Raw genomic sequence first — 57,671 nt, forward strand, 5'->3', positions numbered from 1 at the left:
TCATGTGAAGCATGTCTTCCACAAAAAGATCTTTTCTTACTTTTCCATTAGCATCCTGCATTACTTTGGTAATGTCTATAAACTCGGCATTCGGCTGTTTTTTCATGAATGCAGCAATCTTTTTATTGGCTTCTTTCATCTGTGGCCAAAGGTTTTCGCGGCTCGGAGAATATTTGATGGAAATGTAATCAACCTCAATATTCGGGAATTTGGATCGTATTTTCTGGTAAAAAGTTTTAAATCTTTCAACTACAATATCAGCTTTCAGTTTAGCGTCATCAGCAAAATCATTTTCACCACAATAGATGATGATTTGTTTCGGCTGATAATTCAAAAGATCTTCGGCGTAATAATTAAGATCGGTTAATCGGGAACCGCCAAACCCTCTGTTGATGATGGCTTTGTCCGGGAAATAATCGGCAACATCCGTCCATTTTGTGAATGATGAGCTTCCTATCAAAAGAATGGCATCTTTAGGCGGTGCTGTTTCCTGATCCTGTTTTTTGAAATTTTCTATGTCCTGCCAGAACATCGGTTTTTTTTCCTGCGAAAAGAAAAGGGCAAAAGTCAGCAATAAAAATGCTGATAACATCTTCTTCATTGTATAATCATTTTAAAAGTTCCGTTTCATAAAAAACTCCCGAAATTTCGGGAGTTTTCTGTTATCTTTTTAAAGAAATGTAGGTGTAGTCTATCACCTGATCTCCGTTTTCGTCAATATTGTCGAACAACTGTTTAAGCCTCATCTCTGTACTTGTAAGAACAACCACCTGATATGGTCTTGGGCTGTCATTGGTATATTTTATAGTAAGCTTCTTAGTCTCTGTATCATAATCATACGTTCCTTCCGACTTGTAAGTGAGCTGGCAGTCTGCTCCTGTTCCGGTATATGCTGAAAAAGCGGTGTAAAAATCCGTTCTGTATTCAATTGTATTTTTGGTTTCACATCCGGTTGGTACATAAGTGCTGAGAGCCGTTTTATCGTCTTTTCCTGAAATTACTTCTGTTTTACTGATTTTCCATTCACCTTTCATCATATCCATTTCATACGCTTGGATATCATCATCTTCACATGAACTAAGCACGAATGCTGAAAAGGCAAATAAAAGTAATTGTTTTTTCATTTTTACAAATTTAAGAATATGCTAAAATATAAATAAATTTGAAATATCTCTAATGAAATTAAGGTTTTTTAAACGAATATTTGTAGACAAAATAATTTTTAACTAAAGTTTGAAGACGGTCATCGTAGTTGATTATCAATTTCGGGTTTAGGCAACTTCCATCATCCATCTTCAAGCTTCCTGCTTCTTTAATAGCTCATTTCTACGATCTTTCTTGCGTCCTGCGGCGTAAGCTTTCTGTATTCGCCTAAACCAGTCCAGTTTCTTTCCGTGAATGCTTTTTCCACCCTTTCTCCTGTTCCCTGGAAATCTTCCGTATATTCTGAAAGTTTCGTCTGAATATGCAGGCTGTGGAAAAATTCTTCCAGTTTCCTGATTCCTGCTTCTGCACGTTCTTCCATGCTTCCGTCTTTAATTCCCCAAACTCTTTCTGCGTATTGGGCTAATTTTTCTTTCTTAGAATCAAAATTATAACGGTAATGAGAAGGGGCGATGATAGCGAGTGTTCTTGCGTGGTCAATTCCGTAATATGCTGTAAGCTCGTGACCCATTGCGTGAACGGCCCAGTCAGTGATAACCCCTTTCTGGATGAGTCCGTTTAAAGCCATCGTGCAGCACCACATGAAATTTCCGGCAGCTTCATAGTCGAAATCATCTGCAAGAACTTTCGGGGCGGTTTCCTGGAGGCTGATCAAAATGCTTTCCGCAATTCTTTCCTGCAGATCTGCCGATGAAGGCGCTGTCATATACTGTTCCAAAACGTGCGTATAAGCATCCGTAAGTCCGTTAACAATCTGTCTTTGCGGAATTGATTTTACCACTTCAGGATCTAAAACTGAAAACTCAGGGAAAAGGCCCGGGCCGCCGGATGCCAGTTTTTCATTGGTTTCCCTTCTTGAAATCACGTATCCGGAATTCATTTCAGAGCCTGTTGCGGGCAATGTAAGAACTGTTCCGAAAGGCAGTCCTTCTCCTTCAAAAGTTCTTACCGGTTTTGTGAGGATTTCCCAAGGTTCGCCATCGTATTTGGCTGCCGCAGAAAGAAATTTCGTTCCGTCGATTACAGAACCGCCGCCAACAGCAAGAAGGAAGTCGATTTCTTTTTCTTTAATCAAACTTAAAGCATTGATCAGAATTTCATATTCCGGATTGGCAGGGATACCGCCAAATTCATAGATTTGATGATCTTTCAGCGCCTCTTTTACCTGGTCGTAGACACCATTGTTCTTAATGCTTCCGCTGCCGTAGATCATTAAAATTTTAGCATTCGTAGGAATTTCTTTAGAGATTTTGGTAATTTCCCCTTTACCGAAAAGTATTTTGGTTGGGTTTTTAAACTCGAAATTAAGCATAGTCCTTGATTTATTTTAATTCAAATGTACGCAATGCTTAATGAAATCAGAGTTAATAAAGTTTTAAAATTTTGATGATTGAATTTTATGAAAGCTATCAGGATTATTTTGGATTTTAAATAATAACTAATCTTTAAAACCAGAGTCTTTAAGATAATAATGTCGTCAGTTCGAGTAAAAATTCTGAAAAGAATTTTTACTCGAACTGACGATTAATCCAAAATTAACATCAATAAGTAGAGATATTTTTAACTTCCAGTTTTCCGGTTTTCCGGTTAATTATTATCAAAAAAGATTCTTTGCTTGTAGAATTGGTAAATTTTGTAAGGTAAAGAGAAATATGCTCTTCGTCTATCTTGTAAGAACTGCTGAGTATATTGCCTGTATCTACGATGTATCCGTAGGTGTTGGAAATTAAGACCGCTTCCGGCAGATTATCTACAAATCCAATAAAATTCCTCAACTGCTGCTCGTCTGAAAAATATAAAGTGCGTCCGTTTTCACAGGCTAAAACGTAAGAAAAACAGTCTTCACCGAGGCATTTTTGAAAAAATCCTTTTACTGGAGACGGATCATTCAGGGTCATGAAGTCCGGTGCCTGGCTTTCGTAAATGATTGCTTTATCGGGATCAGGGTTATTTCTGAGAACGCTCCAGTACTCATATTTTTTATCCGGAATGATGAAAGGATAGAGGAATTCCGGATTATCAAGAATTTCCGGGATTTTTCGGTAATCCGGCGGAACGGTTTTCTGGCTGAAAATCAAACCTGAACACAGCAATACAACCGGAAATAATACTTTCATTCTTTTATTTTTACAAAAATAATACCTGAAATTTATTGAAAAATAATTTTATAGTAGCCGTTTTCATCTTTTACATCGATCCCAACCCCGGTAAACGTCAATTTATTAATCTGATATCCTTCACAGCCGCTGTTAAATTCGGAAGATTCGATAGAAAAATCAAAAAGCTTTACATTAGAATAAAATTTATAATTTTTTGTGCCGTTAAACGCTCCTACATTTTCCAAAAGTATTCTGTTCTCTGAAGTTTTAGTAAGCTGAATGGCAGTATTATTTTCATCCAGTATCGAATAAGTTGTCAATGCTCCGTTAGCGATTAAATTTTCTCCGGCAGCATTCACAAATTCAAAAACAATGGGCTGTGGCGGATTATAGCAGTCTTCACCGCAGGCGGTGAAAAGGAAGAACATTATAAAGAATATGAATATTTTTTTCATGGAATAAATCATTGTGATTACTGTAAAAGTAAATAATTATATTCGCTATTCAAAATCATAAGCGATCTGCATTATGTCTGGCTCTGAATATCTTTAATACTTGTGACAGCTGATGATCCGTAATATAAAAATCATCTATATCAATTTCTATTTTCTCATTGTTATGAAAAAAGTAAAGATAATTAATTTCCGGTTTATAATCATGTTTTGATTCACGACTTATCAAACGTTTTACAATAATTTTTTCAAGCTGAATATCTTTCCAAAGATATGTTGGATTATCCTTTATCTTAATACCTTTTCTGTTGATTGCAATGATAACTTTGGATATTTTCTTAATTTCATTGAAAATTTTTACAATAAAATAGGCTGTAAAAGTTATTACTAAAGCTAAAATAATGATGCTTTGAGAATCAGATTTTACTATGATGGAGTAAAGAAAAACCAGTCCTAAAATCATAAAAATACTGTACATCGAAATTGCAATAATCCTTCCGGAACGTGAATATTTAACAATAACTTCATCGGGAAGTGTATTTTCATCATACACTATTTTATCATTTTTGTGAATGCTGTATTCTTTATGAATAAATACGCCGTTGATAAATGCGCCAATGAAAAAAATGATAGAAATAGGAAACAGGTATTGCAGCAGATAAATGCCTGTCAGTAAAGCTGCAGTTCCTAGAATAGCGTAGAAAATAATTCCGAACTTCATGTGTGGTTAAAAATTTTCACGAAGATACGGTTTCATCTTGGTTGTAGAACAGTTCTTTTTAATTGATTGTATTGCATTCTTCAAAAATATTTGTGAAATTTAGCTGATTTTTAAATTAAAAATAGGATTAAATGAAATCAAAATCCCCTACATTTGTTATATGATACATGACCAACGCGCAGAAAAATTCAGGCAGATCGTGGAAAATAAGTTCCAGATCTACAATTCATTGTTTATGAGCCTGCCTTATGATAAAATGACGAATATCGGGATGCTCCTTCCGTTTCTTTGCGAAGAAAGCAAAACCGGCTACGAAGCCGGAAAAACACCCGAACAAGTCGTTGAAGAATTTTTTAAAAGCCATACCGATTTACAGACTGAAGAGCAGAAACTCGAGCTGCTTTTTAAAATCATACAATATATTGAAAGACAGGTTGTTTTATTCGACAGTATCGAAGATGCGGCTTTCCCTAACCTTCATTCTGACAGCGATAAAGGAACGGTAACTAATCTTTACGAACATTCTCTTCAGGATCATAAGCTGGAAGAGGTTCGAGCAAAACTGAAAGATTTCGCCATCAAAATTGTTTTCACCGCACACCCGACACAGTTTTATCCGAACTCGGTACAAAGGATTCTTCATGACCTCAGAAATGCGATCACCACTGATTCCATCACCAATATCGACATGCTTCTGCAGCAGCTGGGAAAAACACCATTTGTCAACAAAGAAAAACCCACTCCGATTGATGAAGCCATGAGCATCATTTATTACCTGCGATATGTCTATTATGATACGATCGGGGAACTTTTCACGAAAATAAAAGAAACTTTCGGGACTGAACAGTTCCAGATCCATGAAGATCTCATTCAGCTTGGCTTCTGGCCCGGCGGCGACCGTGACGGAAATCCGTTTGTAACAGCCGATGTCACCAAAAGAGTGGCCGAAGAACTTCATTCAGCCATTTTAAAGGCCTATTATAATAATTTAAAATCAGTAAGGAGAAGATTAAGTTTCAGAGGAGTTTCGGAAGTGTTGACAAAACTCAGCAATGAGCTTTATAATGCCATATTCAGAAATGAAACCATTACATCCGAAGATATCATCCGAAGAATCGATGATGCGGAAAAAATCGTTAAAGAACAGCATAATTCTTTATTTATCAATCTCCTGACGGATTTCAGAGACCGGGTAAAAATTTTCGGGACTCATTTTGCAACCTTAGACGTCCGACAGGACAGCAGGGTTCATCAGAGAGTAATTGATGAAGTTTTTGCTAAAACTCGCGGGAATTCTGACGCAACTCAGGAAGAAAAATTCAATACCTTAATTCAGGCTACGGAAATAGTTAATCCGGATGATTTTGAAGATGTTGTTAAAGATACTTTAGTTACCGTTTCACAAATTTCGGAAATCCAAAAACTGAACGGTTCGAGAGGAATGAACCGCTATATTATCTCTAATTCTGATGCGGTAAAGGATGTGATGAATGTGTATGCCTTTTTCAAAATCTGCGGCTATCAGGATGAGGAAATCAATATGGACATTGTTCCGCTTTTTGAAACCATGGAAGGCCTTGCCAATGCGGAGAAAGTAATGGCCGAGCTTTATCAGAATCCGGTGTATCAAAAGCATCTGCAAAGAAGAGGAAATCAGCAGACCATTATGCTTGGTTTTTCTGATGGAACGAAAGACGGCGGTTATCTGAAAGCGAACTGGGAAATTTATAAGGCTAAAGAAGTTTTAACTAAGCTTTCTGAACAAAACGGAATTAAAGTGGTTTTCTTCGACGGAAGAGGCGGCCCGCCGGCAAGAGGCGGTGGAAAAACGCACGATTTTTATGCTTCCCAAGGAAAAACAATTGCCAATAATAAAATTGAATTAACCATTCAGGGACAGACCATTACCAGTATTTTTGGAAATAAAGAGCAGGCAAAATACAATTTTGAACAGCTTTTAACAGCCGGTGTAGAAAATGATGTTTTTAAAAATTCTAAAAAAGACCTTACGGAAAAGGAAAGAATTCTCATTGCCGAACTGGCAGAAATCAGCTATAAAAAATATTCTGATCTGAAAGCGCATCCGATGTTTGTTCCCTATCTTCAGGAAATGAGTACTTTAGAATATTACGGAAAAACCAATATCGGAAGCCGCCCCTCGAAAAGAGGTGCAGGAAATGAAATGAAATTTGAAGATTTAAGAGCTATCCCGTTTGTAGGTTCGTGGTCACAGCTTAAGCAGAATGTTCCCGGCTTTTTCGGATTCGGTTTTGCCATGCAGAAGATGAAAGAGCAGGGAAGGTTTGATGAAGTGATGGAGCTGTACAAAGGTTCCGATTTTTTCAAAACGTTGGTTTTAAATTCGATGATGAGCATGAATAAAACTTATTTTCCGCTGACGTATTATATCAAGAATCATCCGAAATTCGGTGCGTTCTGGAATATCTTGTTTGATGAATATAATTTATCTAAAAATATTATGCTTGAGCTTACCGGCTTCAGCATGCTTCAGCAGGAAGATCCGCTGTCCAGGAAATCTGTGAAGATCCGTGAAAGAATTGTTCTTCCGCTGTTGAGCATTCAGCAGTATGCGCTGATCAAAATTCAGAAAGGAGAAGGCAATAAAGAAGCGTATGAAAAGCTTGTGACCCGTTCTCTGTTTGGGAATATCAACGCCAGCAGAAATTCAGCTTAAAAAATTTTTGAAGTATGAATATCCTCTTTTTTATTCTCTGCAATTTATTACTTTAACAAATTGCAATGGACTGTATCAGAGAACTATTAATAATTTTCCCTGAAAATGAGGATGTCAGAAAGATATATTCTTACTATTAAAACAACAAAAAACCTCTCATCACGAGAGGTTTTGCTTTATTCTTTTATAAATTTTTCATAATATATTGCATCTTTTGTTTTGATTTTCAGATAATAAACGCCCTTGCTGAAATCTTCAACTTTTACGGATTTCTGATTATTTGCTGTGGTGATCAGTCTTCCTAAATTATCATAAACTTCCAGTGATATGATTTCTTTTTCCGAAGCAATATTTAAAATATTTTTAGTGGGATTGGGGAAAATCGCAATATTATTTTTCTTCACTAATTCAGAAGTGTTTAGAACATTGTTGTACAAACTTCCGAAATTAAGGATTCCGAAACCCATCTGATCGGTGTGATTGGGATAAAGAGAAGCAGTCTGTCTGAGTTTATCTCTCATCAGATCCCTGTTCATTGCAGGAAATGCCTGGATAAAGCAGGCAACACCTCCCGCTGCAATTGGTGTGGCAATTGAGGTTCCGCTTACCGGAAGGGTAGAATTGTTGTTGCTCACCGTAATTGCGGCTGTTCCTCTTGCACTCGCATCCGGTTTAATGACTCCCACGGAATTAGGACCAAAAGACGAAAAATTGGATGAAGCACCTGCAGCATCTACAGAACCGATCGTAAAGACTTTCGCATTATCCGCCGGCGTTAAAATATAGTGCCACGGTTGAGTCCCAGAATTTCCGGCAGCAAATAATACGAAGATTCCTTTATTTACGGCAATTTCAGCACCGCGTGCAATGAAAGAGGTCGTTCCGTTCATATTGGCGTAGGTGTAATTGTATTTCGGGTCATCAAAATTATAGTAGCCTAAAGAAGTTGTGATCAGATCGACACCTTTTCGGTCTGCTTCTTCGGCAGCTTCAATCCAATACAGTTCTTCTTCGGGAATTTCAACATTCGCATTTTCGCTTCGGTACAGATAGAAATCGGCATCAGGAGCAGAACCTACGAAAGTGTCCTGTACGAAACCACCGATTGCTCCCAGAACTACGGTTCCGTGAATATTTAAGGAAGGATTATAAATGTCTGTGGTTTTCGTTACAAAATCATACCCGCCTTTGATGTGTCCGTTGTTCCAAAGCCTTGAAAATGCGGAGCCTGTATTTACATTTGGGAAACCGGTATCAATCACTGCAATGGTTATTCCTGTTCCGGTATATCCTGCAAGATGCAGCGGACGGAGGTTAATCTGGTCAATCTGCTGCGCCCCGGAACCGTAATCGAAAACCGTAAGATTTTTTCCTGCATCGGCATTCGGGTTTTCCCATTTGTTGATGTTTTGCATTTTAGGAACTCCTGATGTATTTCGGGCAAAGCTTTCTACGGAATTTACATAGGTCTGCGACTGTAATAATGCTATTTGAGCCGGAGTAGCATTTACGGCAACTCCATTCAGCCATTTTGAATAATCTGTAACCGTGAACCCAAGATTCTGAATATTGGTGATGTAAGAAGGCTCAATAGGAGCGTCCTGGTCATTCAAAGAAACCCCAAGCGCTGTGCGGCGGTTAAGGGCCTTTTGGGAAAGTTCAGACAAAGGATTGGCGTAAAATGCAGCTTTGTTCGGCTTGTCTTTAAAATATACGAAAACAAGCGACGTTTGGGCAAAACTCAACGAATAACCCGTTAAAAGACAAAAGAGTATAATTTTTTTCATGTAGATATTTTATATAAAGATAAAACAAAATCAATAAAATTTTTGATAGGATTTTAAATTCCTTATTTTTACAGAAATATTTATTTATGAAAAAGATTCAAATGGTTGACTTACAAAGTCAGTATTACAAGATAAAAAATGAAGTAGATAATGCAGTTTCAAATGTAATGGATTCGGCGGCTTTCATCAACGGCCCCGAGGTAAAGTCTTTCCAGAATGAATTAGAGTCTTATTTAGACGTAAAGCATGTGATCCCGTGTGCCAATGGTACAGATGCCCTTCAGATTGCTTTAATGGCGCTGGATCTTGAAGAAGGGGATGAAATCATCACGGCAGATTTTACGTTTGCTGCAACCGTTGAAGTAATTCATCTGCTTAAACTTAAATCGGTACTGGTAGATGTTGATTATGATACGTTTACCATTTCCACGGAAGCTATTAAAAAGGCGATTACTCCGAAAACAAAAGCCATTATTCCGGTTCATCTTTTCGGGCAATGTGCAGATATGGAAGAAATTCTGAAAATTGCTGAACAGCACAATTTATATGTTATTGAAGATAATGCCCAGGCGATCGGTGCCGAATTTACATTCTCCGACGGAACAGTAAAAAAAGCAGGAACCATGTCTACTGTAGGAACCACTTCTTTTTTTCCTTCTAAAAATTTAGGATGCTACGGCGATGGCGGTGCCATTTTCACCAATAATGATGAATTAGCGCACCGTTTGAGAGGAATCGTTAACCATGGTATGTACGAAAGATATTATCATGACGAGGTTGGAGTAAACTCTAGATTAGACAGCATTCAGGCTGCGATTTTGAGAAAAAAGCTTCCGCATCTGGATAATTATAATGAAGCAAGAAACAAATCAGCTGATTATTACGATGAGGCTTTTGCCGGACATGAACATATTTTAACGCCGAAAAGAGCAGAAAATTCCACACACGTTTTCCATCAGTACACGTTGAGAATTTTAAACGGTAAACGTAATGATCTTCAGAAGTTTTTAACGGAAAAGGAAATTCCGGCCATGATTTATTATCCTGTCGCCCTAAGAAAGCAAAAAGCTTATTTTCAGGAAAGCAACGATGCCGATTTTGTGAATACGGATAAATTACTGGATGAGGTAATTTCTCTTCCGATGCATACGGAACTGGATGAGGAGCAGCTGAAGTATATTGCAGATGCCGTGCTGGAGTTTATGAAATAATGAGAAGGAAGGTTTTCAGATATAAATTTGTTTATTTTATAGCGATTATTAGTAGCTTATTATTGTTGTGGTTTACAATTAATGCTACTCTTTCCTTATATAATAATTTAAATTTAATAAAATTGATATTCGTTCCCTTAGCACTTGTTTTAAATTTAGTAACATTTATTAACTTAATAGGAAAATATAAACGATCTGTTTTGTTTCTTAATATTAGTTTGTGCTTATTTATTTTTTTAACAGGTAAAACTATAATAACTGATATTCTCAATCATGGATTTTCTCTTCAAGATAACTCTTATAAATATTTTTTACCATTCTTAATAATTTTAATAATTGTTAATAAATATAAAGTCAGTAATATTAAGTTTGATAACGAAATTGAATCCATAGGAACACAAAATGATTAACAACACATTGTCAAAGTTGAAATCTTTGACAAAGTTTAAAAAATAAATTATGCTTCACGAGGAAAGGATATTAAAGAATAAGTTTGCGTATTTTTTTGCAATTGTTTTTGTACTCTGCTGGATGATATTTTTTGCATACAATATGTTTAATATTTTTGTAAGAAACTATGGATTGAAAGATGAGTATTCAGGAATTAAAATTCCTATTTATGCATTATATTTTTTAATTCTTCCATTGTTAAGTATTACGTTAGTAAGTATTTTTAAAGAATCAATAAAAATGTTTACGTATTTAAATATTTCTTTATTGTTAATGATTATATTTCATGGATTATTATTCTATATTAGTTATACTAAGGTTAAAAAGCCTAACGAATATTTGATTTCATACATGTTTTCAAATTTGCTATTTATTGTTGGTCCGACTATACTAATTAATTATTTAAAGTATTCTCCTGCCAATAATGAAATTGAATCCATAGGAACACACAATGATTAAAAAACAATACTTCGTCAGAGATTTCAACTTTGACAAAGTCAAAAAAAATACAATATGGCAATACTCGTAACAGGAGGTCTCGGATATATCGGTTCGCACACGGTAGTGGAACTTTTAAATAACAATTTTGAAGTTGTTATTGTGGATGATTTATCCAATTCAGAAAAATTTATACTTAAAAACATTGAAGAAATTACAGGTAGAAAACCGGTTTTTTATCCTTTTGATTTAAAAAGAAGAGAGCTTTTGACCCAGGTTTTCGACGCGCATTCTATTGAAGGCTGTATCAATTTTGCCGCTTCAAAAGCGGTGGGAGAGAGCCAGGTGAAACCAGTGGATTATTATGAAAACAATCTTTTTTCTTTGATCAATATCTTACAGGAATTTAAAGAAAGAGGACTTTCCAACTTTATCTTCAGTTCTTCCTGTACCGTATATGGTCAGGCTGATAATATGCCGATTGATGAAAATACACCGCTTAAAATGCCGGAAAGCGTTTATGGTAAAACCAAGCAGATGGGCGAGGAAATTTTAGCAGATTTTGCCAAAGCTTATCAGAGAAAAATTTGTCTTTTAAGATATTTCAACCCAATCGGGGCGCATCCTTCTTCAAAAATTGGTGAATTACCTATAGGAATTCCAAATAATCTCGTACCTTACGTTATGCAAACAGCAGCTGGAATCCGTGAAAAGCTGAATGTCTGGGGAAATGATTATCCAACACCCGACGGAACGGCAATCCGCGATTATATTTATGTGGTTGACCTTGCAAAAGCGCATGTTGCTGCGCTGCAAAAATTAATGCAAAGTACTTCAGAAGAAGCTGTGGTTGATATTTACAACCTCGGAACCGGAAAAGGATCGTCCGTTTTGGAAGTCATTAAAGCTTTTGAAACGGCAAATAATGTTGAGGTTCCTTATCAGATCTGTGAACGCCGGGAGGGAGATATTACCATAGCCTATGCCAATGCTGATAAAGCGGAAAGAGAACTCGGATGGAAATCTGAAACTTCTTTGGAAGAATCGTTAAGAACGGTATGGGAATGGCAGAGATATCTTGAGTCCAGAAATATGTAGAATTAATTTAAAAGAAATTTATTATATGAAAACACAAAGAATAGGCATTACGTTTTCGTCGTTCGACTTGCTTCACGCCGGTCACATTAAAATGCTTGAAGAGGCAAAAACGGTTTGTGATTATCTTATTGTAGGTCTGCAGATTGACCCCTCGCATGACCGACCGAATAAAAATAAACCTACGCAGACTATTGTGGAAAGATATATCCAATTGAAGGCCGTAAATGCGGTGGATGAAATTATTCCTTATTACACAGAGCAGGATCTTGAAGATATCTTGAAATCGTTTGTAATTGATGTAAGGATTATCGGGGATGATTACAGGGATAAAGATTTTACAGGAAAAAAATACTGTGAAGAAAATGGCATCGAAATTTTTTATAACAAAAGAGATCACAGGTTTTCTTCTACCGACCTCAGAAAAAGAATTTACGAAGCCGAAATGGAGAAAAATTCAAAAGCTGAAGCTTCCAAATAAAAAAATCCCGAAATTATTTTTCGGGATTTTATTTTATGTATGATAGGAATTATATTGGTCCGCCCTGCTCATCGCCGCCTGTATCATTGGCATTGATGTCTTTTTTGCGTTTCGGCTGTTCCACTTTCTCACCCTGCTTAAATCTGTAAGTAAATGAAAGAGCGAACTGTCTTGGCTGCCACTGCATATAAGAATCCCTTACACTGTTTGCTGTGTATGTAGTAGATCTCATTGCTCTTGTGTTGAAGATATCTTGGATATTGAAAGAAATAGTTGCATTTCCATCCCATATGGTTTTTGAAGCCCCGAAGTTAATGGCATACATATCTTTTCTATCCTGATAGGCTGTTTTCTGGCCTCCTCTATAGAATCCTTGTAACTGTACACTGAATGTTTTATCGAATTTCACCGTAGAAGTAAGTCTTGCTCTTGTTGAGAATCCTTTTCCTTCAAAATTAGCAACAGCCTGTATAGGATTTCCTTCTAGATCAAAGGTGTCATACAGAATGCTTCCTTTTGTATTATAGCCGAATAAATCAACGTTTCCAAGGAATTTTAGCCAGCTGTTGGCATCCCAGTTGAAATTTAAATCCAACCCGAAACGGTCGTCAGTACCAAGGTTAATCGGTTTTGTATGAGATTCGATCACTTTAGGATCAAGAATATTTCCGTCTTCGTCAGTAGCTAATTTGTTATATACTAACATTTTAGTGTCATCCGTCTGATGTCTGTAGTATAATGTAGGGTTGATGGTGAACTTTTTCTTGGAGATGCTGTACCCGAACTCATAAGAATCAACATATGAAGGGTTCAGATCAATATTACCATCGAAAATATTCTGGTTGTCATTGTAATTAGGATTTGGAATCAGGAAGAACGATCTCGGGCGGTCAATTCTTCGGGTGTAATTTAACAATAGCTGGTTGTCTTTTGAAAATTCATAGCTTAAATACACGCTCGGAAACAGATTGTTATAATTTTTTCTGGTATTTAAAGCAGGACTTGTCGGAAGTAAATTTTTATATGCGATATCAATATTTGAAATCTCATCTCTCAATCCTAACTGGTAACCTAAATTTCCGATCTTACTTTTAAACTGAAGATAGAATGCATTAAACATCTCCTTGTAGGTAGCATCATAAGTATAGGGTCTTAAGAATGATAAAGGAGCCTGCTTTATACTCTGTTGTACATCATTGCTGTAATCGTTGTTGTTGATGTCTAATCGGTAACCGGCCTCCAATTTAGAGTTTTCTCCAATAGGCAGCTCATAATCTGCTTTGGCAATTACAGTTCTGTTTATTGTATTTTGGTTAACAATATTTTCTAATTCTTCTATGCCATCACGAGTTTGGTCAATATGCGTGTCATTGTATGAACGGTTTCTCTGTAAGCTTAATGATAAAGACAAATTTTGTCCTTTATCGTCAAATTTATGATCTAATCCTAAATCTCCCTGAAATGCAAGGTTATTATTTGTTCCTAAGGCAATCCTTTGCGTACGACTGTTTGGAATTGCCAGGAAATCGTAGAAATAATCAATATTTCCTACACTTTCATTATCAAACGTTCTTACGGTCCCGGATGCATTTACGGAAGTTTTATCCGTGATGTCATAAACAATTCCTGCAGAAGCATTATAGTTGTTATTCTTGCTGTTGTTTTCAGAATCGGTATTTCTCTGGATCTGATCATCATTATTAACGGCATTGCTGAAGTAATCATCATTTCTGTTGGTATTTTTAGACTCTCTGTATCCGCCGCCGCCATTGAGAAACCAGGTAAAGTTTCCTTTTCTCCAGCTTAGATTGGTGTTCAGGTTGGTTTGCGGAAGATAGCCTAATGTTCCGGTAACGCTTCCGTTAAAACCTGTTTTTTTGCTTTTCTTTAAAATAATATTGAGAATACCGGCTGTTCCGCTTGCTTCAAACTTGGATGAAGGATTGGTAATTACCTCAATTCTCTCAATCTGGTCTGCCGGAATACTTTGCAAAGCATTGGCCCCGTCATCAATTCCCAATAATGCAGAAGGCTTACCGTTAATTAAGAACCTTACATTAGAACTACCTCTCATGGAAACCGTACCGTCGGTATCAACAGAAACCGAAGGAACATTGGAAAGGACATCCTGAAGGTTCCCTCCTTTGCTCACAATATCCTGTGACGGATCGTAAGTTCTTTTATCAAGCTCAACTTTATAAGGTTTTGTGGAGGGTGCCGTAATGACAACTCCCTGAATTTCACCGGTTTTAATATTGGTAGCACTGGCTTCCGGATCAATAGATAACGCACCTATATTGCCGGCTGATGTAATCTGCCTGTTAACAACATTCTTTTTGTAATCGATTGCCTCAACGGTAATGTCGTACTGTCCGGGTGTAAGATCAAGCTTGTATTGCCCCTTTTCATCGGTAAGTGTGGCGTCGCTCAACTGTTTGTTTGCCTTGTTACTAAACGTAACTGAAGCATAAGGAACGGGTTGGTTGTTTTTGCTGACGACCGACCCCGAAATACCTACCTTCTCCTGCGCAAAAGCCAAAGCGGCTGCCGAAAGTACAAAAGTAAGCCCTAAGGTTTTCTTTGTAAAAATGTTAATGATTTCCGTCTGATTCATAAGGTATTTTTTGTGTAAAATCGTGAAAGATTTTTCTTAATATTATGAAATTATCAATGATGAATAACTTCAAATATTAAGCCTAATTTATTATTTGTAAATATATATGTCACTTTAAATGGCGAAACGTTAATTGTAAAATTGTTAAAAAAAGTTAATTATGATTATTATTTTATATTATTAGAATTCAGCCAGTCCTGATAAGCCTTTGCATTAATCGCATGCTGCTCGGCACTTGCGGTAAACTTGTGGTATCCTAATCTTGCAGGATCGGCGCACATGAAAATATAATCGTTTTTTTCAGCATTTAAAACTGCATCAACAGAATTTTTATCTACCACACAGATCGGTCCGGGAGGAATACCTTTATTGGCATACGTATTATAAGGCGATGGTGTAGATAAGTGCTTATAAAAAACCCTTTTAATGGGCTGCTGGAAATTAGTCTGTTTATTGATGGCATAAATTACCGTAGGATCCGATTGTAATTTCATTCCTTTTCTGTAACGGTTGAGGTAAAGGCCTGCAATGGTTCTCATTTCATCTTTCTTTCCTCCGGATTCTTTATAAACAATAGAAGCCAGTGCATAAATCTGATCTCTTGTAAGTCCTGACTGCTGCTCTTTAGCTTTTCTTTCAGCATTCCAGAATTCATTATACTGATCGTTGAATTTATTGAAAAATTCTTCCGGTGTTACCGTCCAGAAAAAATTATAAGTATCAATAAAAAAATATTTTTTAAGATCTTCTGCGTTATTGTAACCTTTTTCAGCGGCAATAGTATTTAATCCTTTTACAAATTGCGAAGAATCCAGCTCGGTTTTCTTGGTAACTTTACCGAGCATTTGGTATACATCTCCGAAATCACCGATCCTAAAGCTGTTCTCACTCTGGTTTCCTGCTTTAATCATATTCACAAGGCGGGTATTTCCCAATCCTTTCTGAAAATGATAACGCCCAGCTTTGAAATATTTTTCAAGATCTTTTTCTTTGGCTACCGCTTCAAATGTTTCTTTATTGTCTACATATTTAGCGGCAGAATCTAAGATCTGTTTAAAGCCTGCGTTGTGGGGAATCAGGACATATCCGTCTTTTTTAATATTATTTCCATAATATTTAGCATAAAATTTAAAACCAAAGAATCCACCTATCGCAAAAATAAGCAGGATAATGATGAGTATAGCTTTTTTCATGTACCGTTATTATATTATTTACAAAACGTCTATTCTTCCTTTAAAAACCTGTTTTGCAGGGCCTTCCAGCCAAATGTTTCTGAAAGAATTTCCGTTTTTTTCGGCATATACTTTAAGATTTCCTCCCAAAGTCTTTACATTTACGGAAATTAGATTGTTATTTTGCAGAAAAGTTAAAGCAGAAGCTGTAACTCCTGTTCCGCAGCTGTAGGTTTCATCCTCAACGCCTCGTTCATAGGTTCTTACAAATATCTCATCATCATTAATTTTTTCCACAAAGTTCACATTGATTCCCTTTTCTTTATAATTCTCAGCATTTCGGATGCTGCTTCCTTCCGCAAAAACATTATAATTTACCAGATCTTCAACATATTTTACGTAATGGGGCGAACCGGTATTCATCACGGTATCTTTTCCATCCAGAGAAATCGTTTCCACATCATTCATTTTCAGCTTTACGATTCCATTGTGAATTTCAGCTTCATGGGCACCGTCAATAGCTATAAAACTACATTTTCCTTCAAAAATATCAAGGAAAAAAGCAAAGGCAACTGAACAGCGGGCCCCGTTTCCGCAAAAGCTTTTTGAGCCATCGGAATTATAATAATCCACTTCAAAATCAAAACCTTCTGCCTTGTTTATTTTGATGAGCCCGTCTGCACCGATACCGAATCTTCGGTCGCAAAGTTTCCGGATATTGTCAATGGAAAGACCATCCCATTCTCCGGAACGATTGTCAATCATTACGAAGTCATTTCCGGTTCCCTGATATTTATAAAATTCCATAGATAGCTTGATATTTGTCTCAGATTGAGCATGCAAAATTACTATAATTAAAGCAAAAAACGAACAGTGTTAGCTGTCCGTTTCCTTATTTATAATCGTTTTATCTAAAGCCGCCGCCGTTCGTATTCTGATTGTTGTTCGGCTGCGCCGGAGCCTGCTGGCTGGTTGACCCGGAATTGTTCCTGAATCCTCCGCTGCTCGAATTATTAGAGTTATTTCTGAACCCGCTGTTATTGTTGTTCTGAGGTTGCTGCGTATTCTGCTGCTGGTTTCTGAAACCGTTATTAGGTCTTTGAGTGTTATTCTGCCTGTTGCTGTTTCTGAAACTTCCGTTATTGGAAGTGCCGTCATTTACATTTCCTCTGAAACCGTTATTGGGCCTTGCAGAAGTCGCTTCACCGGTCGATCTTCTTTCAACATACACTTTTCTGCGTGAATTGTTGTAATTCTGGTAGTAATAAGGAATACCGTTGTCGTAATAATAATTCATATTATTTCGGTAATAATATCCATCATTTCCCCAATATCCGCCACCTCCATAATATCCTTGTGGTGCATAATAATATCCGTTATCATAATATGGATCTCCGTAAGCGTTTGCATAAGGATCTGCGTACGCCGTACACGATGCTAAACTTGCTATCGTAACAACGCTTAATGCTATTTTTAATAAATTTTTCATAATTTTTTTAACTTTTTCTTAAACTTTCCTTCCAGGTAATATAGCCCTGGATGGCCATTATAGTAAATACCAAATATTGAACCGAAGTGATACCGAGACCTTTATGAATCATCATGGGAATACAGATAAAATCTCCGATGATCCAGAAAATCCAGTTTTCAATACGCCTTTTAGCCATAAACCACATCCCTACAAGAAATACGGAAGTGGTTACTACATCCAGCCAGTTGCCCCAATCCAGGTGATACAAACCAAGATTGATGTTTTCCATTGAAAACCGGTTGTCGATATATGGTTTATAATAATATACTACAGTTACTAAGATTAAACTTAAGGCGAAAAGTAAAATACCGTACAGCCATTCTTTTTTCGTAGCCCATGAAACCTCTACATGAACATGGTCATCCGAATTTTTTGCCCATAAAATCCATCCGTAAATACTCATTATGGTATAGTAAACATTAATCATACAGTCGCCCAAAAGCCCGAAATTGAAAAGAATGTACACATAAATAAGTGTGGAAATGATTCCTGTAGGATACACCCAGATATTTTTTTTAATGGAAAAATAAACGCTAAGAATTCCGAATACAGTAGCGAAGGATTCCAGGAAAATCTGTAGGGGTGTATAGGTTTCGTAGGGTTTCACGAAAAGATCGTATAGATTCATGAGATCAAAAATAAATAAAAAAAGGCATATTTTAAAATGATTTAAATAATATGAAAATCAGATTTTTATCTGCCTTTCTGTAAAATAAATGATGAAATTCTATTAATAAACGTTAAGGTTTCTAAAATTTTTATATTTTCGTAAATCTTTAATAAATAATAAAATATGTCTAAAATTTGGACCAAGAAACCGATGAGTGCTTTCGAAAACGATATGAAAAGCAGTCAGCTCAAAAGAGTACTCGGTAAATGGAGTCTTACGGCTATCGGGATCGGTGCTATCATTGGAGGAGGAATTTTCGTACTTACAGGTACCGGAGCTTACTACCATGCAGGACCCGCATTAGCCATTTCTTTTATCATCGCAGGGATTGCTTGTATTTTCGCTGCTCTATGTTATTCTGAATTTGCTTCCATACTTCCTGTGGAAGGATCAGCCTATGCCTATGCTTACGGGACGGTGGGAGAGATTTTCGCCTGGATCATCGGGTGGGGGCTCATCCTCGAATACGCAATGGGATCCATGACGGTAGCTGTTTCATGGTCAGGCTATTTTAATAAGCTCCTGAAAATGTTCGGCATTCATCTGCCCGAATATCTTACTTCCGACCCTGCCAGTTATACAGGTGAAGGTTTTTCAATGAATTTACCGGCTTTCCTTATTGTTTTATTCGTGATCGGGATCCTGATCAAAGGAACAAAAGAAGCTGCTAAAACCAATAATCTTATTGTAATCATGAAAGTTTCAGCGGTATTGTTTGTAATTATTGCCGGTGTATTCTTCATCAATACTGCAAACTGGGATCCATTTATCCCTGCACAGAAAATGGTGATGGAAGGCGATAAAATGAAAGAAGCATACGGTATCCAGGGAATTGTTTCCGGAGCGGCCGCCATATTCTTTGCTTACATCGGCTTTGATGCCGTTTCCACCCAGGCCGGTGAGGCCATCAATCCTAAAAAAGATGTTCCGTTTGCCATCATTGTTTCATTGTTGGTGTGTACAGGGCTTTATATTCTGGTATCTCTTGTTTTAACAGGAATGATGCATTATTCAGATTTTGATCCTCAGGGAAAATATCCGGACGCTATTAAAGCTCCCGTTGCTTATGCATTTGAAATTGCAGGCCAAGGCTGGGCAGGATACATTATTACCATTGCAGCAACCGTAGGTTTGATCTCTGTATTGATGGTAATGATCATGGGACAGTCGAGAATTTTCCTCGGAATGTCTAAAGACGGACTTATCCCGAAAATGTTCAGCGATGTACATCCGGTGAGAAAAACACCGGCTAAAAGTTTAATGCTTTTGGGAGTTGTGATTGCAACAATTGCTGCGTTAACGCCAATCAGTAAATTGGCGGATATGACCAGCTTCGGTACTCTTTTCGCTTTCACGATGGTGTGTGTAGCTGTTTGGATTCTTAGAAAAAAACAGCCGGATTTGCCAAGGTCGTTTAAAGTGCCGGCGTTGCCAGTTATTGCAACATTAGGAATCTGTATCAATTTGTATCTGATCTGGAATCTGAGCCACGAAGCTAAATACCTTTCCATGGGGTGGCTTGCACTGGGCGTTTTAATTTATTTTACATACAGCCTTAGAAACAGCAAGCTTCATAAAATAGGTTTTGGCGAAACTTTCAAAGCAGAACAGGAGCCGCTCGACAAACCGGATCTTGATCTTTAAAAAAAATATTATATCAGAAAATCCACAGTGCAATCTGTGGATTTTTTATTTTTGTTATCTATGAAAAAAATAATACCATTTTTACTGCTATTTTTTGGAATACTTGCATTTTCTCAGCAGATAGAAAGCTTTAAAACCATTTTAAATGATAAAATAAGCATTCGTGCTATACAGATTTATAACGGCAAAGTCTGGTACAGTGGTACAGATTCCAAATTCGGGTATGTAGATCTGAAAAATCCGGAAGATCAAAAACAGATTGCATTGTCGGATCAAAAGCTGCAGTTCCGCACACTGGCTAAGGATAGAAAGTATTTTTATGCCATTAATATCGAAAGTCCGGCTTATTTTTTTAAAATCGATAAAAAAAGTTTAAAATACCAAATCATCCATACCGATACAGAAAAAACAGCTTTTTATGATGCGCTTTCCTTTTCAGGAAAGAATGGGATTGCATTGGGTGATCCTTACGGGAAATGCATGAATATCGTAATCACAAGAGACAGCGGTAAAAGTTGGGAAACACTGCCTTGCGGAAGATCATTTGAAATAGGAGAGGGCGAAGCGGCTTTTGCCGCAAGCAATACGAATATTTTTATCCATAACGAAGAGTTCTGGTTTGTAACGGGCGGTAAAAAATCACGGCAGTTTTATTCCTATAAAATGGGCGAGAAGCTGTATGGAAAAGAAGTAAATTTTGTAAACGGAAGTTCTTCAACAGGAATATACACTTTAGACATTGATCCTGTATCAAGATTTGGGATTGTAGCAGGAGGAGATTATACGAAGCAGGAAGCCAATATCAATAACATTGCCACAACGAACAACGGCGGTGAAACCTGGCAGATTCAGGCTTCGGGAGAAAATGCAGGATATACAACCTGTGTTAAAATTAAACCTAATTCTAAAGGAAGAGATATTATCGCAGTTGGGGATCAGCATATCAGTTATTCATCGGATTTCGGGAAAACATGGAAAAAGATTTCTGATGAAAAAGGGTTTTATGTGTGTCAGTGGATTGATGAAAATACGGTTGTTTTTGCGGGAAAGGATAAAATTTCTTTAATGAAGCTTTTCTTTTAAATGCAAAAAGTATTTAGATTCATTATAAATTCCTAAAATGCATCCTAATATATTTCATGGTTAAAAATTCATCAGTTATGTGTAATTTTGCAGGATGAAACTTTGTTGAAAGTTCATTAAAATTTTAAATCAAAAATGAATTCTTTAATAGATAAATATAATATTCCCGGTCCAAGATACACTTCATATCCAACTGTTCCTTATTGGGATGAAAGCAGTTTTTCCCCGGAATCGTGGAAGCAGAGTGTCATCAGAACCTTTAATGAATCGAATGCAGAAGAAGGGATTTCTATTTATATCCACTTGCCGTTCTGTGAAGCATTGTGTACTTTTTGTGCCTGCCACAAACGCATTACCAAACAACACAGTGTAGAAATTCCGTACCTGGAAAGTGTACTGAAAGAATGGCAGCTTTATCTCAACCTTTTTAATGAAAAACCTAAACTGAAAGAGCTTCATTTAGGAGGCGGGACACCAACTTTCTTTTCTCCTCAGAATCTTAAAACATTGCTGGAAGGAATTTTTGAAACCGTGGAAATTGCGGAAGAGCAAGAATTTTCATTTGAAGGCCATCCGAATAACACTACAAAAGAGCATCTTCAGACCTTATATGATCTTGGGTTCAGGAGAGTAAGCTTCGGGGTGCAGGATTATGATTTTAAAGTTCAGAAAGCGATCAACAGAATTCAGCCTTTTGAAAATGTTCAGCGAGTAACGGAATGGGCCAGGGAAATCGGATACAGAGGAATCAGCCACGATCTTGTCTTCGGGCTTCCGCACCAGTCTTGGGAAGCAATGGAATTTACCATCCGCAAAACGATGGAATTGAAACCGGACCGGCTTGCTTTTTATTCCTACGCACACGTTCCGTGGGTGAAAGGAGTAGGGCAGCGAGGTTTTGATGAAAATGACCTTCCGAGCGGTGAAGAAAAACGCCGTTTGTATGAAGATGGTAAAAAACTATTGGAAGAATTAGGTTATATTGAAGTGGGAATGGATCATTTTTCGCTTGAACACGATGATCTTTATCAATCTTTGATTCAGAAAAAACTTCACCGGAATTTTATGGGATATACTTCCAGCAAGACTCAGCTGATGGTTGGGTTGGGGATGTCTGCTATTTCAGATTCATGGTACGCGTTTGCCCAAAATGTAAAAACGGTGGAGGAATACCAGAAAATTGTGGAAGAAGGACAGATTCCTGTGGTAAAAGGCCATATTTTAAATGATGAGGATCTTACCGTAAGAAGGCATATTTTGAATTTAATGTGTCAGCTGGAAACCACATTCGATATCAATAATTCTTTTCCTGAGCTTGAAAATGCTTTTGAAATGCTGAAAGAAATGCAAAAAGATGAATTGGTGGAAATCAACGGGAATCATATCCAGATTACGGAGAAAGGAAGAGCCTTTACGAGAAATGTAGCCATGGTTTTCGACCTGAGAATGATGAGAAACAAACCGGAAACGAGAATTTTCTCGATGACGATCTGATCTCTATGTACAGGAGATTTCTTTTGATATTTCTTTATCTGTATGCGCTGATTTTCAGTGCTGCAAAAACGATAAGAATGCCCAATCAATGGGCGCAGTCTCATTGGCTGGTAGATTACAGGTTCGGATTTATCAAAAGAGGTTTAGCCGGAGAGTTGTTTGGATTTTTATTTGAAAAAAATGCATTTTCCATTACGGTTCTTTCCATTGCAATATTGTCTGTATTGTATTTTTTAATCATAAAGATCGCTTTAAAAACGACCTGGAGCAACCCGAAAAGTTATTACAGGATATTATTTTTCGTCATTTTCCTGCTTTCCCAGTACATTATCTTTTCTGCGCATTTGATCGGGTATTTGGATCATGTTGTCTTTTTACTGACTATTTTGGCAGTATATCTTATTACAAAAAATAAATGGCTTCCGGCATCGGTTATTGCAGTTTTCAGCATTTTTATCCATGAAATTTCGGTTGTTTTGATGCTTCCTGTCTGTTGTTTTGCCATCATTGTCAATCAAATTCATAGAAGAGAATTTTTCATCAAAAATATTTTTTCACGGAATCTTTTAACGAAGCTCACCCTGTTTTTAATACTACCGTTTCTTACTGTGGTTTTCATTTCTTTTTATCAGGAAATCAACGGTGAAAATTACTATCCCCAGATATTTTCTTATTTAAAACAGTCATCAATTCCGGAGAATGTTTCCGACTCGGTTTGTTCGGCTTATACCAAAAGTTTTACCTACTATTTCAGTGAACAATACCAGCATTTCATTCAGCGGATTTTCATTTCAAAAGCAACGATATTTTACGGAATTCCTATTCTTTTTTCATTATGGATAATTTTTAAAGAATTTAAGCTGAAGCAGAATATCCAGCTGTTTGCTCTTCTTATTGTTGTTTCTGCTGTTCCGTTAATCTTACATTCTATTGCATATGATACCTATAGAATCTGGACTTTCCCCTACATGATTTTATTCCTCGGATTTTGGATTTTAAGCTTAAAATGTAGAGCAGAAAATATTCAGACAAAGCATGAAAAATTATCATGGTGGGAATCCCTGTTTTTCATTACAGCTTTCCTTTTTGTATCATTGGTTCCTGCGGTTTTGTTTGATGGCGAAACGGAGAGGTTTTCCATGATCATAAAATTAATCCTGATTCTGCCTATACTTCTGGTATTGTATTTTCTGAAAAAAGCTCCAGCAGAAACAGACTGAAGCTTTTCTTAAAAAAGGTTGGAATTTATTTTATAATTAATTTTTTACTGTAAGATTTCTGATTTTCAGAATTAAGGTGAAGGAAATATACTCCGGCAGGTATTCCTGAAATATTTAAACTGTTATCACTTTCTATTTTTGCATTTACCAATACTTTTCTTCCTTCAGGATTAGTTATGTCAACCGTTGTGTTTTTATCTTTAATACCTTCAATAAACACCTTTTTCGATGCAGGATTCGGATGAACTTTTATCTGTGACGAAAGACCATTTTCATTTGTACCTAAAGTTGAAGTCGTAACTCTGAATATTTTGCCGTTGTTCACTGCTGCAACGAAAAGCTCGTTTTGGCTGTTAATTCCGAAAGTTGAAAAATTATTTCCGGAAAATGCAGCTGACCAGGTAATGGAATTATCGCTGTTCATAATTCCGATCTGGGTGGAACAATAATCTGCAAAAATATATTTTCCCTGCAGGGCCGGATATTGTGTACCTCTGTAAACATAGCCTCCTGTAATCGAACACTTTCCACCGGAATGGTCATAAACCGCCACCGGGAAGGTCATGGTCGATTGAGCGGCACATCCGGATGTATTGTACGGGTCATTTCCTTCGTAGCATCTCCAGCCGTAATTGATTCCTGCTTGTGTAATAGGCATTTTGTTGATTTCCTCGATATTTTCCTGTCCGACGTCTGCAATCATCACATTTCCCGAAACCGTATCAAAATTAAATTTCCATGCATTTCTCAGTCCGTACGCCCAGACTTCATAAGCGCCATCAGTACCTACAAAAGGATTTCCCGGAGGAATATTGTATGGCCCTGTAGAATTGATGTCTAACCGTAATAATTTTCCCAGAAGGGAATTTTTATTTTGTCCGTTATTATTAGGATCGCCGCCGCTTCCTCCGTCACCTGTAACAATCCAAAGATAGCCGTCCGGCGCAAAATGAATGCTTCCTCCGTTGTGATTGGAAAATGGCTTAGGCTGATTTAAAATAATTTTTTCCGTTGCTGCATCTGCTACATCCGGATTGGAGCTTCTGGTGTATCTCGCCACCGTAATATTTCCGCTGGTATCATTGTAATATACAAAAAAATAACCGTTGACAGCATATTGCGGATGAAAAGCCAGCCCCAAAAGACCTCTTTCCCCACCGTAAGTAATCTTTGAGCTGATATTTAGAAAGTTAGATGAATTTACAATGCCGTTCGGCTGCACAATTTTAATGATTCCGTTTTGCTGAACAACAAATACTCTGCTGTCGTTAGCGTGGGTGATTTCTACCGGTGCGGTAAATCCGGTTGCAAATTCTTCCAGATTAATGCTTTGTGCATTAAAAATGCTAAAAGAAATTAAACCTGTGTAAAGAAGTAGTTTTTTCATAATATTTTGATATTTAGTATGTTAAATCAGAATGAAAATTTCATACCATAAAAAGATTATAAAATTCGTTACAATAGCATGAAAAAATTATTAAATCTTAAATAAAAATAAGAATGCCGATATATCTGAAAATAAATGATTTCTGTTGTTAAAAATTCATAAAATTCAAGAAAATGATTATATTTGCCGACTTAATTTAACGTAGTTATAACAAAATGCAAGGAAAAGGACTTATTACAATTGTTGCTATTGTACTAGGGTTGATTTGCTTAAACGAGCTATTACCAACATGGTACGCCAGCAAAATTGAAAAGCAGGCAACTGCTATTGCAGGAGACAATCCGGAGAAGTATCAGAAAGAAATCACAAGGCTTTCTAAAGATACGCTGAATCTTGGATTCACAAAACTTTATTACACCAAAGCCAAAGACAAAGAGATGAAACTTGGTCTTGACCTGAAAGGAGGGATCAACGTTCTTTTGGAGATCAACCAAAGAGATCTTGTGAATGATTTAACCAATTATTCCACAAACCCTGTTCTTATCGAAGCTTTGAACAAAACAGATGAAGTTCAGAAGAATTCCACAAGACCGTATATCGACAATTTCTTTGAGCAGTTCGATGCGGTAAACAAAGCAAAAGGTACCAACCTGAAGCTGGCAGATCCGGAACTTTTCGGAAATACCACGCTTACCGAGGTAAAGTACAATACGCCTGATGAACAGGTAAAAGCGATTGTTAGAAGAAAGATAGATGCGTCTGTAGGAACGGCTTTCGAGGTAATCAGAACCAGAATTGATAAGTTGGGTGCCATCCAGCCAAACGTTCAGAGGGTTCCGGGTACTGCAAGAATTTCTGTAGAAATGCCGGGAATGAAGGACATTGATAAAGTAAAAAAGATGCTTCAGACTTCTGCAAAACTTCAGTTCTGGGAAGTACAGCAGGCCCCTGAAGTTTATCCTTATTTTGAAACAGTGGCTGCAATGATCGCTGCAAAAGGTGATTCTATGGGCGTTGCAAAAAATGTAAACCTCACAAATATTTTGCAGAAAGGAAAATCGATGAATCAAAGTGCTGTAGGAAGTGTAAAATTGTCTGATACGGCTGTTGTAAATAAAATTTTAAACAGCAAAGTGGCACAATCCTTACGTCCTGCAAACATTAAATATACGCAGTTTATGTGGGGCTATAAGCCTGAAGCTACTGATGAAGAAAGCTTAGTATTATATGCCATCAGAGGAAATATCAACCAAAAAGCTCCTGTAGACGGAGCTGTCGAAACTGCAAATATCGGCTATGATGAACTGAGCAGAGTAGTGGTAGATATGCAGATGGACTCCAAAGGAGCCAAAGAATGGAAAACGCTAACCGAGAAAAATGTTGGCAAACCTGTTGCGGTAACGCTTGACGGCAGAGTTTATACTGCACCGAATGTTGTAAACGCAATTCCGAACGGTAGAACCCAAATTTCCGGTAACTTCTCTCAGGAGGAAGCAAAAGAGCTGGTGGACGTATTGGGAGCTGGTAAATTACCTGCCGGTGCAAAAGTAGTTCAGGCTACGGTGGTAGGTCCTTCTTTAGGTCAGGAATCTATTGATGCCGGTTTAATGTCATTCATGATCGCATTCGCAATCATTATCGTTTATATCATTTTCTATTATGGCGGAGCAGGTGTTTATGCAGTAATCGCAATGATCATCAACCTTTTCTATATTTTCGGGATTATGGATTCGGGAGATTTCACGCTTACGCTTCCCGGTATTGCGGGTATCGTTTTAACGATGGCGGTTGCAGTCGATACAAACGTTATCATTTATGAAAGAACAAAAGAAGAATTATTCGCAGGGAAAAGTATTCGTGAAGCATATAAAGACGGTTTCAAACACGCATTGAGCGCCATTATTGATGGTCACACAACAACTTTCTTAACGGCTGTTGTCTTGTTCTTCTTCGGAACGGGACCAATCAAAGGTTTTGCTTTAACCCTGATGATAGGGGTAGCAATGACATTGTTTACCTCTGTATTGCTTTCAAGAGTAATGATCTTCTCAAGATTAAATAAAGGAAAAGGGCTTTCCGTATGGACACCGGCAACGAAGAATCTATTCCGAAATACATGGATCGATTTCATCGGAAAAAGAAAATATACTTACATTTTCTCAGCTGTTTTAACGGTAGCCTGTATTATCTCAATCGCTACACACGGTTTCAAATACGGTATTGATTTTACAGGTGGTAGAAACTATGTCGTACGTTTCGACAGAGATGTAAAAGCAGAAGATGTTGAAAATAAACTTGCAGCTTTATTTAAGACGGAAGACGGCAAAAACTCTTCGGTAGAGGCAAAAACTTTCGGAAATAGCAATCAGTTAAAGATTTCTACCGATTACCTTATTGAAGACGAATCTTTAAAAGCAGACCAGATTATCGAGCAGAAATTATATGAAGGATTGAAATCTGAATTACCTGCAGGAACAACGTTAAGAGATTTCAAATCTGCAGATAAAGAGCATGCAGGAATTATTTCTTCCGAGAAAGTAGGGCCTTCTGTTGCAGATGATATCAAAGTTCACGGATTGTATGCGGTACTGGGAGCATTAGGAATTATCTTTATCTATATTTTATTACGATTCAGAAAATGGCAATTTTCGCTTGGTGCGGTTGCAGCATTGTTCCACGATGCGGTAATTATTTTAGGAGCGTACTCACTGCTTCACAAATACATGCCGTTCAATATGGAGATCAACCAGGATTTTATCGCTGCAATCCTTACAGTATTAGGTTACTCCATTAACGATACGGTAATTGTCTTCGACAGAATCAGGGAATATTTAAGAGAGAAAAAATCATTAACATTAGCAGGATTATTTGATGATTCAATCTCCAGCACACTGGGTAGAACATTCAATACCTCATTTACTACGATCTTAGTTATTCTGGCCATCTTCATTTTCGGTGGAGATAACCTGAGAGGATTCATGTTTGCAATGTTAATCGGTATCGGTTTCGGTACCTATTCATCCATCTTCGTTGCGTCGGCAATTGCTTACGACTTCCTGAAAAAAGGAAAAGAAGATGAAGTTCATGGTAAATCAACCACCAATAAAGAAGTACTTGCTTCCAAATAATAAGTAAACTACAATAAATAAGAAAAGCCTTTCAATTGCGAAAGGCTTTTTTGTTTGCTGTATCGATTGATGATTGCTACTGTTTTATTCTTTAAATTATCACTCCAAACCCTCCAACTCTTCAATTCAATTAGAAGCTTTTCCTGCTCTCACTACTCGCTTTTTCTATTTTTCCTTTGTTGCGGCGGCGGAGCCGCCGCCGCAACAAAGGAAAAATAGAAAAGAGCTCAAACATACCGTTCGATCAGGGCTATGGTGAATCAGCAGTTTTCACTGATCGTAAGCAGTAATAATAGCCACAGATTATAAATATTAAAAAAATAAGTTAAAATTCACCTTTTATCATTCACGATTCACCTTTATCGTTAGCTTTTCATTCCATGCAATTTAGAATCATTATTTTTATGGATTTGATTATTTTTGCACCATTATGGAAAACTCAAGGAAAAAAGCTGCGATGAGCTTCATATTCATTACGTTGTTAATTGATATTACGGGATGGGGTATTATCATTCCTGTTGTTCCTAAGCTTATTGAGGAGCTCATTCACAGCGATATAAGTGAAGCTGCCAAATACGGAGGCTGGCTTGGATTTGCATATGCGTTCACACAATTCATATTTTCGCCGGTGGTAGGAAATCTGAGCGATAAGTTCGGAAGAAGGCCGATCATTCTTATTTCGCTTTTCGGATTTGCCATAGACTATATCCTGCTTGCTTTGGCGCCTACCATTGTATGGCTGTTTATCGGGAGAATTATTGCAGGGATTACGGGGGCAAGCGTTACCACGGCAAGTGCTTATATTGCAGATATTTCCACAGATGAAGACCGTGCTAAAAATTTCGGGTTGATCGGAGCCGCTTTCGGACTTGGGTTTATTATCGGACCAGTGCTGGGCGGGCTTTTAGGGCACTACGGAGCCAGGGTTCCGTTTTATGCGGCAGCTGGGTTATGCTTGTTGAATTTCCTGTATGGCTACTTCATTCTTCCGGAAAGCCTTGATAAAGATCAAAGAAGAGAATTCAACTGGAAACGCGCCAACCCGATCGGGTCTTTTAAATTTTTAGGCAAGCATCCTGAAATTTCGGGCTTAATCGTTTCCTTAATTTTAATTTATATTGCCGGACATGCCGTTCAAAGCAACTGGAGCTTCTTTACCATGTATAAATTCAGCTGGAATGAAAGAATGGTAGGAATTTCTTTAGGTGTTGTCGGTCTGTTGGTAGGATTGGTTCAGGGCGGCCTCATAAGATGGACAACCCCAAAGTTGGGTGAGCAGAAAAGCATTTACTACGGATTAACACTCTACGCAATTGGAATGCTCTTGTTTGCATTTGCTACCCAGGGATGGATGATGTTTGTTTTTTTAATTCCTTATTGTTTAGGTGGAATCTGCGGACCAGCACTTCAATCGGTAATCACGAAAAACGTCCCTTCCAACGAGCAGGGAGAACTTCAGGGAGCGCTCACCAGTCTCATGAGCGCAACGGCAATTATCGGCCCGCCAATGATGACCAATTTATTTTATTTCTTTACGCATGATGATGCACCATTTAAATTTTCGGGAGCACCTTTCTTCCTTGCTTTTATTTTAATGGCCGTAAGTGTCATCATTACGTATTTTAATTTTCAGAAAAAGGGAATAAAAAAAGAAAAAATTTAGGTTAAATATAGAAACAAATCTCACCTCAGGTTTGTTTTTTATTTTAAAGCAATGTACTATTGTCAATTATTTATCAGATTTAAACTTAATATTTTATTAAAACTTGATAATACGTATTGAGATTCACTTATCTTTTGTAATTTTGTAATATGGAACTAAGCATTGGAGAAATGGCACTCATTGCCGTGGCAATCGTAGTATTATTCGGCCCGGATAAACTTCCCCAAATCGCCCGCGATCTGGGTACAGGGGTAAGGAAAATGCGTGGTGCAGTAGAAGACATCAAAACCGAGATCATGAAAGAAACGGATAATCCCGTTTCTGAGATCAAGCGTGAGATTGAAAAGGTAAAAGATGCTGCAAAAGATTTTAATCCAATGAAAGATGCTCAGAATAATATTCTTACTGACTCGACTCCTTCAGATGAACTTCCAAAACCAAAACCTTCTGAGGATGAAACCTACGAAGGGCCTGTAAGCAGATAACCGATGGAGGAAATTGTTCAGGAAGATAAAAAAGTCTTTTTATTTCTTAATAATTTAGGAGATTCATCCTTTGACCAGTTTTGGCTTTTGGTTTCCAGCACTTGGATCTGGGTTCCGCTTTATATTATTTTCTGCTACTTTCTGTATAAAAATTATAAGCTGAGATCATTGATTTTTATTCTGGTATTTGTTGCGATAGGCGTTACTGTATCAGATCAGCTTGCCGGTGTTTTTAAACATGGCATAGAAAGGCTTAGACCTTGCCACGATCCTTCTTTACAGAGTTACATGAGGATTGTAAAATGTGGCGGAAAATTCGGGTTTTATTCTGCCCATGCTTCCAATACATTCTTTTTGGCGGCTTATTTAAGTATTTTGTTAAAAAAGAAGATTAAATGGTTTCCTTATGCTATATTTGTCTGGGCTGCCATGATATCGTACAGCCGCATTTATTTAGGAGTGCATTTCCCGATAGATATTTTGGTGGGGGCGTTTGTTGGAACTTTATTGGGAGTGATATTTGCTGCACTCGCCAGAAAAGTGATCAACAAACAAAATATAACCTCATGAGAAAAACTCTATTTTTTTTAGCTTTAGCATGTTCTACAGTATCGCTGCAAGCCCAGGATAAAAAAATCGCCGAAGATTGTTTCCGTAAAGCAGACTACAAATGTGCGGAAGAAGAATATTCTAAATTGGTTCAGACTGAAAAAATCCAGAAATTTAAATCAGAATATTACAATTACCTGGGTACTTCGCAAAGAAGGCTCGGTAAAACCAATGCCGCTTTCAAATCATATGAATCTGCATTAAAGGCTGATCCCATGTCTGCGGCAGTGTATGCCAATTTAGGTTCGATTCATGGTCAGAAAGGAAACAAACAGGCTGCACTGGAATACCTTAATCAAGGCCTTAAGCTTGAGCCGGAAAATGCAGACATGTACCTTACCCGTTCTAAAGTCTATGAAAATTTAGGAAAGAAAGATTTGGCGGCAAAAGATTTAAACCAGATCTTAAGTTTCGCACCGGATAATATTTATGCAAGAACCGGACTGGCCAACCTTAAAAAGAACAGCGGTGATCTTGAAGGAGCATTGAAAGACTATAACCAGCTAATTTCAGAAAAACCTGAATCTCTGCTTTACAGTGGAAGAGGAGATGTTTATTTTAAACTGAAAAAAAATAAGGAAGCGCTTGCGGACGTCAATAAAGCAATTTCAATCGATCCAAAATTTGCCCCGGCCTACGTGAACAAAGCATTAATTTTATTCGAAACGGCAAAGCCGAAAGAAGCTTGTGCAAGTCTCGATAAGGCGGTCAGTTTAGGCTACGAAAAGCCTTTGCTGATGGATTATTATTCTAAATGTGAAGTCAAGAAATAATTTACTGTAGTTTTTTTGGTTTCGGCGGCTTCGCCGCCGAAACCAAAAAAATTCCCAAAATAAAAAAAGCTCAAATCAGTCATTATGATAAGGTTTTCCCTGCAAGATCTGATCTGCGCGGTACAGTTGCTCTGTAATAAAAAGCCGGATCATCTGATGTGTAAATGTCATTTTCGATAACGATATTTTCTCGTTGGCTCTGCCGTAGATCTCCTCCGAAAAGCCATATGCACCACCAATCAGAAGATGAATTTTTTTCACCGAAGAATTCATCCAACTATCGATTTTCTGTGAAAATTCCCGACTGCTGAACTGTTTGCCCTTTTCATCAAGAATCATTACCAGATCGGTCCGGTCGATGTAATTCAGAAAAAGTTTTGCCTCTTCTTTCTTTAAAAGCTCTGGAGAAAGATTTCTGGCATTCTTCACATCCGGAATTTCAATGATTTCAAAATTCCAGTGTTTAGGCAGTCTTTTTATGTAATAACTGATCAGGGAAGTAATTTCCTTATCATCCGTTTTACCGATACAAAGCAAGTTAATCTGCATTTCTTCCAATTAAACTTCAAAGATATTTATAAATCAACAGAATTCATAATGTTGCTTTCGCTGCACAGGCGAAGTCTGAAAAAAATCATTAATTTTGTACCACACCGTTCCTATGAAAATATCAGTTTTATCTTTTCTGTTTTACTTTTTCCCATTAATTTCTTTTGCACAGGAAATTAATGAAAGTGATGAAGCACGATATCTGGAAGAAGACAAAAAGAAAATTTCTGTTGTGGGAGGGATGAGTTACCTGCATAACTCATTTGGCTTGTTGTATGAGGGCAGGATTTTTCGATTAAGACCAAATGATGCATTGTATACAGAGTTTTTCCTGCGATACAGATGGCTTGATCTAAGTTTTTCATTTGCTCCGAAGCTCACCAACATCAATAATGACGATCCTGAAAAAGGAAAAACCAAATATTTTAATTTTGGATTTACATTTTTTTTAAGTCCGAAAATCCGGCAAAATCTTTATTTTAGCCAGATAAAAGGCCTTTATTTTCAGGATACCAAAGAATTTTTTCGTGTGCTGTACGGAAATGACTATAATGAAGAGGGCTACCTACAGTTTCCAGACGCAAAATACCGCTCTTTTAAAGGAGAAACAAGCTATCTCTGGAAGGGAGATAAGTCAGATTACAGAAGTTTTAATAATATGACCTATCAGCCGCTGAAAGATGTTTTTGTAATAAGCACAGGGCTGTTTTACCAGTACAATGTTCTCAGTGACATGAATAAAACAATCTATCAGGGAAATACTTTTACTGAAATTGATAACAGTCCGTCCAAAGATTTCAGGATTGCTTTACGATCGGGAGTCGGTGTTCAGGAAAAAATTAAAAACTGGTATGTCATATTGGAAATTTATCCGGAAATTTATTATGCAAAAGTCATAGACGAAGATTTTCATGAATTTAATATCGGAGGATATGGTAACGGGCGGGTAGGCTACGACAACGGGAAGTGGTTTTTCGGGGCCGGGGCACAGCTTAACCTGATTAACAGTTCCAACGAAAATTTCTACTCTGCTACACAATGGCTGTTCCGTGCAGGAATTGGTTTTCGGTTTAATTCCCCTACATTTGTAAACAGAAACTTTGATAAGATAGAAAATATTTTAAAATAGCATGGGTCTGAAACTTCCGAAATTTATACTTAAAATTCAAGAATTTTTTGATGATATACACATTCCCCTGTTGGGAATATCGCTGTGGCAGATGTTTCAGATTTATATCAGAGGGATTTTTAAAGACAAAATAGGAAGAAAAGCAGCGGCAATTTCCTGGAGTTTTACAATCAGTTTATTTCCTTTCATTCTCTTTATCCTTTCGGTAATACCTTATATGCCACATTATGAAAAACTGCAGTATTATATTTTTGATGTACTGATGCATAATGTTTTCCCGGCAAGCATGGAAGGAGATGTCCGAAGTTATATTGAAGCAAGTATTATCCCGAATATGAAGGGAATCAGTAACCTGACGATCGTTCTTGCCCTGATTTTTGCCACCAACGGTACATTTTCCCTCATCAGCGGATTCAATGAAAATACACGCGAAAAGATGAGCGATGTTAAAGAATTTATTCTCTCATTTTTTATTACCATCGGTTTTGTATTGATTGTTTTTCTTGCATTGTTCGGGGTTTATTATTCCGAGGTAGTACTCAAGCAGTTTACGCCTGTGTATGATGTTTCATGGCTGGTTAATAACCTTTCTGAAATTATTGGTTTTGTATCTTTTCCATTATTTTATTTTATTCTTCTCACGCTTTTTTACTGGTTGGGAACCGTGAAAATTGCAAGATTCAGGCAGGCTATTCCCGGAGCTATCTTAACAACAGTGTTATTTGTGTTAACGACCTATCTGTTTGCATTATACATAAAAAATATTGCAAGGTACAACGTGCTTTACGGATCGATCGGAAGTATGATTCTTCTGATGATCTGGGTAAATGTAAATGTTTACCTTCTCCTTTTCGGAAATGAACTGAATATGGCCATCAGAAAACTAAGGATCGAAAAATTATTATCTGACGAGTTGAAAAAAACAAGAAGTCAAAAAAATGATGCTCATGAGAATAAATAAAATTGAATTTGAAACAGTTATCCGTTTTCATCTTCTTCAGAAAACCTCTTTTTTGAGCTGACATTTAAAATAAGATATCCGGAAACAGCTGCAATGAAAGAAGCGATAAGAATGGCAAATTTAGCTTCATTCTGAATTTCAATTTCATGTTTAAATGACAGCAAGGCAATAAAAATCGACATGGTAAATCCGATTCCTGCCAGCAAACCAACACCGATCATTTGCTTCCATGAACTGTTATGTGGCAAAGAACTCAGCTTCAATTTAATGGCTAATAATGAGAACAGGTTAATTCCTAAAAGCTTTCCTAAAATAAGCCCCAGAATAATTCCTAACCCTAAAGTACTCGTTACCCCCGATATCATTTCGTTTGTAAATGTAATATTCGTATTCGTTAAAGCAAATATCGGCATAATTAAAAAACTTACCGGAAAATGAAGCTGGTGTTCAAGCTTTTCCAAAGGTGAAATATCTATATCTGAAACATTTGTAGGAATTGAAAACGCCAGCAAAACTCCTGCGATGGTCGCGTGAATCCCGGAATGATGAAGGAAATACCATAAAAGCAGCCCCGGAATAACATAAAATATAATCTTTGTAACCTTCAGGAAATTCAGTAAAAATAATAAAACCGTTACCCCAAGCGAAAGTAATAAATATATCCAATGAATCTGGTCTGTATAAAATATGGCAATCACCAGAATGGCTCCCAAGTCATCTACGATAGCCAGGGCAGCCAGAAATATTTTAATGGAATTGGGGATCTTGTTTCCCAAAAGCGAAATAATAGCCAGTGAAAAAGCAATATCGGTTGCCATAGGAATTCCCCAGCCGTTGCTGTAGGTTGTTCCGTAATTCAAGATTCCATAAACAACTGCCGGAACAAGCATTCCGCCCATTGCCGCAAAAATAGGAAGCGAAGCATTTTTAAACGATGAAAGCTCTCCTTCAACAAGTTCTCTTTTTATTTCCAGCCCAACCAAAAGGAAGAAAACCGCCATTAGTCCGTCATTAATCCAGATGCTCACGGGATATTTTAAATGAAAAACATCCGTTCCCGTTTTTCTATCCAGAAAACCTTGGAAACTTTCTGCCGCAGATGTGTTGGCAATGATTAAAGATACAGCAACACAGAAAATAAGGATTACTCCTGAAGCCTGATTGCTGCTGAAAAATTTTTTAAAATATTTTGTAAGATTCATATTAAGATTGCAACCTTCTCACCTTTGAAACGCCGTTAATGTCATTAAGTTTTTTAAAGGTTTGCTCAAGCTGGCTTTTATTTTTTACTTCGAGATTGATGGTTCCTGTGAAAACACCGTCGTTGGATTCGATTGACATACTTTTCATATCCATTCCCATCGCACCACTGATTACGGTGGTGATGTCATTGATCATTCCCATCCTGTCGAGCCCTTCAATCTCTATTTTTACTCTGTTTTTGAAACTTTCTTCATTTACCCATTTGGCAGGAATAACCCTGTAGTCGTATTGTGCACGGAGATTAATGGCATTCGGGCAGTTGTCGCTGTGTACCTTTATTCCGTCTGAAATTGTAATAAACCCGAAAATTTTATCTCCCGGAATTACCGTACAGCATTTTGCATAGGTATAGTTAAGCTTCTCTTCGTCTTTACCAAAGACAATCATATCGAGGTTCTGCTCTTTAGGTTCTACAAAAGCAGTATTTTTCGACGGTGATTTCCTGAATCTTGAAAGCAGGTTGTTGAATACGTTTTTGCTTTCAATATATTTTCTCAGGCTGCTTGCATCAAGTTCATTGCTTTGAAATTTAAGAAACAGCTCCTGCGAAGTTTTAAGGTTAAAAAATTTCTGCAGCTTATTTACTTCATCATCATTAAAGTTGATTTTAGCATGGCGAAGCTTTCGTTGAAGAATTTCTTTCCCTTCCTCCGCCAGCTGATTTTTTTGTGAGTTTAAATAACTCTTGATCTTCGATTTGGCTTTCGAGGTTACCACAAATTCCAGCCAGTCGGATTTTGGTTTCTGGTTTTGTGAAGAAATGATGTCGACCTGATCACCGTTCTGTAAAACATACGAAATCGGAACAAGCTTTCCGTTGATTTTTGCACCTAAACATTTCATTCCCAGATCCGAATGTACCGAAAAAGCAAAATCGAGAGCCGTTGCATTGGTTGGGAGAATTTTAATTTCCCCTTTCGGAGTAAAGACAAAAACTTCCTTGGAGTATAGGTTAAGCTTGATATTGTCCAACAGTTCAGAAGTGGTAAGGTTTTGCTGTTGTTCCAGCACTTCACGAATTTCCGTTACCCAGTTTTCAAAATTCCGGTCTTCGGAGCTTTGCTTGTATCCTTCTTTATATTTATAGTGTGCAGCGACCCCTTTTTCTGCAATTTCATCCATTCTTTCAGAACGGATCTGTACTTCGATCCATTTTTTATCAGGTCCTAAAACCGTGAGGTGAAGACTTTCATATCCTGTAGAACGCGGCTGTGTAATCCAGTCACGCATTCTGGAAGGATTGCTGTGATAAACATCTGTTACGATGGAATAAATTTTCCACGCCAGAAATTTTTCGTTTTTGGCATCAGATTTATAAATAATCCGGATGGCGTAATTATCGTAGACTTCTTCAAAGGAAACGCCCTGCTTCAGCATTTTCCTGTAAATAGAAGAAATAGCTTTGGCGCGGCCTTTTATTTTAAAATTGAGCCCCTCTTCATGCAGTTTTTCGGAGACTTCTTTTTTAAATTCTTCAATATAGCGTTCGCGGCTCTCTTTGGCCAGCTCGAGTTTTTCGGTAATTTCCGTGTAAACGTCCGGGTTATTGTATTTTAAAGATAAATCTTCAAGCTCGGATTTGATGTTGTACAATCCTAAACGGTGTGCCAATGGTGCATAAATGTACACGGTTTCGGAGGCTATTTTTTTCTGCTTATCCGGCGCCATGCTTTCCAGCGTACGCATGTTGTGAAGGCGGTCTGCAATTTTAATCAGGATTACCCTGAAATCTTCTGAAAGGGTAAGCAGAAGCTTTCTGTAATTTTCCGACTGAACCGAAATATTCTGATGGTTCATAATAGAGATCTTGGTAAGTCCGTTGACAATATTGGCAATTTTTTCACCAAAAATTTTCTTCAGGTCTTCGTAGGTGTAATCGGAATCTTCCACCACATCGTGGAGTAATGCACAGGCAATAGACGTAGCTCCAAGACCGATTTCCGTAGCTACAATTTTGGCTACGGCAATAGGATGGTATATATACGGTTCACCGGTTTTTCTCCGCTGATCCTTGTGGGCATCCAATGCAATATCAAATGCTTTTCGGATAAGTTTATTGTTTTCCTCATCCAAAGTCCGGTATGTATTAGAAATCAGATCCTTATATCGGGCGAGGATTTCTTTATTTTCTTGTTCTAAATCGTAACTCATTCGTGCTAAAGCCTATATTCACACGAAAATACGAAAATTTTTACACTTTTCAATACAAAAGAATCCGTAGACGGATCTACGGATTCAGGGGAAATTTATTTTTATCATTTGTGTTAAAATTTTACTTCGGAATCCATTCCCATCGTAGAAACTTTAATTCTTACATCCGGGCTTGTATGGATTTCCGCTTTGTTTCTGGCACTGATATAGTTTTTCAGGGTACTGTAATTGGCCTGTTCCAGGCTCATATTCTCGAATAAATAAGTTTTCATCACCGTATTCCGGCTGAAAACATTCATAGCATCATCAATCTGATGTTCTTTAACCGAAACACTTACGATGTATGGAGAGTGGTGATTGTCCTCGTTAAGATAAACAATATATTCTGAATTTTCGAAACCGGAACCTTCAAGATCGGCTTCTAATTTTTTGTAATCGCTGTAAGGTTCAAATAATCCAGCTAAAATATTTGACATAGCAATAGTTTTAATTTGATAATAAATGTACAAATAATTTTTCAAATAAATGAATTATTTTCAATAATTTTTTAATTATATTATTTTATCTATAATTAAATAAATTTCTATTTCCGATATCTATTAATTCATATTAAAATAATCAATACAAAAAGAGCGAAAAAATTCCGCTCTTATACTTTTTCAGACTCTTTCATTTTTTATTTCTTCCACGATTTCGGGATTCAGAAGGGTAGTGATATCGCCGAAATTACTGAAATCACCTTCTGCAATCTTACGTAAAATTCTTCGCATAATTTTTCCTGAACGTGTCTTCGGCAATCCGGAAACAAACTGAATTTTATCCAGTTTAGCAATTGGGCCAATCTGCTCAGAAATAAGCTGATTGATTTCTTTTTTCAGATTTTCCCGTTGTCTGCTTTCCCCGGTTTCTTTCAACACAACATAGCCGTAGAGCGCATTTCCTTTAATATCATGCGGATAGCCTACAATGGCAGATTCTGCAACGGCAGGATGCTGGTTGATACTGTCTTCAATAGGAGCCGTTCCCAGATTGTGCCCGGAAACGATAATCACATCGTCCACCCGTCCCGTAATTCTATAGTACCCAACCTCATCACGGAGTGCGCCGTCACCGGTAAAATATTTGCCCGGAAAAGCAGTGAAATATGTTTCTTTATACCGCTGATGATCTCCCCAGATGGTTCTGGCAATTCCCGGCCACGGAAAACGGATGCAGAGATTCCCGGTCACCTGGTTTCCCATGATTTCATTACGTTTATCGTCCATTAAAACAGGCTGAATTCCCGGGAGTGGTAAGGTGGCGTAAGTAGGTTTGGTAGGTGTTACAAATGGGAGTGGAGAGATCATAATTCCCCCGGTTTCCGTTTGCCACCACGTATCTACAATCGGGCATTTTTTCTTTCCGACATGATCATTGAACCAATGCCATGCTTCTTCATTAATAGGTTCACCCACAGACCCTATTACTTTTAATGTGCTTAAATCATGCTTATCGACCCATTCGACGCTTTCTTTAGCTAAGGAACGGATAGCGGTAGGCGCGGTGTAGAACTGTGTGATTTTATGTTTTTCAATAACTTCCCAGAACCTGTCCGGCTGAGGATATGTTGGAATCCCTTCGAAAATAACGGTGGTTGCTCCGTTTAGCAGCGGACCATAAAGGATGTAGGAGTGTCCCGTAATCCAGCCGATATCGGCAGTACACCAATAGATGTCGTTTTCTTTATAATTAAATACATTTTTAAAAGTATAAGCGGAATAAACCATATATCCGGCACAAGTATGCAGCATTCCTTTTGGTTTCCCGGTAGAACCGGAAGTGTATAAAATGAACAAAGGGTCTTCCGCATCCATAATTATGCTTACAAAATCCGGTGAAGCGCTCTCATACAAATCTGACATCCAGAAATCCCTGTTTTCCTTCATGCTGATTTCATTATGGGTTCTTTTAACGACCAGCACCTTTTCAACGCTTGGTGTTTTTTCAAGCGCTTCGTCTACAATACTTTTTAAGTCCAGAACTTTATTTCCCCTGTAACTACCGTCGGAAGTGATTACCATTTTGGCTTCGCAGTCGTTCACTCTGGAAGCTACGGCAGAAGCAGAAAACCCGGCAAAAATTACGGAATGAACGGCCCCTAATTTTGCACAAGCTAACATTGTGATGGCCAGTTCGGGGATCATCGGAAGGTAAATGCATACTCTGTCTCCTTTTTCAACGCCCATGTCTTTCAATACATTGGCTGTTTTATTAACTCTTTTGTAGAGCTCACTGTAAGAGATGTGCTGAGCTTCTTCTTTAGGATCATTAGGTTCCCAGATGATGGCGGTCTTATCTCCTCTTACGGAAAGATGCCTGTCGAGGCAGTTTTTGGTGATATTTAATTTAGCATTTTTAAACCATGAAATTTTTGCTTCATTCATATCGTATTTTACGACTTTGCTCCATCGCTGATACCACACGAAATTTTCATCGGCGATTTTATCCCAGAATTTTTTAGGATTTTTAATCGATTTTTTATAATCTTCAAAATACTGTGGTAAATCTTCTATCAGGTAATTTCTCATATCCCTCTTTTTTTGAAATTTGAATTCTGTTATATTTTAATAATAATTTTAATTGTTCTTTTCTGCCCTGTACGCCGTGATTGTTTGCTGAATTTCATCAATAATTTTCTCATCATCAATAGTGGACGGAATCTGGAATTCTTTTTTATCTATAAGTGTTCTGATGAGCTTTCGCAAAATTTTTCCGGAACGTGTTTTGGGTAAACGCTTTACGGTCATTACATTTTTCAGGCAGGCAACGGCACCTATTTTCTCGCGAACGTTTTTAACAATCTCTTTTTCGATATTTTCTTCGGAAATTGCTGAGCCGTTCTTTAAAACTACGGTTGCAAAAGGAACCTGGCCCTTCAGTTCATCGTCAATTCCTACCACGGCGCATTCTGCAACATCCGGATGAGCGGAAACAATTTCTTCCATTTCCGAAGTAGAAAGCCTGTGTCCGGCAACATTAATAACATCATCCACTCTTCCGGTGATAAAGATGTAACCGTCTTCATCTTTTATGGCACCGTCTCCGGAAAAATAATAGCCTTTGTATTGTGACAAATAGCTGCTTTGGAAACGCTCGTTATCATTCCATATTCCGAGCAGTGCGCCTGGCGGAAGGGGAAGCTTAATCACGAGATAGCCTTCATGGTGAGCATCCAGTTCGTATCCGTTTTCATCAAAAATGGTAATCTCATAGCCCGGAATCGGTTTTCCGGCGGAAGCTCTTTTGACGGTGTAATGGTCATCGTAAGTCATTAATCCCAGCATCGGCCACCCGGATTCCGTCTGCCACCAGTGGTCAATCGCAGGAACTCTGATGTGTTCGGCATACCAATCGAGCGTGGCAACATCGCATCTTTCACCGGCCAGAAACTGTTTTCTGAAATGGCTCAGATCATATTTTTTTACGAGTTCTCCGTTCGGATCTTCTTTTTTAATGGCTCTGATAGCGGTTGGTGCCGTAAACATCACAGAGACTTTATATTCTGAAATGATTCTCCAGAACGTTCCGGCATCGGGTGTCATAATGGGTTTTCCTTCAAAAATTACCGTTGTATTTCGGTTGATTAAAGGCCCGTAGACGGAAAAACTATGACCAACCGCCCATCCGAAATCAGAGGCTGCCCAATAGGTTTCTCCCGGCTTTACCCCGTAAATATATTTCATGGAAAATTTCAACGCGGTCGCGTAACCACCTGTATCCCGGGTAATTCCTTTTGGTTTTCCGGTGGTTCCGGAGGTGTACAGTAAATACAGCGGATGTGTAGATTCAACCGAAATACATTCTGCCGCTTGGGATTTTTGAATCAATTCTTCATAATCTATCAGTCCGTCGAACATTTCATGCTGATTGTCCGCTAATTTCCTGTTGAAAACGATGATGTTTTCTACTTTATCCTGGGCTAATTCAATGGCTTTTTCCACCAAAGGTAAATACGGGATCCTTTTGGCGATTTCTACTCCCGCTGTGGCGGTAATCAGAGCTTTGGGCTTGCAGTCGTCAATTCTTACGACGAGTTCATTTGGTGCAAAACCTCCAAAAACGACATTGTGAATAACGCCAATCCGCGCGCATGCAAGCATGGCGAAAAGCGTCTGTGGGATCATCGGCATATAAATAACGGCGGTGTCGCCTTTTTTTAGGCCTAAAGAAAGTAATCCTCCCGCCAGTTTTGAAATTTCTTCTCTGGCTTCATGGAAGGTATATTTTCTTTTCTGATTGGTTACGGGTGAATCGTAAATAATGGCAGTTTCATTTCCAAAGCCATCTTCTATATGCTTGTCTATGCATAAATAACACATGTTGAGCTTTCCATCGGTGAACCATTGGGTGTAATGATTCTGATCCTGAGAGATGATCGTTTTCGGGAATTCAAACCAGCTGATTTCCCGAGCCCGCTCTTTCCAGAAATGCTCTTTGTTTTCGATGCTTTGTTTAAATAAATGGTTTGCGTTCATAATTTCGTATGTTTTGGTCTAAAACATGAATGCCACAAGCTCCTTCACAAAAAAATGATTTTGCTTTTTGTGTGATGTCTTAGTGTTTACTTTTGAAACATTTCTTCAATATTTTGTAAGAGTTTCTTTATCGAATAAGGTTTTGTGATATAAGCGTCTGCCCCCATTTCCAATCCTTTTTCAATGTCTTTCGGGTTGTTTTTTGCACTCAGGAAAATGACTTTGGTCTGCTTTAATCTTTCATCTTTTTTAATAAGCTCAAGGGTACTGTATCCATCAAGATTGGGCATCATGATATCCAGCAAAATAACATCCGGAATCATGGTTTTCAAGAATTCCAAAACTTCGGTTCCGTCTCTAGCGATATACACTTCGTAGCCATTTTTCTTAAAGCTGTATTCTAATGACATCAAAATCTTGTGCTCGTCATCTGCAATAATTATTTTCTTCATGTGATAAGTTCATTTTGTTCAACTTCATTTTTATTTTTTTGTTTTGGGGAACCCGAAGGGTTCAATAGCAATAGCCGTAGGTGAAACCTATGGAATACGATTATATAAATCAACCCGTAAGGGTTGAATATTAATTGTATTCCGATTCAATTCCCTGCTCTTCTAATAGCTTTCTAAATTCATCGTCAAAAGTCTTTGTTTTATGATATTCTTTTTGATTTTTTATATAATTTATGAGGGTCTCTTTGTCTTTTAGGGAGTAGGTAAATGCTCCGTATCCTTCCTGCCATCCCTGGAATTCGAGAAATAAGCCTGATTGTTTCATCCATAAATTCGTAGCAACTTTAATATCTTTTACCAGATTACTGAGACTTACATTGGGATGAAGATCACAAAAAATATGGATGTGATCCGGCATTCCATTAATCCTATACAATTTACACTTTTTATTTTTTAGAATACCCCATATGTATTTGTACAGTTCTGATTCATTCTTTTCATCAATTGTTGGTTTTTGATATTTTGTTCCGAAAACAATATGATAAAATATTTGTCGATAGGTTCCCATTTTTACATTTGTGTTTTATTATTCCCATTGTTTTTTACATTTTACTGTTAAATTGAACCCTTCGGGTTCTGCTATGCTTATTCATTCCCATAGGTTTTACCTACGGCTATTGCTATTGAACCCTTCGGGTTCCCCAATCTATCTCTTTAATAATTGCCATGAGGCAGAGTAACCGTAAAAGTGACGCCCAGTCCGCTGTTTTCGGCTTTTATGGTTCCGCCTTGAGCTTCTGCGATTTTCTTGCAAATGGCCAATCCAAGCCCGCTTCCTGTGGGTTTTAAAATATTCTGGTTTTTTGACTGGTAAAATTTATCAAATATCATTTCCAGGTCTTCTTCAGGAATATGTTTTCCGGTGTTGAAGATTTTAATAATCAGATCGTTGTCCTTTTCTGATAGTTTAGTCTGAATCGTTCCCTGCTCCTCCGTAAATTTTAAAGCATTTCCCAAAATATTCTGAAAAAGCTGTATCATCCTTGCTTCGTCATATTCAAATACAAACTGATTTATAAGATTTACTTCACTCAAATGGATTTTTTTGTTTTGAATGAGATGCAGAAGCGGATTCAATGCCTTTTTATAGGTTTCTAAAATGTTATTTTTACCCATGTGCAACGCTATGTCTCCGTGTTCCAGCTTATCAAGATACAGAATATCATTGATGATCTCACTCAATCTATCGGATTCTGTGATGATATTATTTAAAAATTCCTTTTTTATTTCTGATGGAATGTCATCGTCATCTGCCAAAATTTCGCCTGCGGAACGGATTGCAGTAATCGGAGTTCGTAATTCATGGGCAACAGAGTCGAGGAAATCATCCTTCTGACGGTCTTTAATGATAAGGTTTTCGTTGGCATTTTTGAGATCAGCTGATAATTTTTGCAGCTCTTCAGATTGTTCGGTTAACTTTTTATTCAGTGAGATATTTTCTTTGGATTCTTCTAAAATATTTAACACCTCTTTTAAAGAAATTTTATCCTCTTTGGTTACGCCTTCTATTAAGATTTTTGCGGAAGCTGTACCTATTCTTCCGGCCAGCAAATTTTCGGAAAATTTAATAAATCGGGAATCTGCTGTTTCCGTTTGGAAATCAATGTTATATTTTAAGTTGAAAATCCTGAGAGCCTGTTCTGTTTTAGCCTTACCTAAAAATCTTTCCAGAATATTTTTAATATCTGAAACATATGCTTTTCCGCGCCAGATGAATGCATTTTCGTGATTCTGAATGTATTTGTCGATATCCACATACAGTTCGGCAAAATTTCTTTCGCGGTAATTTCCTTTAATGCTTACCGAAATTATAGCAAAAAGACCTGTATTAACCAATAAAGACCAAAAGAAAACCTGCGGAATTCTGTCAAGATAGGGAATGGTGAAAAAATCAAATACGTTGTACATATCTCTTAACACACCTTTGAATTCCTGGTTGTAAGAAAAATAATATTGGGGAATAATCAATCCGAAATAGCAGATAATTAAGCCTGCAATCAATCCTGCAACAGCACCTTTATAACTTCCTCTCCTCCAGAAAATCGCCCCGAAAAATGCAGGAGCAAGCTGTGCGATTATGACAAATGAAATCAATCCCACTGAATCCAGTGAAGTTTTCAGGATGAAATATTTATAAAAGGCAAACGCCATGATAATCAGGGCAAAAATGCTGAATTTCCTGATATTGGTAATGTTTCGTGTATTCTGAATTTCATTTTCTGATTTAAATTTACCCAGCAATCCGTAAGGAATAATAAGGTTGTTGGAAAGCATGATGGACAAGGTAATCGCAGAAATAATAATCATTGAAATGCAAGAGCTTAAGCCTCCCAGGAAAACCAAAACCGTGATCAGCGTATTGTCAAAATATTGCGGAATCAAAATGGAATAAAACTCAGGGTTAACATTTTGCCCGTCAAAAATTAACCTTCCGCCCCATGCAATCGGGAAAATAAACAATGTGAAAATCAACAGATATAAAGGGAAAAACCAGATGGCCGTTTTAATATGTTTTTCCTTCCTGTTCTCTACAATTGCTGTGTGAAACTGCCTCGGAAGGATGCAGATGGCTGTTCCTGAAATCATGCACAAAATCATCCAGTTCATAGCACCTTCAATACCGTTGAAGGTATTTTTAGATTTAAAATCTTTAAACTGACTTGCTTTTGTGTAAATGTCCGAAACTCCGTCGAACACAAAATAAATCACGAAAAGCCCCAGGATAATAATAAAGAAAAGTTTCAGGAAACTTTCAAGGGCAATCGCTGAAATAATTCCCAGTCTTTTTTCTGAAGCATCTACATATCTCGTTCCGTAATAAGATGAAAATAAGGCAATAAGCACCACCACGAAAGTTGCGCTGTCCGTAAGAATATTTTCAGACATGGCCGTTTCCGTAACCAGGTGAAAAGTCTCGGAAATCGCTTTAATCTGCAATCCGATATAAGGAATAATTGCCAGAAGGCATACAATGGTAATAATTGCGCTAAAACTTCTGCTGTTCCCGTACCTCAGGGAAATAAAATCGGCAAGGCTGCTTATCTTATTTACTCTTGAAATCCTTACAATTCGGGTATTGATATAAATCCATGCCGGAATTATGGTAATAGGACCAATGTAAATCGGAAGGTAATTAAGTCCGCTTGTTGCCGCAACACCTATACTGCCGTAGTAAGTCCAGGCTGTACAGTAAACAGCAAGGGAAAGCGCATAGATGTAAGGATTATCAATCCAAAGCTTGCTCCTTTTTTTTTCCGCCAGATGAGCGACTAAAAACAAAAGCGCCAGGTAAAATAAAACGACAGCGAATAAAGCGAAACTACTCATCATATTTTTTTATGATTACAAAAGAAATAATGATGGAAATCAGCCACAATGCAAAAATGTAAATCAGGATCATCGGGTAGCCCAGCAACTTGCGTTCACTGTTGAAAAGGAGTGAAATTGGAATACTGAAAGCAATCATTAATCCGATGCTCAGGATGATTAATTTTTGCTCGTGCCTTTTTTTCATGATTGATAATTAATGATTTACAATAAACTTAAAATCCTGTGGCTTATCTCTTTTGTGTTTAAATAAATGATAATTAATTCTTTAACATAAATATATATCATTTATTCTTTATCGTCAGAATATTCTCCCGTAAGCGAATAGTACCCGAAAATGGCCATTCCGCCTGAAATAATCGGCATAAGTACAAAGAGGATAATAATCCCGAAAACCAGATCTTCCTGTTTTCCCGAAGTGATTTTAGGGACTCCCATAACGGTGATTCCGAAATAGCCTACTGTAAGGGCAATTGCAATCCAGAGTATGCCTAATATTTTTTTGATTCCGTTCATTTTAGTTGTTTTAAAATTAATAAAAAAATGATATCATTTAAGGTTTAATCATGAATATTATTGTTCTTATTTTTTAGATAAAATAATCCGATAAGTAAACAAACTCCCGCAACACCTATTGGATACCAGAGTCCTTCCAGATACCATGATGCACGTCCGGCTTCTTTTCCGGTGGTTACAAGATAGGTCGCAACAGCCGGAAGCAATCCGCCAAAAACGCCGTTTCCAATATGATAAGGCAGAGACATCGAAGTATACCGAATTCTCACCGGAAACATTTCAACTAAAAATGCGGCAATTGGACCATAGACCATCGTTACGAAAATCACCTGTATGAAAACCATAAAAACAAGATACCATTTTGTATGGTCTGCTAGCTTTATCGTTTGGCTAACTTTTGGCTCTTCTGCTTTTCCGTCTTTCATAACAGGGCCGTTGGCAGACCAGTGAACAATGCTGTCTTTTTTCACCAAAGTTCCATCTGTAAAAAGTGTTTCTTTGTGGAAGGTAATTAAGCTGTCTTCAGCAATTTTATCGTGAATTTTTACCATTCTTTTTTCTGAAATTCCGTTTGCGGCAATTGTTTTATTTTCAAGATTTACGCTTTTAAACATACTGTCATAGATAGGTCTGTAGGCTAAAATCGCGATCAACATTCCTGTCATCATTACGGCTTTTCTTCCGATTTTGTCGGAAAGCCATCCGAAGAATACAAAAAACGGTGTTCCCAGAAACAATGCGGTTGCCATTAAAGAATCTACCTGTGCAGATTCTACATTCATTACTTTCTGGAGGAAGCTCATGGCATAGAATTGCCCTGTGTACCAGATCACTCCCTGTCCCATTGCAGCTCCAAACAATGCCAGTAAAACAAATTTGAAATTGTATTTATTTCCAAAGCTCTCTTTCAAAGGATTTTTTGAAGTTTTACCCTCGCTTTTAGCTTTTGCAAACAGCGGAGACTCTTTCATATTTCTTCGGATGATATAAGAAACACCGACCATTAAAATTGATATCCAGAAAGGGATTCTCCAGCCCCAACCATCAAATTCTTCGGCGGAAAGGGAGGTTTTCGTTACTAAAATAACAATCAGGGAAATAAAAAGGCCTGCCGTTGCCGTTGTCTGGATCCATGAAGTCCAGTAGCCGCGTCTTCCGGGTTGTGCATATTCTGCAACATAAGTTGCTGCTCCTCCGTATTCACCACCCAGAGCCAGCCCTTGTAATAATCTTAAAATTAAAACTAAAACTGGTGCTAAAAACCCAATGGTTTCATAACTTGGAATACATCCGATAAGGAAGGTTGAAAATCCCATGATTAACAACGTTACCAGGAACGTATATTTTCTGCCGATAAGATCTCCGAGCCGTCCGAAAAATAAGGCCCCGAAAGGTCTTACCACAAATCCTGCTGCAAAAGTTGCCAGCGTAGACAAAAATGCAGCGGTAGGATTATCTGCAGGGAAAAATTTCGTAGCCAAAACTACAGCAAGACTGCCGAAAATATAGAAGTCGTACCATTCTATAAGGGTTCCGAGTGATGAGGCTGTAATCACACTCCAGATGGTACGGTTCTTTTGCCTTTCGGTCATATTCTCGTAACTGATATTATTATTTTCGCTCATATACATTAATTTTTTGAGTTAATTTAAATTGATATTGAGTTTATATTAACGCTAAGAATTTTGCTTAAAAAATTTGTCAAAGTCTGCACTTTTAAAGCATCATCTTTATGTTTAAATTTTAACAAGACCTACAGATAGATCTGGAACTGTATAATAAATTCTCCTTTTGAAGTCGGGCTTTCCGTCGGGCTTGTATACACCGGCCTCGTTGAATATTGTGTTGTAATTTTTGCATGATGGCCATCAATAAACCAATTGGCACCAACATCAAATTGAGACGAAGATTGGTCAAAAGCTTCAAAGTTCTTGTGCGTATACGCTGCAAAAGGCTGAATCCTGATTTTCGGTTTTTCAGCCTGGCTTGGGAGTAGTAATCCTGCCTGAGCGTAGATAATATTACCGGTTCCAATGGTTGGCTGAAGATTTCCGGGTCCGGCAATCGCTCTGTTTCCAACAAAATTCGGATCGGAAGCGGCGATGTTCATTATCCCGATATTCCTGATGTAATTCGGGCCAAACTGATAATTGTAATAGCCTGCATAGGCAGAAACCGCCATTTTGTTTTTGGCATTTCCTAGGGGGATATCTGCAAAAGCATCTACAGCAACCAGTGTGATGTCGTGTTTTTCAATATTGGAATTAACGGAAGTTCTTGTCCCGTCTTTTTGATGATAAAAACCGGCCCCAAGGTTGAAAACTTTTTTAGTTCCCAAATAAGAGCCAACTTTAAAAGGTAAAAGGTTGGATTCTTCATCCAGAAATTGATATTCAACATAACCCGCTTTTGAAAAGTTGGGATTTCCGTTGTTGTCTACTGCAACGGCTTTTGCAGGGTCTGTAACATTGGCAGGAACCAGGTCGGTTGCAAAAGGTTTATTTAAACTGAAACGGTATTCAAGCTTACCGTATTTTCCTTTGGCAAACATCCCGAGCTGTCTCGCAAACTGGTCGGAATTATCAATTAATGGCCAGGAGAAGATAGGGGAATCTACGGTAAGAAAATTCAATGTCGAGCCCATTGTCATCCGCGAAAGCCCCATATAATAATGCAAGCCGGCACCTAAAGATAAGCTGAATTTTCCGGCTTCTCCGGGTAGAACAACTGCATATTCATTCCAGGCATCATGAAAAAACAATTGTGGCTTTTTGCCGTTTCCGTAACCTCCGGTTCCGGAAGTTGCCGGAGCTCCGCCGTTGATAAAAGTCTGATTATTGATTCCAAAATGGGCTAAAATCATATATCGCTTTGAAATCTGGGCGTACGCTAAAGCACGCAGCCTCCTGTTTCCCAGGCTCCATGAATTGTCGGTAGCTTCACCGCCGACCATGCTTCCCGGGTTCACATCGGTATTTCGTACCCAAAACTGGTCCCATAAAATAAATCTGATATGTTTATCACCTTGCTGGTTGAGATTTATTTTTAATCCGTTTCCGTAATCAGGCGAACCTTGCGAATATAACGAATTGTTAATTAAAGCAAATCCAATGATAATAAGAATTTTCTTCATAAATTATTAATTTTTGGCGTTGTTTTTTGTGAAAGCCAAATTGTAATTAAAAATTTATTTATGAAAATTTAATATATATATATGGTAATAATATAGATAAAAGTTTAAAATGTAATGCCTGAGATATTATTTCTTAAATCGCTCCCATTTAATAAGCATATATTTATCAGCAAATTGGGTGATAATCAATCCCGAATTTTTGATATTTTCTTCCTTGCTCATATAATCAATCAACTCATTCTGTTTTAATATTTTATATACCGGATGGAATTCAGAATGCGGAGGTCTTGTGATATTGTATTTCTTAATCCACGAGCTGATGGTTACGTGAGAAACACCGATAATTCTTTCAATTTCCCGGAAGCTCAAACCTTCCAGATAAAGCTGTAAAGCTTTAGTCACGTAATAATCATCTATTTGTTTTCCCAGCTTCTTTACGGTAAAATAATAGTTGCAGTCTTTGCACAGGAAACGCTGCTTATTATTGATTATGCCGCTTTTAACAACCTTATTGCCATTGCATTTCGGACAGTTGTTTTCCATAACTATATCTTTTTAGCAAATATATAATAATTTAGCAAAATATTAATTCTATTTAAAGATAAAATTACCTGAATATTAAATTTAATCAATAAAATTATCTTTTTTATTTGGCTATTATAGAAATTATATTTTAAATTTGCCGAAAATTTTAGATAAATAAAATGGAAATAGAAATTTCCTCATCCGTACATTTGATGTATGTGAGTGAAATACAGCAGGAAATGTATGATTCTGCACAGCGCAGAGGAACGGGTATTGCAAAACGCTCTGTAGAATATCTCAGTAAAAAAATTACTGAAGGTAATGCTGTGGTAGCGACTGATAAAGGAAAATGGGTGGGGTTCTGTTATATAGAAACCTGGTCTCACGGACAGTTTGTAGCCAATTCCGGACTCATCGTTTCTCCGGATTACAGACACTTGGGTGTAGCAACCTTAATTAAAGATAAAGTTTTCGCTCTATCCCGGAATAAGTATCCGAGTGCTAAAATTTTCGGATTAACCACCGGTCTGGCTGTTATGAAAATTAACAGTGATCTCGGTTACAAACCCGTTATTTATTCTGAACTCACTCAGGATGAAGAATTCTGGAATGGCTGTAAAAGCTGTGTCAATTACGATATTTTAATGATGAAAGAACGGAAAAACTGTCTCTGCACAGCCATGCTTTTCGTTCCTGAAAATATAAAAATCAATACAATAATGAACAAGAAAGTAGTTTTAGCATTTAGCGGAGGTCTTGATACCTCTTACTGTGCCAAGTATCTCAGTGAAACATTGGGATATGACGTATATGCAGTTACTGTAAACACAGGAGGTTTTTCTAAAAAAGAGGAAAGTGAACTGGAGAAAAAAGCCCTGAATCTTGGGGTGAAAAAATACAGGTGTGCAGATGCTAAAGAAGACTATTATAATTCTTGTGTAAAATATCTCATCTTTGGAAATGTCCTTAAAAATAACACTTATCCATTATCTGTAAGTGCAGAGCGAACCATTCAGGCGCAGGAAATTGCAAAATATGCCTTGGAAATCGGAGCAGATGCCATTGCTCATGGAAGCACAGGAGCAGGAAACGACCAGGTTCGTTTTGATCTGATTTTCCACGTGATGTGTCCGGATGTTGAGATCATTACGCCAATCCGGGATATGGCCTTGTCGCGTGAAGAAGAAATTGAATTCCTGAAAAACAACGGATATGAAATGGAATTTCACAAAGCACAATATTCCATTAATAAAGGACTTTGGGGAACTTCTGTAGGTGGGAAAGAAACGTTAACTTCCAGAAACTGCCTTCCAGAAGAAGCTTTTCCTTCGCAGATTAAAGAAACCAATCCTTCTGAATTGGAAATTGAGTTTAAAAACGGGGAAGTTGTAGCAGTAAACGGTGAAAATTTTAAACATCCGGTGTATGCTATCCAGAAAATTGAAGAATTAGCTTCCGCTTACGGAATTGGTCGCGATATTCATGTTGGAGATACGATTGTCGGAATCAAAGGAAGAGTAGGGTTTGAAGCGGCAGCTGCATCAGTCATTATCAAAGCGCATCATTTATTGGAAAAACATACGCTTTCAAAATACCAGCAAATGATGAAGTCCCAGTTATCCGACTGGTACGGAAACTGGCTTCACGAAGCCCTTTTCTTAGATCCTGTCATGAGAAATATCGAGTCTTTCCTGGTTGATTCCCAGAAGACAGTTAGCGGAAAAGTATTTATAACCCTTCATCCTTATAGATTTATCTTAAACGGAATTGAATCTGAACACGATTTAATGTCCGATAAATTCGGTAGCTATGGCGAAGCGAACAGAGCATGGACAGGCGAAGATGTGAAAGGCTACACAAAAATCGTAAGCAATTCTTTAAATATATATCATCAGATTAATAAATAAAATTTGGGCAGCTTTATCCGCCTTCCGTTCCCGCTTTTTTGCTCGTCGTGCCTCCTCACAAAAAGAGCTCCACTCAAGTCGGGCTGCGTGCAATTCGCCGCAATAACAGCAGTCCTGAAAGGACGGCTTAAATCAGGATAGGATGTAATCCTATTAATATTAAAATAAAAAATGATTAATAAAAAAGAAATAAAAACAGCAGGAATCATCGGCGCCAACGGTTACACAGGAAGCGAATTGGTTCGGCTGCTGGCTTTTCATCCTGACGTGTCATTGCGTTTTTTATATAGTCGTTCAAATTCCGGGACAAAAATTTCAGATTTGTACCCGGATTTAACGACAATCTGTGAAATGGTTCTCACAGATCAGCCGGAAGAAGTAGACATTTTATTTCTATGCCTTCCTCATAAAGAAAGCAGGAATTGGCTTATGCAAAATCCTGTAAAAGATTCAACATTGGTTATTGATTTAGGAAATGATTTTCGTCTCGATGGAAATTTTGGAGATAGAAATTTTATCTACGGTTTGCCGGAAATCAACAAAAAACAACTTTCAGGTGCGAAAAGTATTGCCAATCCGGGATGTTTTGCAACCGCAATTCAATTGGCATTGCTTCCTTTAGCTCAAAAAGGCTTGTTGAATGAGGTCTACACAACAGGAATTACGGGGTCAACAGGTGCAGGTCAGTCTTTACAGGCAACAACCCATTTTACCTGGAGAAACGATAATATTTCAGCCTATAAAACTTTGACCCATCAGCATGTGGATGAAATTTTGCAACAATTATTTTCTTTTAACAAAAATGAAATAAACCTCAATTTTGTTCCGTGGAGAGGAGATTTTGCAAGGGGAATTTTTACAAGTTCCACCGTGAAGACGGATTTAGAACTTTCAGATATCAATCAATTGTACCAGGATTTTTATGCAGATGAACCTTTTGTAAAGGTGAGTGAAAAAGCAATTGATTTAAAGCAGGTTGTCAATACCAATCGCTGTGTGATTCAGATTGAAAAATGTGGGAATGTTGCGGTCATTCACGCAGCGATTGACAATTTGTTAAAAGGCGCTTCCGGACAGGCCGTTCAAAACATGAATATTGCCATGAACTGGGAAGAAAACTTAGGATTGAACTTAAAACCGATTGCATTTTAAATGTGAATGGTGAATAAGTCAATCGTGAATTTTATAACTCAATCAAAAACCGACCTAGGAAAATGTAGCGTTAAGAAAAATAGTTTTGCGAACGTTAAGAAAATCCCACTGTTTGAGCGCGAGGCAAATTTAAAATTGAAACTAATATTCAATTCGCGCGAGTTTTGGGATTTTTAGAGAACAGAAATATTTTTTAGCGGAAGTTTCCAGTCTTGAACTTTTGTTTCTTTTGCTTCAAGGCAAAAGAAAAATATAAAAAAACAAAAAATGAATTTATTCAACGTATATCCATTATTCAATATAAATCCTGTTAAAGCTCAGGGATCATTCCTCTGGGACGATAAAGGACAAAAATACCTTGACTTTTACGGAGGTCATGCCGTAATTTCTATCGGGCATAACCATCCGCATTATCAAAATAAACTAAAAGAGCAATTAGATAAAATATCGTTCTATTCAAACTCAGTTCAGAATGAATTACAGACTGAACTGGCTGAAAAATTAGGAAAACTTTCAGGTTTGGAAGATTACAATCTCTTTCTGTGCAATTCCGGAGCGGAAGCCAATGAAAATGCTTTAAAGCTGGCTTCTTTCCATAACGGAAAAAATAAGGTGCTGTATTTTTCAGGTTCCTTTCATGGAAGAACCTCGGCAGCGGTTTCGGTGACGGATAATCCTAAAATTGTAGCGCCGGTAAATTATGATGAGAGGTTTATCAAATCTGAATGGAATAATATCCGGCAACTTGAAGAAATCTTTGAAAAACAAGGAAACGAAATTTCATCTGTCATTATTGAAGGAATTCAGGGAGTAGGCGGAATTATGATTCCGACTGTTGAATTTTTAAATAAAATTAAAGAATGGTGTGAAAAGCATGATGCTGTTTTGATTTTAGATGAAGTTCAGTCCGGTTACGGAAGAAGCGGCTATTTCTTTGCTCATCAGGAATTCGGAATCCAGGCCGATATCATCACCACAGCAAAAGGAATGGGAAATGGTTTCCCGATTGGCGGCGTTTTAATTCATCCGAAATTTCAGGCAAGTAATGGTTTGCTGGGAACAACATTTGGCGGAAATCATCTGGCTTGCGCTGCAGCGATTGCGGTTTTAGACGTAATAAAAGATGAAAATCTCATCGAAAATGCTCAGAAAATGGGTGAATACATCGAAAATAAAATTAAGTACTTTCCGCATATTAAAACCATCCGAAGGAAAGGACTGATGGTCGGCATCGAACTCGACAGAGACTGCTCGGATGTCAGGAACAGGCTTTTGTATGATTATCATATTTTCACCGGAAACTCCAGTGATAAAGCCGTATTAAGGATTCTTCCGGCACTTAACATTAAAAAAGAAGAAACGGATATATTCATCAATGCTTTAAAAACTGTTTTAGAAAATCTTTAAAATTAATTAACCACAAAAGTCACAAAAGCTTACGATTTTAATAATCTATAGAGCTTTTAAAGAGCATTAGAGCTTACGAAAATCTTTGATTTTCAACTTATGTGTTCTAAATATTTTCAAGTTTTTAAACTTAAATCTAATGTGACTTATGTGTAAGAAACTTTTGTGGTAAAACAAATCAAATTCAAAATGAAAAAATTCACCTCTGTAAGCGACGTAGAAAACTTACAGGAAATTATAAAAAAAGCTTTACAAATAAAAGAAAATCCACTTTCGGAACCCGAAAAAGGAAAAGGAAAAACCATCGGACTTGTCTTTTTAAATTCAAGTTTAAGAACCCGTTTAAGCAGCCAGATTGCAGCACAGAATTTAGGATTAAATATGTTAACATTGAATGCCGCACAGGAAGCATGGAATCTGGAATTCGCAGACGGAGCGGTAATGAATGGCGATACCGTTGAACATATCAAAGATGCCATTGAAGTATTAAATCAATATTGTGACATCATTGCAGTTCGTTGCTTTGCAGGAATGAAAAGCAAGGAAAATGATGTGAATGAAAGCATTTTAAGCCAGTTCGAACAACACGCAAAAGTTCCGGTGGTTTCACTGGAATCCGCAACACGACATCCTTTGCAGAGCTTGGCAGATTGTATTACAATTACAGAAAACTGGCAGGAAGAACGTAAACCGAAAGTGGTTTTAACCTGGGCGCCTCATATCAAGCCGATTGCTCAGGCAGTAGGAAATTCATTCACCGAATGGATGCAGGAAATGGACGTTGATTTTGTCATTACCAATCCGGAAGGGTATGATCTGGATAAGAAATTCACTAAGGATGTGAAAATAATTCATGATCAGGAAGAAGCGTTGAAAGATGCAGATTTCATCTATGTGAAAAACTGGTCGTCCTTTGATGATTACGCTGCAATGCCCGAAGTTAAAGAAAACTGGATGCTCACGAACGAAAAATTGAAAAATACCAATCATGCAAAGGTCATGCACTGTCTTCCGGTACGCCGAAATGTAGAGTTGAGTGATGAGGTGATGGATGGTGAGAACTCGATCATTTACCAGCAGGCAAAAAACCGTATTTTTTCTGCGCAGGCGGTTTTCTCGGAAATTTTGGATGAGTTGAATTCTAAATAAAAATCCAAACCTAACAGGTTTCAAAAACCTGTTAGGTTTTCCCTTGCAAACCTTGACAGGGCTTTCCAAAAAAGATTTACAATGAAAGAAAAATTATACATCATAAAAATCGGCGGAGCGTTAATCGACAACGAAGAATTGTTAGAGCAGTTCTTGCATCAGTTTTCAGAAATTCAGGAAAAGAAAATTCTGGTGCATGGCGGGGGAAAATTAGCAACAACTTTAGCGGATAAACTGGGAGTTGAGCAAAAGCTCGTCAACGGAAGAAGAATCACCGACAGAGAGACACTTGATATTGTGGCAATGGTGTATGCCGGAGGAATCAATAAAAATATCGTGGCAAAGCTTCAGCAGAAAAAATGCAAAGCCATTGGATTTTCAGGTGCCGATGCAAATTTAATAAAAGCTAAAAAGCGAGAACATTCGGAAATTGATTTCGGATTTGTGGGAGATATTACTGAAAAAAGCGTGAACTGGAAGTTGATTTCAAAATTATTAAAACTCAATTTAGTTCCGGTCTTTTCAGCAATTACACACGACAAAAAAGGACACCTTTTCAATACCAATGCAGATACGATTGCTTCCGTGGTGGCGCAGGCTTTATCATTGAAGTATGATGTAGAACTGTTGTATTGCTTCGATAAAGAAGGTGTTCTGGAAGATATTAATAATCCAAAATCGGTCATAAAAAATATTTCCGAAGAAGAATTTTCAACCTTAAAAAATGAAGGAAAATTACACAAAGGAATCCTTCCTAAGCTCGAAAATGCTTTGGGAGCCGTGAAAAATAACGTTAACAAAGTATTTTTAATAAAAGAAACCGAACTGAAAAACCATATAGAAAACCACCATGAAGGAACTGAGATCTCTTTATAGAAAAGATGAATTACAGGATAATGCGGTAGAATTATTGAAGAAACTGATTGAAATCCCGTCATTCAGCAAAGATGAATTTAATACATCCGTGGAAATTGAAAATTTTTTCAAAAAACATCAGATTCCGGCAAAACGTTTTAAAAATAATATCTGGGCTGTAAATAAAAGCTTTGATGTTTTTAAACCGTCCATTTTGCTGAATACGCATCACGACACCGTAAAACCGAATAAAGCATACACGTTAGACCCGTTTTTGCCGATTGAAAAAGACGGAAAATTATTTGGGTTGGGGAGTAACGATGCAGGCGCTTCTCTGGTTTCAATGGCTCAGGTTTTCCTGTATTTTTATGAAAAAGAAGATTTAAAATATAATTTAATTATTGCTTTAACTGCTGAAGAAGAAATTTCAGGTTTCGACGGGATTGAAGCACTGTACCCCCAGTTACCTAATATTGATTTTGCGATAGTAGGAGAGCCCACGCAGATGAACCTGGCGATAGCAGAAAAAGGACTTTTGGTTATTGATGGTGAAAT

General features: G+C 37.5%; 48 protein-coding genes and 1 pseudogene (2 of these 49 cut by a window edge). 22 read left to right on the forward strand and 27 right to left on the reverse strand.

Going from position 1 to position 57,671, the window contains the following annotated elements; genetic code table 11:
* The 6 genes from SOP96_RS14080 to SOP96_RS14105 form a co-directional block, all read right to left on the reverse strand.
* Positions 1 to 601: the 5' portion of a GDSL-type esterase/lipase family protein gene (locus tag SOP96_RS14080; RefSeq protein ID WP_326321566.1), read on the reverse strand. The gene continues 53 nt to the left of window position 1, outside the view; the window shows 601 of its 654 coding nt (coding positions 1-601); it begins with the start codon at positions 599 to 601; the stop codon falls past the left edge of the window.
* Between the two features lie 61 nt (positions 602 to 662).
* Positions 663 to 1,124 (reverse strand): lipocalin-like domain-containing protein, encoded by a 462-nt coding sequence (locus SOP96_RS14085; RefSeq protein WP_326321567.1) that lies wholly within the window; start codon positions 1,122 to 1,124, stop codon positions 663 to 665.
* A gap of 188 nt (positions 1,125 to 1,312) precedes the next feature.
* Positions 1,313 to 2,476, reverse strand: a complete 1,164-nt coding sequence (locus tag SOP96_RS14090; RefSeq protein WP_326321568.1) for an iron-containing alcohol dehydrogenase — start codon at positions 2,474 to 2,476, stop codon at positions 1,313 to 1,315.
* A 229-nt stretch (positions 2,477 to 2,705) separates the two neighbouring features.
* A complete protein-coding gene (locus SOP96_RS14095) occupies positions 2,706 to 3,281 on the reverse strand; it encodes a hypothetical protein (protein ID WP_326321569.1) in 576 nt (191 codons plus the stop codon).
* 32 nt (positions 3,282 to 3,313) lie between these two features.
* Entirely contained in the window at positions 3,314 to 3,718 is a 405-nt protein-coding gene (locus SOP96_RS14100; protein ID WP_326321570.1) for a hypothetical protein, read from the reverse strand.
* A gap of 55 nt (positions 3,719 to 3,773) precedes the next feature.
* The gene (locus tag SOP96_RS14105; RefSeq protein WP_326321571.1) at positions 3,774 to 4,436 is read right to left on the reverse strand and encodes a hypothetical protein; all 663 of its coding nucleotides are present in this window, start codon (positions 4,434 to 4,436) and stop codon (positions 3,774 to 3,776) included.
* A 160-nt stretch (positions 4,437 to 4,596) separates the two neighbouring features.
* On the opposite strand from SOP96_RS14105, the gene SOP96_RS14110 reads away from it, so the two are divergent.
* Entirely contained in the window at positions 4,597 to 7,131 is a 2,535-nt protein-coding gene (locus SOP96_RS14110; RefSeq protein WP_326321572.1) for a phosphoenolpyruvate carboxylase, read from the forward strand.
* A 176-nt stretch (positions 7,132 to 7,307) separates the two neighbouring features.
* Here SOP96_RS14110 and SOP96_RS14115 read toward each other — a convergent pair whose 3' ends face one another.
* Complete coding sequence (locus SOP96_RS14115; protein ID WP_326321573.1) at positions 7,308 to 8,918, reverse strand: S8/S53 family peptidase; 1,611 nt, start codon at positions 8,916 to 8,918, stop codon at positions 7,308 to 7,310.
* 86 nt (positions 8,919 to 9,004) lie between these two features.
* On the opposite strand from SOP96_RS14115, the gene SOP96_RS14120 reads away from it, so the two are divergent.
* The 4 genes from SOP96_RS14120 (at position 9,005) to SOP96_RS14135 (ending at position 12,593) form a co-directional block, all read left to right on the forward strand.
* A complete protein-coding gene (locus SOP96_RS14120; RefSeq protein ID WP_326321574.1) occupies positions 9,005 to 10,129 on the forward strand; it encodes a DegT/DnrJ/EryC1/StrS family aminotransferase in 1,125 nt (374 codons plus the stop codon).
* Between the two features lie 459 nt (positions 10,130 to 10,588).
* Complete coding sequence (locus SOP96_RS14125) at positions 10,589 to 11,038, forward strand: hypothetical protein (protein WP_326321575.1); 450 nt, start codon at positions 10,589 to 10,591, stop codon at positions 11,036 to 11,038.
* Between the two features lie 54 nt (positions 11,039 to 11,092).
* Entirely contained in the window at positions 11,093 to 12,115 is a 1,023-nt protein-coding gene (gene galE, locus SOP96_RS14130; RefSeq protein ID WP_326321576.1) for a UDP-glucose 4-epimerase GalE, read from the forward strand.
* Positions 12,116 to 12,140: 25 nt separating this feature from the next.
* Positions 12,141 to 12,593, forward strand: coding sequence for an adenylyltransferase/cytidyltransferase family protein (locus tag SOP96_RS14135; protein WP_326321577.1), 453 nt, complete (start codon positions 12,141 to 12,143; stop codon positions 12,591 to 12,593).
* A 49-nt stretch (positions 12,594 to 12,642) separates the two neighbouring features.
* On the opposite strand, the gene SOP96_RS14140 is transcribed toward SOP96_RS14135, so the two are convergent.
* From SOP96_RS14140 to pnuC, 5 genes are all read right to left on the reverse strand, one after another.
* The gene (locus SOP96_RS14140) at positions 12,643 to 15,207 is read right to left on the reverse strand and encodes a TonB-dependent receptor domain-containing protein (protein WP_326321578.1); all 2,565 of its coding nucleotides are present in this window, start codon (positions 15,205 to 15,207) and stop codon (positions 12,643 to 12,645) included.
* A gap of 167 nt (positions 15,208 to 15,374) precedes the next feature.
* Positions 15,375 to 16,400 (reverse strand): endolytic transglycosylase MltG, encoded by a 1,026-nt coding sequence (gene mltG / locus SOP96_RS14145; protein WP_326321579.1) that lies wholly within the window; start codon positions 16,398 to 16,400, stop codon positions 15,375 to 15,377.
* Between the two features lie 18 nt (positions 16,401 to 16,418).
* Positions 16,419 to 17,186, reverse strand: a complete 768-nt coding sequence (gene dapF / locus SOP96_RS14150; protein ID WP_326321580.1) for a diaminopimelate epimerase — start codon at positions 17,184 to 17,186, stop codon at positions 16,419 to 16,421.
* A 100-nt stretch (positions 17,187 to 17,286) separates the two neighbouring features.
* Positions 17,287 to 17,868, reverse strand: coding sequence for a hypothetical protein (locus tag SOP96_RS14155; RefSeq protein WP_326321581.1), 582 nt, complete (start codon positions 17,866 to 17,868; stop codon positions 17,287 to 17,289).
* Positions 17,869 to 17,875: 7 nt separating this feature from the next.
* Entirely contained in the window at positions 17,876 to 18,538 is a 663-nt protein-coding gene (gene pnuC / locus SOP96_RS14160) for a nicotinamide riboside transporter PnuC (protein ID WP_326321582.1), read from the reverse strand.
* A gap of 165 nt (positions 18,539 to 18,703) precedes the next feature.
* On the opposite strand from pnuC, the gene SOP96_RS14165 reads away from it, so the two are divergent.
* From SOP96_RS14165 to SOP96_RS14180, 4 genes are all read left to right on the forward strand, one after another.
* Positions 18,704 to 20,224, forward strand: coding sequence for an APC family permease (locus tag SOP96_RS14165; RefSeq protein ID WP_326321583.1), 1,521 nt, complete (start codon positions 18,704 to 18,706; stop codon positions 20,222 to 20,224).
* 60 nt (positions 20,225 to 20,284) lie between these two features.
* Positions 20,285 to 21,307: a beta propeller repeat protein gene (locus SOP96_RS14170; protein ID WP_326321584.1), complete on the forward strand. Its 1,023-nt coding sequence runs from the start codon at positions 20,285 to 20,287 to the stop codon at positions 21,305 to 21,307.
* 135 nt (positions 21,308 to 21,442) lie between these two features.
* Positions 21,443 to 22,801 (forward strand): oxygen-independent coproporphyrinogen III oxidase, encoded by a 1,359-nt coding sequence (gene hemN / locus SOP96_RS14175; protein WP_326321585.1) that lies wholly within the window; start codon positions 21,443 to 21,445, stop codon positions 22,799 to 22,801.
* 77 nt (positions 22,802 to 22,878) lie between these two features.
* Positions 22,879 to 24,021 (forward strand): hypothetical protein, encoded by a 1,143-nt coding sequence (locus tag SOP96_RS14180; protein ID WP_326321586.1) that lies wholly within the window; start codon positions 22,879 to 22,881, stop codon positions 24,019 to 24,021.
* Between the two features lie 25 nt (positions 24,022 to 24,046).
* Here the strand turns inward: SOP96_RS14180 and SOP96_RS14185 are convergent, their stop codons facing one another.
* Positions 24,047 to 25,408 carry a PQQ-dependent sugar dehydrogenase gene (locus SOP96_RS14185; RefSeq protein WP_326321587.1) on the reverse strand — a complete coding sequence of 454 codons (1,362 nt, stop codon included), beginning with the start codon at positions 25,406 to 25,408 and terminating at the stop codon, positions 24,047 to 24,049.
* A gap of 215 nt (positions 25,409 to 25,623) precedes the next feature.
* Here SOP96_RS14185 and secD point away from each other — a divergent pair, with 215 nt between their 5' ends.
* From secD to SOP96_RS14210, 5 genes and pseudogenes are all read left to right on the forward strand, one after another.
* Entirely contained in the window at positions 25,624 to 28,536 is a 2,913-nt protein-coding gene (gene secD, locus SOP96_RS14190) for a protein translocase subunit SecD (protein ID WP_326321588.1), read from the forward strand.
* A 421-nt stretch (positions 28,537 to 28,957) separates the two neighbouring features.
* Positions 28,958 to 30,199: pseudogene (locus SOP96_RS14195) on the forward strand (TCR/Tet family MFS transporter); the annotation flags it as partial.
* A gap of 149 nt (positions 30,200 to 30,348) precedes the next feature.
* Positions 30,349 to 30,684 carry a Sec-independent protein translocase subunit TatA/TatB gene (locus SOP96_RS14200; RefSeq protein ID WP_326321589.1) on the forward strand — a complete coding sequence of 112 codons (336 nt, stop codon included), beginning with the start codon at positions 30,349 to 30,351 and terminating at the stop codon, positions 30,682 to 30,684.
* Between the two features lie 3 nt (positions 30,685 to 30,687).
* Positions 30,688 to 31,254 (forward strand): phosphatase PAP2 family protein, encoded by a 567-nt coding sequence (locus SOP96_RS14205; RefSeq protein WP_326321590.1) that lies wholly within the window; start codon positions 30,688 to 30,690, stop codon positions 31,252 to 31,254.
* Entirely contained in the window at positions 31,251 to 32,066 is an 816-nt protein-coding gene (locus tag SOP96_RS14210; protein ID WP_326321591.1) for a tetratricopeptide repeat protein, read from the forward strand. Before SOP96_RS14205 ends, SOP96_RS14210 begins: the two co-directional genes overlap by 4 nt.
* A 75-nt stretch (positions 32,067 to 32,141) precedes the next feature.
* Here SOP96_RS14210 and SOP96_RS14215 read toward each other — a convergent pair whose 3' ends face one another.
* Complete coding sequence (locus SOP96_RS14215; protein ID WP_326321592.1) at positions 32,142 to 32,615, reverse strand: 23S rRNA (pseudouridine(1915)-N(3))-methyltransferase RlmH; 474 nt, start codon at positions 32,613 to 32,615, stop codon at positions 32,142 to 32,144.
* Between the two features lie 112 nt (positions 32,616 to 32,727).
* Between SOP96_RS14215 and SOP96_RS14220 the strand changes: the two genes are divergently transcribed.
* Together SOP96_RS14220 and SOP96_RS14225 are read left to right on the forward strand one after the other, a co-directional pair.
* Positions 32,728 to 33,744 (forward strand): DUF4421 family protein, encoded by a 1,017-nt coding sequence (locus SOP96_RS14220; protein ID WP_326321593.1) that lies wholly within the window; start codon positions 32,728 to 32,730, stop codon positions 33,742 to 33,744.
* 1 nt (position 33,745) lies between these two features.
* Positions 33,746 to 34,705 carry a YihY/virulence factor BrkB family protein gene (locus tag SOP96_RS14225; protein ID WP_326321594.1) on the forward strand — a complete coding sequence of 320 codons (960 nt, stop codon included), beginning with the start codon at positions 33,746 to 33,748 and terminating at the stop codon, positions 34,703 to 34,705.
* 17 nt (positions 34,706 to 34,722) lie between these two features.
* Here SOP96_RS14225 and nhaA read toward each other — a convergent pair whose 3' ends face one another.
* The 13 genes from nhaA to SOP96_RS14290 form a co-directional block, all read right to left on the reverse strand.
* Positions 34,723 to 35,907: a Na+/H+ antiporter NhaA gene (gene nhaA / locus SOP96_RS14230; protein ID WP_326321595.1), complete on the reverse strand. Its 1,185-nt coding sequence runs from the start codon at positions 35,905 to 35,907 to the stop codon at positions 34,723 to 34,725.
* A gap of 1 nt (position 35,908) precedes the next feature.
* On the reverse strand, positions 35,909 to 38,119 hold the full coding sequence (locus tag SOP96_RS14235; protein WP_326321596.1) for a RelA/SpoT family protein: 2,211 nt from the start codon (positions 38,117 to 38,119) through the stop codon (positions 35,909 to 35,911).
* 113 nt (positions 38,120 to 38,232) lie between these two features.
* Positions 38,233 to 38,595 (reverse strand): hypothetical protein, encoded by a 363-nt coding sequence (locus tag SOP96_RS14240; protein ID WP_326321597.1) that lies wholly within the window; start codon positions 38,593 to 38,595, stop codon positions 38,233 to 38,235.
* 183 nt (positions 38,596 to 38,778) lie between these two features.
* The gene (gene acs / locus SOP96_RS14245) at positions 38,779 to 40,719 is read right to left on the reverse strand and encodes an acetate--CoA ligase (protein ID WP_326321623.1); all 1,941 of its coding nucleotides are present in this window, start codon (positions 40,717 to 40,719) and stop codon (positions 38,779 to 38,781) included.
* 15 nt (positions 40,720 to 40,734) lie between these two features.
* Positions 40,735 to 42,633, reverse strand: coding sequence for an AMP-binding protein (locus tag SOP96_RS14250; protein WP_326321598.1), 1,899 nt, complete (start codon positions 42,631 to 42,633; stop codon positions 40,735 to 40,737).
* Positions 42,634 to 42,719: 86 nt separating this feature from the next.
* Positions 42,720 to 43,085: a response regulator transcription factor gene (locus tag SOP96_RS14255; protein WP_326321599.1), complete on the reverse strand. Its 366-nt coding sequence runs from the start codon at positions 43,083 to 43,085 to the stop codon at positions 42,720 to 42,722.
* Between the two features lie 130 nt (positions 43,086 to 43,215).
* Positions 43,216 to 43,653, reverse strand: coding sequence for an IS200/IS605 family transposase (gene tnpA, locus SOP96_RS14260; RefSeq protein ID WP_326321600.1), 438 nt, complete (start codon positions 43,651 to 43,653; stop codon positions 43,216 to 43,218).
* A gap of 146 nt (positions 43,654 to 43,799) precedes the next feature.
* Positions 43,800 to 46,472, reverse strand: coding sequence for an ATP-binding protein (locus SOP96_RS14265; RefSeq protein ID WP_326321624.1), 2,673 nt, complete (start codon positions 46,470 to 46,472; stop codon positions 43,800 to 43,802).
* Positions 46,465 to 46,659, reverse strand: a complete 195-nt coding sequence (locus SOP96_RS14270; protein WP_326321601.1) for a hypothetical protein — start codon at positions 46,657 to 46,659, stop codon at positions 46,465 to 46,467. The genes SOP96_RS14265 and SOP96_RS14270 overlap by 8 nt, the downstream gene beginning before the upstream one ends.
* Before the next feature lie 101 nt (positions 46,660 to 46,760).
* The gene (locus tag SOP96_RS14275) at positions 46,761 to 46,988 is read right to left on the reverse strand and encodes a DUF6814 family protein (RefSeq protein ID WP_326321602.1); all 228 of its coding nucleotides are present in this window, start codon (positions 46,986 to 46,988) and stop codon (positions 46,761 to 46,763) included.
* Between the two features lie 44 nt (positions 46,989 to 47,032).
* Positions 47,033 to 48,613 carry an MFS transporter gene (locus tag SOP96_RS14280; protein WP_326321603.1) on the reverse strand — a complete coding sequence of 527 codons (1,581 nt, stop codon included), beginning with the start codon at positions 48,611 to 48,613 and terminating at the stop codon, positions 47,033 to 47,035.
* Between the two features lie 128 nt (positions 48,614 to 48,741).
* Positions 48,742 to 50,121: a porin gene (locus SOP96_RS14285; RefSeq protein WP_326321604.1), complete on the reverse strand. Its 1,380-nt coding sequence runs from the start codon at positions 50,119 to 50,121 to the stop codon at positions 48,742 to 48,744.
* A 126-nt stretch (positions 50,122 to 50,247) separates the two neighbouring features.
* Positions 50,248 to 50,664, reverse strand: a complete 417-nt coding sequence (locus SOP96_RS14290) for an IS1/IS1595 family N-terminal zinc-binding domain-containing protein (RefSeq protein WP_326321605.1) — start codon at positions 50,662 to 50,664, stop codon at positions 50,248 to 50,250.
* 161 nt (positions 50,665 to 50,825) lie between these two features.
* Here SOP96_RS14290 and SOP96_RS14295 point away from each other — a divergent pair, with 161 nt between their 5' ends.
* The 6 genes from SOP96_RS14295 to SOP96_RS14320 all read left to right on the forward strand — a co-directional run.
* On the forward strand, positions 50,826 to 52,553 hold the full coding sequence (locus SOP96_RS14295) for a GNAT family N-acetyltransferase (protein WP_326321606.1): 1,728 nt from the start codon (positions 50,826 to 50,828) through the stop codon (positions 52,551 to 52,553).
* 171 nt (positions 52,554 to 52,724) lie between these two features.
* Complete coding sequence (argC, locus tag SOP96_RS14300; protein WP_326321607.1) at positions 52,725 to 53,705, forward strand: N-acetyl-gamma-glutamyl-phosphate reductase; 981 nt, start codon at positions 52,725 to 52,727, stop codon at positions 53,703 to 53,705.
* A gap of 267 nt (positions 53,706 to 53,972) precedes the next feature.
* Positions 53,973 to 55,112 (forward strand): aspartate aminotransferase family protein, encoded by a 1,140-nt coding sequence (locus SOP96_RS14305; RefSeq protein ID WP_326321608.1) that lies wholly within the window; start codon positions 53,973 to 53,975, stop codon positions 55,110 to 55,112.
* Between the two features lie 189 nt (positions 55,113 to 55,301).
* A complete protein-coding gene (locus tag SOP96_RS14310) occupies positions 55,302 to 56,261 on the forward strand; it encodes an N-acetylornithine carbamoyltransferase (RefSeq protein WP_326321609.1) in 960 nt (319 codons plus the stop codon).
* 81 nt (positions 56,262 to 56,342) lie between these two features.
* Positions 56,343 to 57,137 (forward strand): acetylglutamate kinase, encoded by a 795-nt coding sequence (argB, locus tag SOP96_RS14315; protein WP_326321610.1) that lies wholly within the window; start codon positions 56,343 to 56,345, stop codon positions 57,135 to 57,137.
* Positions 57,112 to 57,671, forward strand: the 5' portion of a protein-coding gene (locus SOP96_RS14320; protein WP_326321611.1) for a M20 family metallo-hydrolase. 523 nt of this gene lie beyond the right edge of the window; the window shows 560 of its 1,083 coding nt (coding positions 1-560); it begins with the start codon at positions 57,112 to 57,114; its stop codon lies beyond the right edge, outside the window. Before argB ends, SOP96_RS14320 begins: the two co-directional genes overlap by 26 nt.

This window comes from Chryseobacterium salviniae (assembly GCF_035819015.1).
Lineage (GTDB): Bacteria > Bacteroidota > Bacteroidia > Flavobacteriales > Weeksellaceae > Chryseobacterium > Chryseobacterium salviniae.

What these genes read in the sequence shown, in the direction of transcription:
- SOP96_RS14085 (WP_326321567.1), bottom strand. Translation starts at nt 1,124, where the DNA reads ATGAAAAAACAATTACTTTTATTTGCCTTTTCAGCATTCGTGCTTAGT.
- SOP96_RS14090 (WP_326321568.1), bottom strand. Translation starts at nt 2,476, where the DNA reads ATGCTTAATTTCGAGTTTAAAAACCCAACCAAAATACTTTTCGGTAAA.
- SOP96_RS14095 (WP_326321569.1), bottom strand. Translation starts at nt 3,281, where the DNA reads ATGAAAGTATTATTTCCGGTTGTATTGCTGTGTTCAGGTTTGATTTTC.
- SOP96_RS14100 (WP_326321570.1), bottom strand. Translation starts at nt 3,718, where the DNA reads ATGAAAAAAATATTCATATTCTTTATAATGTTCTTCCTTTTCACCGCC.
- SOP96_RS14105 (WP_326321571.1), bottom strand. Translation starts at nt 4,436, where the DNA reads ATGAAGTTCGGAATTATTTTCTACGCTATTCTAGGAACTGCAGCTTTA.
- SOP96_RS14110 (WP_326321572.1), top strand. Translation starts at nt 4,597, where the DNA reads ATGATACATGACCAACGCGCAGAAAAATTCAGGCAGATCGTGGAAAAT.
- SOP96_RS14115 (WP_326321573.1), bottom strand. Translation starts at nt 8,918, where the DNA reads ATGAAAAAAATTATACTCTTTTGTCTTTTAACGGGTTATTCGTTGAGT.
- SOP96_RS14120 (WP_326321574.1), top strand. Translation starts at nt 9,005, where the DNA reads ATGAAAAAGATTCAAATGGTTGACTTACAAAGTCAGTATTACAAGATA.
- SOP96_RS14125 (WP_326321575.1), top strand. Translation starts at nt 10,589, where the DNA reads ATGCTTCACGAGGAAAGGATATTAAAGAATAAGTTTGCGTATTTTTTT.
- galE (WP_326321576.1), top strand. Translation starts at nt 11,093, where the DNA reads ATGGCAATACTCGTAACAGGAGGTCTCGGATATATCGGTTCGCACACG.
- SOP96_RS14135 (WP_326321577.1), top strand. Translation starts at nt 12,141, where the DNA reads ATGAAAACACAAAGAATAGGCATTACGTTTTCGTCGTTCGACTTGCTT.
- SOP96_RS14140 (WP_326321578.1), bottom strand. Translation starts at nt 15,207, where the DNA reads ATGAATCAGACGGAAATCATTAACATTTTTACAAAGAAAACCTTAGGG.
- mltG (WP_326321579.1), bottom strand. Translation starts at nt 16,400, where the DNA reads ATGAAAAAAGCTATACTCATCATTATCCTGCTTATTTTTGCGATAGGT.
- dapF (WP_326321580.1), bottom strand. Translation starts at nt 17,186, where the DNA reads ATGGAATTTTATAAATATCAGGGAACCGGAAATGACTTCGTAATGATT.
- SOP96_RS14155 (WP_326321581.1), bottom strand. Translation starts at nt 17,868, where the DNA reads ATGAAAAATTTATTAAAAATAGCATTAAGCGTTGTTACGATAGCAAGT.
- pnuC (WP_326321582.1), bottom strand. Translation starts at nt 18,538, where the DNA reads ATGAATCTATACGATCTTTTCGTGAAACCCTACGAAACCTATACACCC.
- SOP96_RS14165 (WP_326321583.1), top strand. Translation starts at nt 18,704, where the DNA reads ATGTCTAAAATTTGGACCAAGAAACCGATGAGTGCTTTCGAAAACGAT.
- SOP96_RS14170 (WP_326321584.1), top strand. Translation starts at nt 20,285, where the DNA reads ATGAAAAAAATAATACCATTTTTACTGCTATTTTTTGGAATACTTGCA.
- hemN (WP_326321585.1), top strand. Translation starts at nt 21,443, where the DNA reads ATGAATTCTTTAATAGATAAATATAATATTCCCGGTCCAAGATACACT.
- SOP96_RS14180 (WP_326321586.1), top strand. Translation starts at nt 22,879, where the DNA reads ATGCCCAATCAATGGGCGCAGTCTCATTGGCTGGTAGATTACAGGTTC.
- SOP96_RS14185 (WP_326321587.1), bottom strand. Translation starts at nt 25,408, where the DNA reads ATGAAAAAACTACTTCTTTACACAGGTTTAATTTCTTTTAGCATTTTT.
- secD (WP_326321588.1), top strand. Translation starts at nt 25,624, where the DNA reads ATGCAAGGAAAAGGACTTATTACAATTGTTGCTATTGTACTAGGGTTG.
- SOP96_RS14200 (WP_326321589.1), top strand. Translation starts at nt 30,349, where the DNA reads ATGGAACTAAGCATTGGAGAAATGGCACTCATTGCCGTGGCAATCGTA.
- SOP96_RS14205 (WP_326321590.1), top strand. Translation starts at nt 30,688, where the DNA reads ATGGAGGAAATTGTTCAGGAAGATAAAAAAGTCTTTTTATTTCTTAAT.
- SOP96_RS14210 (WP_326321591.1), top strand. Translation starts at nt 31,251, where the DNA reads ATGAGAAAAACTCTATTTTTTTTAGCTTTAGCATGTTCTACAGTATCG.
- SOP96_RS14215 (WP_326321592.1), bottom strand. Translation starts at nt 32,615, where the DNA reads ATGCAGATTAACTTGCTTTGTATCGGTAAAACGGATGATAAGGAAATT.
- SOP96_RS14220 (WP_326321593.1), top strand. Translation starts at nt 32,728, where the DNA reads ATGAAAATATCAGTTTTATCTTTTCTGTTTTACTTTTTCCCATTAATT.
- SOP96_RS14225 (WP_326321594.1), top strand. Translation starts at nt 33,746, where the DNA reads ATGGGTCTGAAACTTCCGAAATTTATACTTAAAATTCAAGAATTTTTT.
- nhaA (WP_326321595.1), bottom strand. Translation starts at nt 35,907, where the DNA reads ATGAATCTTACAAAATATTTTAAAAAATTTTTCAGCAGCAATCAGGCT.
- SOP96_RS14235 (WP_326321596.1), bottom strand. Translation starts at nt 38,119, where the DNA reads ATGAGTTACGATTTAGAACAAGAAAATAAAGAAATCCTCGCCCGATAT.
- SOP96_RS14240 (WP_326321597.1), bottom strand. Translation starts at nt 38,595, where the DNA reads ATGTCAAATATTTTAGCTGGATTATTTGAACCTTACAGCGATTACAAA.
- SOP96_RS14250 (WP_326321598.1), bottom strand. Translation starts at nt 42,633, where the DNA reads ATGAACGCAAACCATTTATTTAAACAAAGCATCGAAAACAAAGAGCAT.
- SOP96_RS14255 (WP_326321599.1), bottom strand. Translation starts at nt 43,085, where the DNA reads ATGAAGAAAATAATTATTGCAGATGACGAGCACAAGATTTTGATGTCA.
- tnpA (WP_326321600.1), bottom strand. Translation starts at nt 43,653, where the DNA reads ATGGGAACCTATCGACAAATATTTTATCATATTGTTTTCGGAACAAAA.
- SOP96_RS14265 (WP_326321624.1), bottom strand. Translation starts at nt 46,472, where the DNA reads ATGAGTAGTTTCGCTTTATTCGCTGTCGTTTTATTTTACCTGGCGCTT.
- SOP96_RS14270 (WP_326321601.1), bottom strand. Translation starts at nt 46,659, where the DNA reads ATGAAAAAAAGGCACGAGCAAAAATTAATCATCCTGAGCATCGGATTA.
- SOP96_RS14275 (WP_326321602.1), bottom strand. Translation starts at nt 46,988, where the DNA reads ATGAACGGAATCAAAAAAATATTAGGCATACTCTGGATTGCAATTGCC.
- SOP96_RS14280 (WP_326321603.1), bottom strand. Translation starts at nt 48,613, where the DNA reads ATGAGCGAAAATAATAATATCAGTTACGAGAATATGACCGAAAGGCAA.
- SOP96_RS14285 (WP_326321604.1), bottom strand. Translation starts at nt 50,121, where the DNA reads ATGAAGAAAATTCTTATTATCATTGGATTTGCTTTAATTAACAATTCG.
- SOP96_RS14290 (WP_326321605.1), bottom strand. Translation starts at nt 50,664, where the DNA reads ATGGAAAACAACTGTCCGAAATGCAATGGCAATAAGGTTGTTAAAAGC.
- SOP96_RS14295 (WP_326321606.1), top strand. Translation starts at nt 50,826, where the DNA reads ATGGAAATAGAAATTTCCTCATCCGTACATTTGATGTATGTGAGTGAA.
- argC (WP_326321607.1), top strand. Translation starts at nt 52,725, where the DNA reads ATGATTAATAAAAAAGAAATAAAAACAGCAGGAATCATCGGCGCCAAC.
- SOP96_RS14305 (WP_326321608.1), top strand. Translation starts at nt 53,973, where the DNA reads ATGAATTTATTCAACGTATATCCATTATTCAATATAAATCCTGTTAAA.
- SOP96_RS14310 (WP_326321609.1), top strand. Translation starts at nt 55,302, where the DNA reads ATGAAAAAATTCACCTCTGTAAGCGACGTAGAAAACTTACAGGAAATT.
- argB (WP_326321610.1), top strand. Translation starts at nt 56,343, where the DNA reads ATGAAAGAAAAATTATACATCATAAAAATCGGCGGAGCGTTAATCGAC.